The organism is Kitasatospora sp. NPDC096128, assembly GCF_040303105.1.
In the GTDB taxonomy this organism is placed as follows: domain Bacteria; phylum Actinomycetota; class Actinomycetes; order Streptomycetales; family Streptomycetaceae; genus Kitasatospora.
The window spans coordinates 1-56,771 of sequence record NZ_JBEOSP010000007.1; the positions used below are offsets into that span (position 1 = coordinate 1).

Here is a 56,771-nt window from a genome sequence, read left to right on the forward strand (position 1 = left end):
CGAGAGGGACGCGCTGCGGGAGGGGGCGGTGGAGGGGGTGGGTGCGGAGAGGGGCGTGACGGGTGATTTTCAGACCGCCAACGGCGAGCGCCCCCCACCCAACAGAGTCGGCGGTCCGAAAATCATCCAGCCCCCGGAGCGCCCACCCCCTCCACCGCCCCCGGACCCACCCACCCTCCCGAAAGCCCCCCACCCCACCCCAGCCCCGCGCAGCGGAACCCCCTCACCCCCACCGCCCCCGAACCCCACGCACAAAAAGACGCCCCCTCCCCGACCCGAAGGCCAGAAAGGGGACGCCCCAAAAACCCCAGCTACAACCTCAGTTGTCGCCGTCCTCGTCGATCAGGAAGCCCCGCATCGGCGCCGGAGCCTGCTGCATCGGCTGCGGCGGCTGCGGCCGGACGGCCGCCATCGGCTGGGTCATCCCGGCCGGCTGCATCTGCGGCGCACCGGTGTTCCCACCCTGCTGCCCACCGAAGCTCGGCGCCGGCGGGTTCCCGCCGAAGGAGCTCTGCCCCCCGAAGGACGGCGAGTTGCCCCCGAACGACGGCTGGTTCCCACCGAACGACGGCGCAGAGCCCATCGACCCGGCCCCGGCCGGAGCCATCGACGAAGCCGCCGGCGGCAGCGACGCGGTGGCAGGGATCCGCGGCGGCGCGAGCGAGTCGTCGGCCTGCGACTCCAGCTGACGCAGCTGGGTCTCCAGGTACGACTTCAGCCGCGTGCGGTACTCCCGCTCGAACGCCCGAAGGTCCTCGACCTTGCGCTCCAGCGTGGCCCGCGCGGACTCCAGCGACCCCATCGCGACGCGGTGCTTCTCCTGAGCGTCCCGCTCCAGGGCGTCGGCCTTGGCGCGGGCGTCGCGCTCCAGACCCTCGGCCCGGCTGCGCGCCTCGCCGACGATCTTGTTGGCCTCGGACCGGGCCTCGGAGATCGCCTGGTCGGCGGTCTGCTGGGCGAGCGCCAGCACGCGGGCCGCGCTGTCGCCGCCGGGACCCTGCTGCTGCTGCATCGGGCCGCCGAGCGGACCGCCCATCTGCTGCGGGCCGCCCATGGGGCCACCCATCGGCTGCATCTGCTGCTGCTGGCCCATGCCCTGGCCCATGCCCTGGCCCATCGGGTTGCCCATCTGCTGCGGGCCACCGGGACCGCCCATGGGCTGGAGCATCTGACCACCCATCGGCTGCACCAGCTGCTGCTGGCCGCCCATGGTCTGGCCCATCTGCTGCTGCTGCTGCGGACCGCCGGGCCCCATCGGGCCACCGGTGCCGGCCGGGAGCTGCGGCGCGCCGGACGGCAGGCCGAGGGGCTGGTTGCCCATCTGCTGCTGCGGACCACCAGGGCCCATCTGCTGCGGACCGCCCGGACCCATCTGCTGCGGGCCGCCGGGGCCCATCTGCTGGGGTCCACCCGGGCCCTGCTGGCCGGGGACCGGCGGGCCGGATATGGCGGCCGGGACGGGAGCGGCCGGACGCTGGGCGTCCTGCGGCGGCTCCTTCCGCATGTTGGCCTGGTTCTGCGCGGCGGCGCGAGTCGCGGCGGCCAGCTTGGCTCGCAGGTCCTCGTTCTCCCGGAGGAGGCGGGTCAGCTCCGCCTCGACCTCGTCGAGGAAGGCATCGACCTCGTCCTCGTCATAGCCTTCACGCAGGCGGACGGTCGTGAACTGCTTGTTCCGAACGTCCTCGGGGGTCAATGGCATCTCTTCACCTCAACGTGATCGTCGGCACACCGGCATCCTGTCGCATCGCTCACCTACGACTAGGGGTGCACAAGCGAGATCAGGACATACACAATGATCATCAGTACGAAGAAGGACAGGTCGAGCGCCACGCCCCCGAAACGCAACGGCGGGATGAACCGCCGAAGAAGCTTGAGCGGCGGATCCGTGACAGTGTACGTGGCCTCCAGGACCAGAACCATGGCCTTGCCGGGCCGCCACGAACGCGCGAACTGGAAGACCCAGTCCATGACCAGTCGTACGAGCAGGAACACCAGGAAGACGGTCAGGGCGTAGTAGAGCACCGCCCACACGATGTCCATCGCGTTTCCCTCTCCCCGGTCCCGGGCCCTCAGGGCCTGCCGCTCGTCACCTGTCGCCAACCACTGTTGATCAGATCCACACGTAAAGTCGTGGCCGGGTCAGCTCTGGTTGAAGAACCCACCCTCGGCGATCCGAGCCTTGTCCTCCGCCGTGACATCGACGTTAGCAGGCGACAGCAGGAACACCTTCTGTGTCACGCGCTCGATACTGCCGTGCAGACCGAAGACGAGTCCAGCGGCGAAGTCTACGAGCCGCTTGGCGTCCGTGTCGTCCATCTCGGTCAGATTCATGATCACAGGGGTCCCGCCGCGGAACTGTTCCCCGATGGTACGGGCCTCGTTGTAGGTCCGGGGGTGCAGTGTGGTGATGCGGTAGGGCTCTCGTTCGTTCACTACCTTGGGCATGATCACCGGGGCGCTCTTCTCCAGGTTGTGGCGGCGGTCGGGTGTGATGGACGACACGGGGGCCATCCTCGGGGTCTCCTGCCGGATCGGCACCGCGGCCGGCACCGGCTGCGGGGTGATCGAAGAGACCGGAGCGGGAGCGGGGGCGGCTGCCGGCCGGGGGATGTCCTCGGTCCGCTGCCCGGTTCGGATCGGCTCGGGGTCCGCGTCGTAGTCGTCGTCGGGGTCGTACCCCTGGCCGTCGTACGTCTCGTCCTCCACGAGGCCGAGGTAGACCGCCATCTTGCGCATTGCGCCGGCCATGCTCCTGTCTCCTCCGCTTCATGGCCACCTCGCTGACGCTCGGCGGCTGATTCGCGAAACGCGCACCTTCCGATGGTCGCTCGCTTCGCTCGCTCAATGCGGACCACCGGCTCCGACTCGACGACCGGGCCACGACCCCGCCTGCGAATTCCGCGGTCCGCCCACGACGGCCCGTCAAGGCGACGCGCCGTCAGAGTTCGTGGGAGTGGGGCCGCGGAGCTGCGATCCACGGTTGGCTAGCACTTCCGAAAGCTGCTAGCTTCTGTCCTATTTTGTCCTGCAGTCTGATCTACTACCCGGTGACGTTACCCGAGGGGTGACCTCACTCCGAGTACCGCCGTTCCGACGCGTACATGTGTCGCTCCGGCGGCAATCGCCTGCTCAAGGTCACCGCTCATGCCTGCGGAGACCATGGTGGCAGCCGGATGGGCCGCCCGTACGGCGGTTGCGATTTCCGCCAGCCGCTCGAAGGCGCGAGCCGGGTCCCCGGCCAGCGGACCGGCCAGCGGAGCGACGGTCATCACACCGTCCAGGCGCAGCCCGGGCGTGTCGGCGATCGCGTCGGTGAGTTCGGCGACGTCCTCGGGGGCGACCCCGGCCCGGTGCCCGCCCTCCCCGTGCTCCTTGTCCAGCGCCACCTGCACCAGGCAGCCCAGTTCCGAGCGCTCGGACTTGAGCACGGCCGCCGAGAGCGACTCGACGAGCCGCAGCCGGTCCACCGAGTGCACGTGGTTCGCGTACCGGACCACCGAGCGGACCTTGTTGGTCTGCAGCTGTCCGACGAAGTGCCAGTCAAGAGGAAGGTTTCTGCACTGTTCCGCCTTGGGTGCGGCGTCCTGGTCGCGGTTCTCCGCGACATCCGTCACACCCAGTCCGGCGAGCAGGGCGGTGTCCTCGGCCGGGTAGGTCTTGGTGACGACGATCAGGGTGACGTCCTCGCGCGGGCGCCCCGCAGCCGCACAGGCGTCCACGATCCGACGCTCCACCACGTCCAGGTTGGTCCCGAGCTCCTCGTACCGGGCCCGCCGGCCCTCGGTCAGAGCCCCCAGGAAGTCAGGCCCGCCGGGGAACGGTCCGTAGATGTCATTCGTCATCAGTGATCAGAGCCCAACCAGACGTAGCTCGCGAGCCGGCCCGTACGCTGCTCGCGACGATAGGAGAAGTGATCGGCGGATTCGAGGGTGCAGACCGGTGAGCGCACCAGGTCGGTGACCCCCGCCGCGGCCAGTTGGGCCGCGACCCCGGCCGGCACGTCCAGCGCCGGGGTCCCCCACGAGGTCTCGGCGAAGGCCGCCGGGACGACCTCGGCGACCTCGGCGCGCAGTTCGGCCGGCACCTCGTAGCACAGCCCGCAGACGGCGGGGCCGGTGGCGGCGGTGATCCGCGCCGGTTCGGCCCCCAGTGCGACCATCGCCTCGACGACCGCGGGCACCACCCCGGCCGCCAGTCCGGGCCGGCCCGCGTGGGCCGCGCCCACCACCCCCGCGACCGGGTCGGCCAGCAGCACCGGGGTGCAGTCCGCGGTCAGCACCGCGAGGGCGAGCGGGCGGTCGGTGACCACCGCGTCCACCGTCGGGGCCTCCCCGAGCGGCTGTCGCCGCGTCACCACGGCCACCTCGGCTCCGTGCACCTGGTTCATCCAGACCACGTCGGCCGGGTCCAGCCCCAGTTCCCGGGCCGCGACGGCCCGGTTCTCCCGGACCGCCGCCGGGTCGTCGCCCACCGCGCCGCCGAGGTTGAGCTCCCCGTACGGCGAAGTGCTCACCCCGCCCCACCGATCGGTGAAGGCGAAGTGAGCACCCGCGCGAACGGCGTGATCGATCACTTAAGGAAATCCGGCACGTCGAGTTCCTCGGCCGGGCTCTCCACGAACGGCTGCCGGGCGGGCTGCACCTGCGGCGGCACCGGGGCGGCGGTCGTGGTGGCCGAGGTCTCGGCCGAACGCGACGGGGCGGCCGGGGCCTCCCCGTCCGAACGGGACGTCACCGAGCCGATGCCCCCGTAGGACGGCCGGCCGGCCGGGCGCTCCGGGGCGGCCGACGGGGTCGCCGGGGCGGCGGGGGTGGTGGACTTCACCACCGGGTCGCGGACGATCGCCGGCGGCTGACCGCCGTCGAAGCCGGCCGCGATGACGGTGACCCGCACCTCGTCGCCGAGCGCGTCGTCGATGACCGCACCGAAGATGATGTTGGCCTCGGGGTGCGCGGCCTCGCTGACCAGCTGGGCCGACTCGTTGATCTCGAACAGGCCGAGGTCGGAGCCGCCCGAGATGGACAGCAGCACGCCGCGGGCGCCGTCGATCGAGGCCTCCAGCAGCGGCGAGGAGATGGCCATCACGGCGGCGGCCTTGGCGCGGTCCTCACCGCGGGCCGAGCCGATGCCCATGAGTGCCGAACCGGCCTCCGACATGACGGACTTGACGTCGGCGAAGTCGAGGTTGATCAGACCCGGGGTGGTGATCAGGTCGGTGATGCCCTGGACACCGGAGAGCAGGACCTGGTCGGCCGAGCGGAACGCGTCCAGCACGCTGACCTGGCGGTCCGAGATGGACAGCAGCCGGTCGTTGGGGATCACGATGAGGGTGTCGACCTCTTCGCGCAGGGAGGCGATGCCGTCCTCGGCCTGGTTGGCCCGGCGGCGGCCCTCGAAGGTGAAGGGGCGGGTGACCACGCCGATGGTCAGGGCACCCAGCGAGCGGGCGATGTTGGCGACGACGGGCGCGCCGCCCGTGCCCGTGCCACCGCCCTCGCCGGCGGTCACGAAGACCATGTCGGCCCCCTTGAGGACCTCCTCGATCTCCTCGCGGTGGTCCTCTGCCGCCTTGCGGCCGACCTCGGGGTTGGCGCCGGCGCCGAGGCCCCGGGTGAGTTCACGGCCCACATCGAGCTTGACGTCGGCGTCGCTCATGAGGAGGGCCTGCGCATCGGTGTTGATCGCGATGAACTCGACGCCCTTGAGACCGACCTCGATCATCCGGTTGATGGCGTTGACACCACCGCCGCCGATTCCGACGACCTTGATGACTGCGAGGTAGTTCTGCGGTGCTGCCACGTCGAAGGCCTCTCGCCTCGAATTTCCGGGTCGGTGCGGCCCGACGGGGGCCGTACCGACGGATGTCGATGGGTAGGGAGCCTGGTTTCTGACTGAATGTCCGAAATGCCGACCGCCGACCCCAACCCTAAACTTGACCTTTAGGGTTAGTCCTGTGTCTCCGTCACATCACCAATGGACACAGTCTGGTGACACAGGACACTAGGTGGCTCCGGGCACGCGTTTCAACGAACACGCCGAGCTTCCCTTTTTCTTTTGAGCCTATGTGATCATCGGCCGGCAATGGAAACCGGGGTGACCACCAAGGGTCGGGCCGACACTTCGAGGCGTCAACCCCTCCCTCGGGCACAGAATCTAGCGGATCAACCGGACACCGCCGGCGCCTCCGGCGCCGTCACGTCGAAGCTGGTGCCCTTCTGCTTCATCAGCGCGAGCAGCACCCGGGCCTTCCGGTCGGTCTGCTCGGGGCTCCCCCAACGCACCGTCGCACCCCCGCTGAGCTGCAGTTCGATGTCGTCGTAGGAGTGCACCAGGACCGATCCGGCCCGCTTGGCGATCTCCGGCGGGAGCCCGGCGGCCACCGCCACCGCGCCCTGCACCAACTGGCCCCGGGAGATCACCCCGTCCACGTCCTTCGCGGACTGACTGAGCCGCAGTTCCACCACCGGCACGCCCTGCGGCGGGGCCGCCTCGGTGGCGAAGCTCACGCCGCCGGCGTCCACCTGGGTGAACTGGCCGTCATCCCCCTTGACGGCGGCGGCGGCCGTGCGCTGCACCACCTTGACCTGGAGGGTGTGCGGCCAGCCCCGCCACACCTCGGCCTTCGCCACCCGGGGGATCGCCTCCACCCGCTGCCGGACGCCGTCCAGGTCGACCCGGGCCAGCGGGCCGTCGGCGAGCCCGCCGACCGCCGCGCGGACCTGGTCCGACGTCAGCTTGTCGTCCGTCGCACCCTGGACGGCGACGTCGCGCACGTCCAGCACCGAGGAGAAGAACACCACCCAGGCGAGCGTGCCCAGCACCGCGGCGCCGAGCACGCCCAGCACCGCGATGCCCCGCCGGGAGAGCCGGAGACGCGGAGCGGACTCCTCCTCGTCCCCGAACTCGTCCTCGTCCTTGGGGTACCCCCGGCCGGAGGCCGGGGGTGGGCCGGCGAGCCGGCCGTCAGCCACGGCGGCGACCGCCCCGGTGGGCCTGGATCGCCTCGTACACCATGCCGACCAACAGGTCGTCCGCGTCCCGGCGGCCGAACTCGGCGGCGGCCCGGCTCATGTCCCACAGCCGCTGCGGGTCGGTGAGCACCGGCAGCACGTTCTGCAGCACCCAGTCCGAGGTCAGCTCGGCGTCGTCCACCAGCAGGCCGCCGCCGGCCTTGACCATCGGCTGGGCGTTCAGCCGCTGCTCGCCGTTGCCGATCGGCAGCGGGACGAAGGCGGCGGGCAGGCCGACCGCGGCCAGCTCGGCGACGGTCATGGCGCCGGCCCGGCAGAGCATCAGGTCGGCGGCCGCGTAGGCGAGGTCCATCCGGTCGATGTACGGCACCGGGCGGTACGGCGGCATCCCGGGGACGTCGGCGACCTGCGGCAGCTCGTTCTTCGGGCCGACCGCGTGCAGGATCTGCACGCCGTACTGCTGGAGCCGCGGGGCGATCGCGGTGACCGTCTCGTTGAGTCGGCGAGCGCCCTGGGAACCGCCGGAGACCAGCAGGGTGGGCAGCCGCTGGTCGAGGCCGAAGTACTGGCGGGCCTCCGGCCGGGTGGCGTTGCGGTCCAGGGTGGCGATGGTCCGGCGCAGCGGGATGCCGATGTACCGGGAGTCGCGCAGCTTGCTGTCCGGGGTGGAGACCGCGACGAAGTCGGTGTAGCGGGCGCCGATCTTGTTGGCCAGGCCCGGGCGGGCGTTGGCCTCGTGCACCACGATCGGCACACCGGCCCGCTTGGCCGCCAGGTAGGCGGGCATCGCGACGTAGCCGCCGAAGCCGACCACGGCGTCCGCGTTGACCCGCTCGATGATCTCCTGGGCGGCCCGCACGGTGCCGCGCAGCCGGCCGGGGACGGTGATCAGCTCGGGGGTGGGCTTGCGGGGCAGCGGCACGGCCGGGATGAGCTCCAGCTGGTAGCCGCGCTCGGGTACCAGCCGGGTCTCCAGCCCCTTCTCGGTGCCCAGGGCGGTGATCCCGATGGACGGGTCGTGCCTGCGGAGTGCGTCCGCGAGGGCCATGGCCGGCTCGATGTGACCGGCGGTCCCCCCGCCGGCGAGTACGACATGCACCGAAATTCACCGCTCCCTGCGTGCCGACCCGGGGGCCGGGCGCGCTGTGGTTCGTCGTCGTGGCAGCACCCGGGCCAGTCGCTTCCTGATCCGGGAGTTCTTGCTCCGGGCGGCCAGGGCCGCCTTCGCGCCCGAGGAGCTGCGTGCCAGGCACAGCAGCACCCCGATCGCGGACATGGCCGACAGCATGGCGGAACCGCCGTAGGAGAACAGCGGGAGCGGGACGCCCGCGATGGGCAGCAGTCCCAGCGCCGACCCCAGGTTGATCATGGCCTGCGCCATGATCCAGGTGGTGGCGGCTCCCGCGGCGTACCTGACGAAGGGGTCCTTCGTACCGATGGCCACACGGATACCCGCGTAGCCTAGTGCCGCGAAGAGACCGATCACCGACAGCGTCCCCACCAGACCGAGTTCCTCGCCGGTCGCGGCGAAGATGAAGTCGGTGTGCGCCTCGGGTAGCTGGCCCCACTTCTCCACGCCGGCGCCGAGGCCGGTGCCGAAGCCGCCGCCGAGGGCGAACGAGTAGACGCCGTGCAGGGCCTGGAAGCAGGCGCCGTCCGGGTCGAGCTTGGTGACGCCGATGCAGCCCAGGCGCTCGGCGCGGTGCGGGACGGTGACCACCAGGGCGGTGCAGACCACGACCGCCACCCCGACGGTGGCCACGAACAGCCGCAGCGGCGCACCGACCATCCAGAGCAGTGCGAACACCATGGCCACCAGGATCATCGAGGTGCCCATGTCACCGCCGATCATGATCAGCGCGAGCAGCAGCAGGGCTCCGGGCACCAGCGGGACCAGCAGGTGCTTCCAGGTGGTGAGGGTGCCGGCCTTCTGCTTGCGGGCGAGCAGGTCGGCGCCCCAGAGGACCAGCGCGAGCTTGGCGAACTCGGAGGGCTGGAACTGGAAGAACCCGAAGTCCAGCCAGTTCTGGTTGCCGTTGATCCGCACCCCGATGCCGGGCACGGCGACCAGCGCGAGCGCGCCGATCACCCCGAACATCACCGGGTAGACGATCACCCGCAGCACCGCCACCGGGACGGACGCGAAGCCGACCAGCAGCACCAGGCCGAGGATGGCCGCGATCAGCTGCTTGAGGAAGTAGTACTGCGCGGTGTGGTGCTGGTTCAGCGCCAGGATCTGCGAGGCCGAGAAGACCATCATCAGACCGAGCACGAGCAGCAGCAGGGTCGTGCCCACGACCAGCAGGTACGGCGTGAGCGGCCGGTCCAGCCAGTAGCGGACGCGGGCCCGGAAGGCCTGCAACCGCCCCAGTGGACCGGCCGACTTGTACTTGGTCGTGGTGGCGGAGATCACTCGCCACGGCTCGGCGGTGTCCTGCTTCGTCCCGCCGGAATCCGCCCTGCCCTGCCCCGCCACCGCTCCCCGCTCCCTCTTCTACGGCTCGTTCGCCTCCAGGCCGCTCCGACCCGAGCGCCGGCTCACTCGCCGGAGGGGTCCGCCAGCTCCCGGACGGCTGCCGCGAACAGGTCGCCGCGCTCGCCGTAGTTGGTGAACATGTCCATCGAGGCGCAGGCCGGGGCCAGCAGCACCGTGTCACCCGATCGGGCGAGCGATGCGGCCGTTCGAACGACCTCGGTCATCGCCACCGCGCCAGTCTGGCCCTCGGCGGCCTCGATCACCGGCACATCCGGAGCGTGTCGCTCCAGCGCCGCGCGGATCAGCGCCCGGTCCTGCCCGATCAGCACGACCGCGCGCAGCCGCTCGGCAGCGCCCTGGACCAGGTCGTCGAAGGTCGCGCCCTTGGCCAGACCCCCGGCGATCCAGACGATCGGCCGGTAGGCGGCCAGCGAGGCCGCCGCGGCGTGGGTGTTGGTGGCCTTGGAGTCGTCGATGTACGTGACCTCGCGGACCGTCCCCACCTCGGCGATCCGGTGGGCGTCCGGGCGGAAGGCCCGCAGGCCCTCCCGGACGGCCTTCGGGTCGACCCCGTACGCCCGGGCCAGCGCCGCCGCAGCGAGCGCGTTGGCGATGTTGTGCGGGGCCGGCGGGTTGACGTCCTCGACCGAGCCCAGCTCGGCCGCGTTCTTGGTCCGGTCCTCGACGAAGGCGCGGTCCACCAGCAGGCCGTCCACCACGCCGAAGTTCGACGGGCTCGGCGCGCCGAGTCCGAAGCCGATCGCCCGGCAGCCCTCCTCGACGTCGGCCTCCATGACCAGCGCCTCGGTGGCCGGGTCGGCCAGGTTGTACACGCAGGCCACCACGTTGCCCTCGTAGATCCGGCCCTTGTCGGCGGCGTACGCCTCCATCGAGCCGTGCCAGTCGAGGTGGTCCGGGGCCAGGTTGAGCACGGCCGCCGAGTACGGGCGCAGCGAGGGCGCCCAGTGCAGCTGGTAGCTGGAGAGCTCGACGGCGAGCACGTCGTACGGCTCCTCGGCGAGCACCGCGTCCAGCACCGAGACCCCGACGTTGCCGACGGCGGCGGTGCGCCTGCCGGCCGCGCCGAGGATCGAGGCGAGCATCTGGACGGTGGTGGTCTTGCCGTTGGTGCCGGTGACGGCCAGCCAGGGGGCGGGCTCGCCGGTGGCCGGCAGCGGCTTGCGCAGCCGCCAGGCCAGCTCGACGTCGCCCCAGACCGGCACACCGGCCGCCGCGGCGGCGGCGAACAGCGGGCTGTCGGGGGCCCAGCCGGGCGAGGTGACGATCAGTCCGGTGCCCTCGGGCAGGCTCGCGCCGTCGCCCAGGCGCACCGCGATGCCCAGCGCCTCCAGCTCGGCGGCGCGGGCCCGCAGGCCCTCGCCGCTGCCGCCGTCGACCACGGTGACGCTCGCGCCGAGCCTGTTCAGGACGCGCGCGGCGCTGATGCCCGAGACGCCGAGACCGGCGACCACCACGGGCAGGTTCATGAACTGCGATTCGTTCATCTGGGGGTTCATCCGGTCCGGTATCCCGCGTAGAAGAGGCCGAGGCCGACGGCCACGCACAGGCCCTGGATGATCCAGAAGCGGACCACGACCAGGACTTCGCTCCAGCCCTTGAGTTCGAAGTGGTGCTGCAGTGGCGCCATCTTGAAGACGCGCTTGCCGGTCATCCGGAAGGAGCCGACCTGGATGATCACCGACAGCGTGATGATCATGAAGAGGCCGCCGAGCAGGATCAGCAGCAGCTCGGTGCGCGAGCAGATCGCCAGACCGGCCAGGGCGCCGCCGAGGGCGAGCGAGCCGGTGTCACCCATGAAGATCTTGGCGGGCGAGGTGTTCCACCACAGGAAGCCGAAGCAGGAGCCCATCAGGGCGGAGGCCACCACCGCGAGGTCCAGGGGGTCCCGGACGTCGTAGCAGGCGCCGGTGGCGGAGATGAAGTAGGCGCAGCTCTGGGTGTACTCCCAGACGCCGATGAAGGTGTAGGCGCCGAAGGCCATCACCGAGGCGCCGGTGGCCAGGCCGTCCAGACCGTCCGTCAGGTTCACGCCGTTGGAGGTCGCCGCGATCATGAAGTACGCGAAGATGACGAACAGCACCGGGCCGATCGACCACTTGAAGTCGCGCACGAAGGACAGCGACTGGGAGGCCGGGCTGAGCCCGCGGTCGTCGTGGAACTGCAGCGCCAGGACGGCGAAGACCAGGCCGACGATCGACTGGCCGGCCAGCTTCGCCTTCGCCCGCAGGCCGAGCGAACGGCGCTTGACGACCTTGATGTAGTCGTCCAGGAAGCCGACCAGGCCGAGGCCCGCGGTCAGGAAGAGCACCAGCAGCCCGGAGGCGGTCGGGCTGTCGCCCGTTATCGCCTTCGTGGCGAAGTAGGCGATCAGGGTCGCCAGGATGAAGGCGATGCCGCCCATGGTGGGCGTGCCCTTCTTGCTGTGGTGCGCCTTGGGGCCGTCGTCACGGATGTACTGGCCGTAGCCCCCGCGCGCGAGCAGCTTGATCAGGGCGGGCGTGCCGACCAGCGAGAGGATCAGGCCGATCATCCCGGAGAAGAGGATCTGCTTCATCATCGGGCAGCACCGTCCGTCAGGAGGGCCTCGGCCACCTTCTCCAACCCCACCGAACGGGACGCCTTCACCAGGACCACATCCCCCGGCCGCAGCTGACTGCGCAGCAGCTCGACCGCCGCGTCCGCGTCGGACACCAGCACCGACTCCTCACCCCACGAACCTTCGTTCCTCGCACCGAGTTCCATGCAGGCCGCCTCGCGTCCGCCGACCGCCACCAGCTTGGTGACGTCCAGCCGGACGGCGAGCCGCCCGATGGCGTCGTGCTCGGCCAGGCTCTCCTCGCCGAGCTCCCGCATCTCGCCGAGCACCGCCCAGGTGCGGCGGCGCTCCGGACCGCGGCCGCCGATCGAGACCAGCGCCCGCAGCGCGGCCCGCATCGAGTCGGGGTTCGCGTTGTAGGCGTCGTTGACGACGGTGACACCATCGGCCCGGTCGACGACCTCCATGCGCCAGCGGGACAGCGCACCCGCCTCGCCCAGGGCTGCCGCGGTGTCGTCGACGGTCATCCCGAGCTCCGTCGCCACCGCGGCGGCGGCGAGGGCGTTCGAGACGTGGTGCTCACCGTACAGGCGCAGTTGCACGGGTGCGGAACCGGCCGGGGTGGTGAGCGTGAACGATGGCCGTCCGGTGGCGTCCAGGCGAACACCGGTGGCCCGGACGTGGGCGTCCGGGGACTCTCCGAACAGGACCACCTTCGCCCGGGTGCGGGAGGCCATGGCGCGCACCAGTCGGTCGTCCGCGTTCAGGATCGCGGCGCCGTCGGCGGGCAGCGCCTCGACCAGCTCGCCCTTGGCCTGGGCGATCGCCTCCTGGGAGCCGAACTCGCCGACGTGGGCGGTGCCGACGTTGAGCACCAGGCCGATCCGCGGCGGAGTGATCGAGGTGAGGTACTCGATGTCGCCCTTGTGCCGGGCGCCCATCTCCATGACCAGGTGCCGGGTGCCCTCCTCGACCCGCAGCGCGGTCATCGGGTGGCCGATCTCGTTGTTCAGCGAGCCGGGCGGGAAGACGGTCTCGCCGTGGCGCTGGAGCAGCTGGGCGATCAGGTCCTTGGTGCTGGTCTTGCCGGCCGAGCCGGTCAGCGCGACGACCGTGGTGCCCTCGGCACGGGCGACCACGGCGCGGGCCAGCCTGCCGAGGGCCTCCACCACACTGTCGACCAGGACGGCGGGCACGCCGACCGGACGGGAGGCAAGCACCGCGACGGCGCCGGCCTCGACCGCGACGGCCGCGTAGTCGTGGCCGTCCACGTGCTCGCCGACGAAGGCCGCGAACAGGCCGCCGGGGCTCACCTTCCGCGAGTCGACCTCGACCGGGCCGGTGACCAGGGTGTCCGGGGCGGCGCCGTCCAGGGTGCCGCCGACGGCGGCGGCCACCTCGGCGAGGGTCAGTGCGATCACTGCTGCTCTACTCCTCGGTCGCCCCGGTCGGCCGTGGTCCGCGCAATGGATTCGCGCAGCACCTCCCGGTCGTCGAAGGGGCGGATCTCGTCTCGAACGTACTGGCCGAGCTCGTGGCCCTTGCCGGCCACCAGCACGGTGTCCCCCGCCCGGGCGCGGGCGACCGCCAACTGGATCGCCTCCGCCCGGTCGGGGACGACCAGGACGGCTCCGCGCTCGGCCTCGGGCACCGCGGCGGCGCCGGTCAGCATGCTGGCGAGGATCGCCAGCGGGTCCTCGCTGCGCGGGTTGTCGCTGGTCAGCAGGGCGGTGTCGGCGAGCCGGGCGGCGATGGCGCCCATCGGTCCGCGCTTGTGCGGATCGCGGTCGCCGCCGCAGCCGACGACGACGTGCAGCCGACCCTTGGTGACCTCGCGCAGCGAGGCGAGGACGGCCTGCAGGGCGTCCGGCTTGTGGGCGTAGTCCACCACGGCGACGAAGGGCTGCCCGGCGTCCACCCGCTCCAACCGGCCCGGCACGCCGGGGACGGCGGCGACCCCGGCCACCGCCCGCTCCAGCGGCAGCCCGGCGGCGACCAGCACGGTGATCGCGGCCAGCGCGTTGGCGACGTTGAACGGGCCGGGCAGCGGGACGGAGGCGTCCGCCCCGGCGCCGTCCGGGCCGACCACCCGGAAGGTGGAGCCGATCGGGCCGAGCTGGACGTCCACGGCCCGCCAGTCCGCCCCGGCGTCGCCGGTCGCGGAGAAGGTGGTCACCGGGATCTCGGCCTCGGCGGCGAGCCGGCGGCCGTACTCGTCGTCCAGGTTGACCACGCCGTGGCGGGACTTGCCGGGCTGGAAGAGCCGGGCCTTCGCCTGGAAGTAGTCCTCCATGTCCGGGTGGAAGTCGAGGTGCTCGGGGGTGAGGTTGTTGAACAGCGCGACGTCGTACGCCACCCCGTCGGTGCGGCCGAAGACCAGGGCGTGGCTGGAGACCTCCATGGTCACCGCGTCCGCGCCGCGCTCGGCCATCACGCCGAGGATCGCGTGCAGGTCGGTCGCCTCGGGGGTGGTGCGCTCGCTCTTGATCCGCTCCTCGCCGACCCGCATCTCGACGGTGCCGATCACGCCCGGGACCCGGCCGGCGCCGCGCAGACCGCCCTCGACCAGGTACGAGGTGGTGGTCTTGCCGTTGGTGCCGGTCAGCCCGACCATCAGCAGCCGCTCCGACGGGTGGCCGTAGACGATCGCGGCCAGCTCGCCCATCCGGGCCCGCGGCCGGTCCACGACCAGCAGCGGCAGGCCGGCGGGGGCGGCCAGCTCGGCGCCCGCCGGGTCGGTCAGCACGGCCACCGCGCCGGCGGCCGCGGCCTGGCCGGTGAAGGCCGCGCCGTGGTGGTTGGCGCCCGGGAAGGCCACGTACACGTCGCCCGGGCGCACCGCGCGGGAGTCGTGGGTGACGCCGGTGACGGTGCCGCCCTGGACGGGCGGCAGGCCCAGCCGGGCGGCCAGCTCGGCGAGCGGCAGAGCGGCGGTCCCGGTCGGGCGGGGCGGACTCACGGTGGTTTGATCGGGTTTCGGCACGGCGGGAAGGCTATCCGCCGAAGGGTGCCCAGGGCCAAACCGGCCCTTCGCCGCGCCGCCGTCCGCACCGGCCCGCTGGTTGCTCATCCTCGTTCACGGCTTCCACTCGACGGGCAGGTTCGGCGCCTGGCTTCCGCTCGGCGGGACCTGCATGGTCTTCAGGGTGAACTCCATCACCTGCTTGAACACCGGGCCGCACAGCTGCCCGCCGAAGTGCCCGTTGACCGGGCCCTGGAGGGTGCAGGAGACGGTGTAGCGGGGGGCGTCGGCGGGGGCGAAGCCGATGAAGGAGGCGGTGTAGCCGTCGTAGCCCTTGCCGTCGGCGGCCCCCCGGTTGGCGGTACCGGTCTTCCCGGCGATCCGGTAGCCGGGGATCGCGGCCTTGCCGCCGGTCCCCTGCTCGTCGTCGACGACCGACTCCAGCATCGAGGTGAGGGTCTTGGCGGTCTGCTCGCTGACCACCCGGGTCTGCTCGCCGGGCGGGGTCGGGGCGTACTTGCCGTCCGGCCCGGTGATCCCCTGGACGATGCTGGGTGCGACCCGCACCCCGCCGTTGGCGATGGTCGAGTACACGGCGGTGGCCTGGAGCGCGTTCAGCTGCAGCGGGCCCTGCCCGAAGGCGATGTTGTACTTCTCCGAGGCGACCAGGTCCTCCGGCTTCTTGAGCATCCCCGGGGTCTCCCCGGGGAAGTTCAGACCGGTCGGCCGGGCCACGCCGAACTTGCGCATATAGCCGTCCAGGATCTGGTTGGCCTTCAGCTGGTCGCCGTCGCCGAGGGTCTCGACCGCCTCGATGGTCCCGATGTTGGAGGACTTGGCGAGCACCCCGGCCAGCGTCAGGTACCAGTCGTTGTGGTCGACGTCGTCCTTGAACTGCTGCCCGGCCCGCACCAGGCGGTTGGGCACGGTCACCCTGGTGTCCCAGTTGGCCTTGCCGGAGTCCAGCACGGCCGCCAGGCTCATCAGCTTGGCGGTGCTGCCCGGCTCGTACGCGTCCACCAGGGCCGGGTTGCCCATCTGGGACTGCTTGGCGAGGCTCAGGTCGTTGGGGTTGAAGCCGGGCGCGCTGGCCATCGCGATGACCTGGCCGGTCTTCACGTCCTGGACCACCACGTAGCCCTTCTCCGCGCCGGAGTTGGCCACCTGGTCGGTGATCGCCCGCTGGGCGGCCCACTGGATGTCCCGGTTGATGGTCAGCTTGATGTCGTTGCCGGGCACGGCCGGGTCCATCGAGCCGCCGGCGGTGGGCACCAGCCGGCCGCCCGCCTGGGCGTAGCTGCTGTGGCCGTCCTTGCCGGCCAGCTGCTTCTGGTACTGCAGCTCCAGCCCGCCGGCGCCCTCGCCCTCGCCATTGACGAAGCCGACCAGGTTGGCGGCCAGCCCCTCGGCCGGGTAGACCCGCTTCTGGGTGTCCCGGTTGAACACCCCGGCCAGCGGGTTGGCGCACTCGTTGTCCACCCGGGTGCGCCCGCCCTGGTCGGCGGGCTTGCCGAGCAGCTTCTTCTGGGCCTGGCAGGCCCGCGAGCCGGCCTTCTTCTCCAGGCCCGCCTTCAGGTCGCTGATCTGGCTCTTGGCGGCCGGGGTCTGCTGCGCGGCGAGCCGCTTGTAGCGGGTCTTGGGGGTGTGCAGGTCGGCGGCGATCTTCTCCTTGGACACGCCGATGATCGGCGACAGCAGCGCGGCCGCCTGCTCCGGCGCGTCCGGGATACCGGTCGCCTCCGGGGTGAACATCGCCGGGTCGGCGGTGATGTCGTACGCGTCCACGGTGGCCGCGAGCGCGACGCCGTCGGAGGACGTTATCGAGCCGCGCTCGGCGGTGATCGGGATGTTCTGGTAGCGGTTGTTGTTGGCGTCGGCGGCCAGCGCGTCCGCGTCCACCAGCTGGAGCTGCACCAGGCGCCCGCCGAAGACCGAGAACACCAGCGACAGCGCCACGGTGATCACCCGCAGCCGGCGCTTCGGCTCGGCCAGCCTCAACGCCTTGGGGCGCTGCGGCAGCCGGGACTTCGGACGCGGCCGCACCGCCGCCTGGCTGCGGGCCGGCGGACGGCCCTCCGGACGGCCCTCCGGGCGTCGCTGCTGCGGCGCCCGCGGGGTACGGCCGACGGAGGCGCTCCTGGCGGGCTGCGCCTTGGCCGACTGGCCGCGGGCGGGCTGGCCCTTCGCGGGCTGCGCTTTCGCGGGCTGGGCCTTCGGCGGCTGCGCCTTCGGGGGCGGGACCTTGCCGGACTGGCCGCGGGCGCTCTGTCCCTTGGCCGGCTGCCCCTTCGCGGGCTGGGCGCGTCCTGCGGCGGGCCGAGCCGCTCCGGCGCGCGGCGGCTGCCGACGGCCGGAGCCGGAACCGGACGGCTGACGAGGTGTCGTCATCGGGTACCACCCCCGTGCTGGGCCGGCGCGGACGTCACCGGGTTGAGCTGGATCACCGAGTCACCGGCCGAGGCCGCCGGAGTCGGCGGCGGCGCCTGGCCGGTCGGCGGCGCCGGAGGCTGGGGGCTCGGCGAGGCGCTGGGCTGGGCGGAGGGCTGCGCCGGAGCCGGGCTCTGCGCGCCCGGCGACGCCTTCACCGGCCACGGCTCGACCGACGACTTCTTCACCGGCGGGCTGTCCTGCGCCGGACCGGGCGTGCCGATCACCTTGCCGCCGTTCGGCACGTCCAGGAAGGCCATCCCGCCGGCCGGGACCATGCCCAGCTCGGCGGCCCGCTTGGCCAGCGCGTCCGGGGCCGAGCTCTGGTCGATCTCGTGCTGGAGGCTCTGCTGCTCGTCGGTGGCCTTGGTGGTCTGCTTCTGCAACCGGGACAGCTCGAAGGAGCCCTCGTTGAGCGCCGTGTTCAGCGCCAGCAGCCCGAGCAGCCCCGCCGCCAGCAGCACCACCACGAGCACCGCGAACGGCGTGCGCCCCCGCACGGGGCGCCGCCCCGGCCGGACCGTGATCCGCGCCCTGCCCTGTCCGGGGAGTCCTCCCCGCCCCGCCCGGACCTCACCGGCCACCGGCCCCACCGCTCTCCTCCGCCCTTCGGACCCCGCCGGAGCCGTTCCTCAGCCCCGCTTGCTTCGGTCCCTGATCCTCTCCGCCACCCGCAGCCGCACGGGCGCGGCGCGCCGGTTCTCCTCGATCTCCTCCTCGGTGGCAAGCTCGGCACCGCGGGTGATCAGTTTGAGCCAGGGCTGGTGCTCCTCCGGGATGAACGGGAGGCCCGGCGGGGCGGTGTTGGTCGCTCCGGCGGCGAAGTACTGCTTCACCAGCCGGTCCTCCAGCGACTGGTACGACATCACGACCATCCGGCCGCCGATCGCGAGGACCTCCAGCGCCCCCGGGATCGCCCGGTCCAGGACCTCCAGCTCGCCGTTGACCTCGATCCGCAGCGCCTGGAAGGTCCGCTTGGCCGGGTTCCCGCCGGTCCGGCGGGTCGCCGCCGGAATCGCGTTGCGCACCAACTCGACCAGACGCGCGCTGTTGGTGAACGGTTCCTTCTCCCGCTCCCGCAGGATGACCGACGCGATCTTCCCGGCGAACCGCTCCTCGCCGTAGACCTTGAGGATCCGGGCCAGGTCGCCGTGGCTGTAGGTGTTCAGCACCTCCGCCGCGCTGATCCCCCGGGTCTGGTCCATCCGCATGTCCAGCGGCGCGTCCTGGGCGTAGGCGAAACCGCGGTCGGCCTCGTCCAGCTGCATCGAGGAGACGCCGAGGTCGAACAGGACGCCGTCCACCTCGTCGATGCCCAGGCGCTCCAGCACCTCGGGGATCTCGTCGTACACCGCGTGCACCAGGGTGGCCCGGTCGCCGAAGGGGGCCAGCCGCTCGCCGGAGAGCTTGAGTGCCTGCGGGTCGCGGTCCACCGCGATCAGCCGGACCTCCGGGAACTGGGTCAGCAGCGCCTCGCTGTGCCCGCCGAGGCCGAGGGTCGCGTCGACCACCACGGCACCGGGGCGCGAGATCGCCGGCGCCAGCGCGTCCATGCACCGCTGCAGCATCACCGGAACGTGCTTGGGACCCGGTTCGTTGGTGGTCATGCGCGGTGGCGCCCTTCCTCGGTGCGGAGCAGCCCGACGACCGGGAGCTCCGACCATTCTCGCCCACCACCGGCCGGCACGACGACGCGGCCCGTGGTCCCCGCCCGCTCGAGGGGAAGGTCGTGGCCGCCCGGCGCCGGGGAAGGTGCGCCAGGTGAACACGGAGCGGGTGGAGGCCACGAGCCGCATCGGCCGGGCCGCACACCGTTCGGAACGGCCCGGTTGACGGACTCCGAGGGGTGTGCTCCAACGCGCCGCAACTCTATCGCGGCGGCCCCGCCAGTCAATGGTCCGCTCCGGCGCACCACCCGGGCGGCGGTACGGATCACCGCAGGTCGCGGCCGTCGGGGCGGCCTGGCGAGGGCCCCGACCGGGGGCCCTCGGGGACCCGCGCGCGCCCCGTCGGGCGACCGGGTCCGAACCCGCTCCCGGGCCGACTCCGGGACCAGCCCGGACAAACCCTCCCGTTGTGGCTATGCGCTCGATCACAGCGGTGCGTTCTGTAGCTCTCCGCCCCACCGCGGGGCCCCGGACCGCACTAACGTCGCCCCCATGACAGTGACCCCCGACCGGCCCACGCCGAACGCCGCTGCCGACCCCGCCGGACCCACCATCATCGACCGCTTCGTGACGGCCAACCGCGAGTACGCGGTGACCTTCCGGGACGGCGGCATGGACGCCCGTCCCGTCCAGAAGATCGCCGTGGTGGCCTGCATGGACGCCCGGCTCGACCTGTTCGCGGCCCTCGGCCTCGAACTGGGCGACGCCCACGTCATCCGCAACGCCGGCGGCGTCGTCACCGACGACACCATCCGGTCCCTGACGATCAGCCAGCGCGCCCTGGGCACCCGCTCGATCGCGCTGATCCACCACACCGGCTGCGGCCTGCTCGGCCTCACCGAGGACTTCCGCCGCGAACTGGAGCTGGAGGTCGGCCAGCGCCCGCAGTGGGCGGTGGAGGCCTTCGTCGACCTGGACGGCGACGTCCGCCAGTCCATGCAGCGGGTGCGCACCTCCCCGTTCCTGCCGCACACCGACGACGTCCGCGGCTTCGTCTTCGACGTCCACACCGGACTGCTGCGCGAGATCCGCTGACCGGACCGGCTCCCCCTCTCATCCTGCTCTCATTCGGCGACGGCCGAATGGTGACTTCTGGCCGCCGAACGGGGGAGAATGCGCCTGCCGGTCGGACCCCGAACCACCTGGGGCGGCCGGGCCGCAGGCCGCCCACCCGGCGCCGGATCCTCGTTCGGAACCGCCCCCGGGACGGCCGCGTCAAGCATGGGGTGGGGTCCGGCCTCGGGAGAGGCGGGCACGGTGTGCCAGGGAGCGTAAACGGGTGACGAGCTACAACGACCAGGCCGGTCTCGGCAGTCCTGCGGGGGGCGAGCAGAGGGCGAACGGGTACCGTCCGGTCGGGCTCCCCGAGCTCGCGGCGGTCGTGGACCGGGTCCGCGCCAACATCGAGAGCGTGATCGAGGGCAAGCCGGAGGCCGTCCGGATCGCCTTGACCGTCCTGCTCGCCGAGGGCCACCTGTTGCTGGAGGACGTGCCCGGCGTCGGCAAGACCATGCTGGCCAAGGCGCTCGCCAAGTCGGTGGACTGCACCGTTCGCCGGATCCAGTTCACCCCCGACCTGCTGCCCTCGGACGTCACCGGCACCAACATCTACGACCAGCAGCGGCACGACTTCGAGTTCCGCCCGGGCGCGATCTTCGCCCAGATCGTGGTCGGCGACGAGATCAACCGCGCCTCGCCGAAGACCCAGTCCGCGCTGCTGGAGTCCATGGAGGAGCGCCAGGTCACCATCGACGGCACCAGCTACGAGCTGCCCTCGCCGTTCATGGTCGTGGCCACCCAGAACCCGGTGGAGATGGAGGGCACCTACGCCCTCCCGGAGGCCCAGCGGGACCGTTTCATGGCCCGGGTCTCGATCGGCTACCCCAGCCCCGAGGCCGAGTTCGCGATGCTCGACGTACACGCGGGCGCCAACCCGCTGGCGGACCTCCAGCCGGTCGCACACGCCGCCGACATCCTCAAGCTGGTCGAGCTGGTCCGCACCGTGCACATCGCCGACCCGGTCCGCCGCTACGCCGTCGACCTGGTCGGCGCCACCCGCACCAGCCCCGAGCTGCGGCTGGGCGCCTCGCCGCGCGCCACCCTGCACCTGGTCCGGGCCGCCCGCGCCGCCGCCGCGCTGGACGGGCGCGACTACGTCACCCCGGACGACATCCAGCGGCTGGCCGTGCCGGTCCTGGCGCACCGTCTGATGCCGACCGCCGAGACCCAGCTCGGCCGCCGCACCTCCGAACAGATCGTGACCGACCTGGTCGCCCGGCTGCCGCTGCCCCGTCCGCAGGGCGGACCGGCCGTCCGGAGGGGCTGAGGTGGCCTCATCCGACGGAACGGGTGGGCTGCGGGCCGGACTGCGCGGCCTCACCACCCGGGGCCGTTCCTTCCTCGCGGCCGGGCTGGCCGCGGTGGTCTGCGCCTACGTACTCGACCAGAACGCGCTGCTGCGGGTCGGCGTCCTGCTCACCGCGCTGCCGCTGGCCGCCGCCGCGGTGGTCGCCAACACGCGCTACCAGGTCGCCAGCGGACGCCGGCTCAGCCCGCACCGGGCGGTCGCCGGCCAGGAGGCCCGGGTCCACCTGCGGGTCGACAACGTCTCCCGGGTGCCCACCGGACTGCTGCTCCTGGAGGACAAGGTCCCGTACGTGCTCGGGCCGAGGCCGCGGTTCGTGCTGGACCGGGTCGAGCCGCGCGGCTTCCGCGAGGTCTCCTACCGGGTCCGCTCCGACCTGCGCGGCCTCTACCTGCTCGGGCCGCTGCAGCTGCGGCTGTCCGACCCGTTCGGGATGTGCGAGGTCAACCGCTCCTTCGCGGCCTCCGACGTGCTCACCGTCGTCCCGCAGGTCCAGGCGCTGCCGCAGGTCCGGCTCAGCGGCGAGTGGATCGGCCAGGGCGAGAGCCACACCCGCACCCTGGCGCTGGCCGGGGACGACGACGTGATCCTGCGCGAGTACCGGCCCGGCGACGACCTGCGCCGGGTGCACTGGCGCTCCACCGCCAAGTACGGCGAGCTGATGGTGCGCCGCGAGGAGCAGCCGCAGAAGGCCCGCGCCACCGTCCTGCTGGACACCCGCGAGGTGGGCCACCGGGGCAGCGGCCCCGCCTCCTCCTTCGAGTGGGCGGTCAGCTGCGCCGCCTCGGTGGCCGTGCACCTGCTGGAGCGCGGCTACCAGACCCGGCTGCTCACCGACACCGGGCACTGGGTGCCCGGGCCCGGCAGCGGCGGCCACAACAGCGCCGCCGACACCTCCGGGCTGATCCTGGACGCCCTCGCGGTCGCCGACCTGTCCGACGGGGCCGGCCTGTCCCGCGCCGAGGAGCCGTTGCGGGCCGGCGGCGAGGGACTGGTGGTGGCCGTCCTGGGCGAGCTGGACCAGGCCCAGGCCGCCCGGCTGGCCCGGTTGCGCGGCCGTACCGGCGGGGCGATCGCGTTCCTGCTCGACACCGGCACCTGGGCCGGTGTGCGGATGCTCGCCCCCGACACCGGCGGCGAGGAGTTCCGCGAGCGGGTCCGGGAACTGCGCGCGGCCGGCTGGACGGTGCTGCCGGTCCGGGCCGGTGACTCCGTGCCGGATCTGTGGCAGGCGGCCGACGGCGCCAAGACCACCGCCCCCTACCGAGAAGAGGCCGGCGCGTGACCACCCGGGCCAAACTGACCGTGTACTCGGCGCTGGCCACCGCCCTCGCCTCGCTGTGCATGCTGCCGCTGCTGACCACCCGCAGCTGGCTCACCCACGCCTTCCTGGTGATCGCCGTGATCTCGGCGGTCGGCGCCGGCCTGCGCCGCTCCCCGCTGTACCGCTGGTCGGTGCCGGTGGCCCAGGTGCTGGTGCTGCTCCTGCTGATGCTGCTCGGCTTCGCCGGCTCCGCGCTGACCGGTGGCGTGCTGCCCGGGGCGCCCGCGATGCGGCTGCTGAGCCAGGTCTTCTCCGCCGGGGTGGACGACATCACCCAGTACGCCCTCCCGGCGCCGCCGACCGCGGGCCTGCGGCTGATCCTGGTCTCCTCGGTCGGCCTGATCGCCGTGCTGGTGGACACCATCGCGGTGACCTACCGGCGCTCGGCACTGGCCGGGCTGCCGCTGCTGGCGCTGTTCTCGATCGGCAACGGCGTGGCCGGGGACCACGCCAGCTGGGTCTGGTTCGGCTTCGCCTCGGCCGGCTACCTGGTGCTGCTGTTCGCCGAGGGCCGGGACCGGGTCTCCCGCTGGGGCCGGGTCTTCCGCGGCAGCGCGCGCGGCACGGTCACCTCCAGCCGGATCAGCCAGGGCGGCCAGCAGGTCGGCGTCCTGGCGCTGGCCCTGGCCCTGCTGCTGCCGGTCTTCCTGCCGCGCTGGGACCTCGGGCTGCTGGACTCCGACTCCGGCGGGTCGTCCGGGCACGGCACCGGCGGGAGCGTGACGAACAGCCTCGACCCGCTGGTCAGCCTGGAGGCGGCGCTCAGCAAGCCGACCGACACCGAGCTGCTCACCTACACCCTGGACAGCGACCTCGCCGACCAGATCTACCTGCGCACCGGCTCGCTGGACCAGTTCGACGGCACCAACTGGAAGCTCGGCAGCACGGTGGTCAGCGACCTCCCGGCCACCCTGCCTTCCCCCGAGGGCCTGCGGGTCACCGACGTCGCCCGGATCGAGGGCGACTTCAAGATCAGCGACGCGCTGGGGGGGAACAGCTGGCTGCCGATGCCGTACCCGGCCGCCTCCGTCCAGGTCCCCAACCGCAACGAGTGGAAGCTCGACCCGATCACCCGCACCGTCCTGCCGACCAACGACAAGGCGATCAGCGGCCTGCGCTACCACGTCAGCTCGCTGGACCTGCGGCCCACCGCGGGCGAGCTGCGCACCGCACCGCTCGCCCCGCTGGACGTCCGGGACCGCTACACCGCCGTCCCGTCCGACCTGCCGGCCGTGGTCGCCGAGCAGGCCAAGGCGGTCACCGCCGGCGCGCACACCGACTACGACCGGGCCACGGCGCTGGTGAACTGGTTCACCAGCCCGGGTTTCACGTACGACACCTCGGTCGAGGGCGGCACCGGCAGCAACGCGATCGCGGTCTTCCTGCAGAACCGCCGGGGCTTCTGCGTGCACTTCGCCTCCACCATGGCGGCGATGGCCCGGGTGCTGAAGATCCCGGCCCGGGTCGCGGTCGGCTTCACCCCCGGCGACAGCAAGGGCGGCAACGTCTACACGGTCACCGCCCGGATGTACCACGCCTGGCCCGAGCTGTACTTCTCCGGCTACGGCTGGATGCGCTTCGAGCCGACCCCGAGCCGGGGCGTCCAGGCCCGCTACTCCGAGGCGTCCAACGCCCCCACCACGGCGCCCTCCCAGCTGCCGACCGCCGCGGCGACCGGCTCGGCCGCCGCCCCGGCGCCGTCCCAGAGCTCCGACTGCACCGCCAAGCAGCGCCAGCTGGGCGAGTGCGGCTCCAAGAGCAAGGCGGTCGGCCGGAGCGCCGACGAGTCCTGGCTGCTGTCCGGCCAGGTGCTCGGCACCCTGGCCGTGGTGCTGGCGCTGCTCGCCCTGCTGCTCGCACCGATGTTCTGGCGCACCGCCGTACGGCGTCGCCGGCTGGGCGGCGGCGGGCGGCGCCGACCCGGCGGGGACGGTCCGGCCGAGCTCACCGACGCCCAGGTGCTGGCCGCCTGGGACGAGCTGGTCGACTCCGCCTGGGACCTCGGAATTCCCCCGGACGAGTCACGCACCCCGCGCTCGGCCGCCCGGCGGATCACCGAGGCGGCGGACCTGGACGCGGACGCGGCGGCCGCCGCCGGGCGGCTGGCACTGGCCACCGAGCGGGTGCTCTACGCCCCGGCCGGGCAGGTCACCACGGCCCCGCTGGTCGCCGACGTCCGCACCGCCCGGCGGGCCCTGTGGGCCGGAGCCGGCCGGGCCGGGCGGCTCCGGGCGCTGCTGCTGCCGCCGTCCTCGGCACAGCTGTGGTGGCGGATCTCCGACGCGGTGCGGGCGGCCCGGGCGGCCGTCGCCACCCGGACGGGCCGGGCCGCCGAGGCGGTCAGCGGCCCGGTGCGGCGGGTGACCACCCGGCGCAAGCGGTCCACCCCGGACGTCTGACGGAACGCGAGAGCCGGGGCGGGCAGTCGGTCGACTGCCCGCCCCGGCTCGTGTCCGTCCTCGACGCTCCCTGCGGCTAGAAGCCGCCGGTCTGCTCGTCCCGGCGGCGCTGCCAGCGCTGCTCCACCCGGTCCATCATCCCGGCCTTGCGGCGCGGGGCCGCGGCCTGCCGGGGACCGGAGCCCTGGGTCGCGGGCGCCCGGCGCCAGCCGGTCACCGCGAACACCGCGCACCCGAGCATCACCAGGAAACCGACGACGCTGACCCAGATCTGGTCCGGAACGACCATGCCGCCCATCAGCAGGCCGATCCCCACCACGAAGCCGGCGACGGCCAGGTAGACCCGCCGACGGGTAAAGGTGCGCAGCCCGGTTCCCTCAAGCGCTGACGCGAATTTGGGATCTTCGGCATACAGCGCTCGCTCCATCTGGTCGAGCAGTCGCTGCTCGTGCTCCGAGAGCGGCACGGAGTCCTCCTACTCGTCGGTCGCGGGTGCGACCGGTCCGCCTCCCCGGTCGGGGAGGCCAGTCCAATCAGCCTTGGGCACACGGTCGGACGCCCGTGCGGGGGACCCGGCCCGTGTCGTCCATATGCCCCACGCATCCGGCTGTCATGCTTACCGGCTTTACCCAGATCATACGGTCCGTGGGCCCGTTACGGGGTGGTCTGCGCCGCGTGGGACGGGCCACTTCGACCGGGCGGGGCCGCACCCGGCACAACGCCGGACGGCTCGGACAAGTGCCCGATCCGATGGAATCGGCCCGGACCTGGGGAGCTTCCGGAGCGCACCCGGGCGAGGGGCGGGCGTCCTGGGGCCGTCCGGGAAGCGAACCACCGCCGGACGGTGCGCGAACCGTTACGGCGGCGGGCGGCAGCCGCGGGGGCAGGGGACGGGGGTCAGGCCAGGGTGGCCAGCAGGTGCAGCTGGGTGGCCACGGCGTGGAAGGCGGGCTGCGCGGCGGCGGCCTCCTCCAGCTTCAGCAGCGCCTCCATCGCGCCCGGCTCGGTGTCCACCAGCACCCCGGGGACCAGGTCGGCGAAGACCCGGACGCCGTGCACCGACTCCACCCGCAGGCCCGCGCCCTCGGCCAGTCGGCCCAGCTCCTCGCCGGTGAAGCGGCGCGGCATCGGGTCCTGCTCGCCCCAGCGGCCGTCCTCGGCGGAGAGCACCGTACGGGCCTCGGTGAAGTGGCCGGCCAGCGCCCGGGCCAGCACCGCGCCGTTGCGGTTGGCGGCCAGCAGGCTGACCAGGCCGCCCTTGCGCAGGGTGGCGGCCAGGCTGCCGAGCGACTCGGCCGGGTCGTCCACGACCTCCAGCACGCCGTGGCAGAGCACCGCGTCCACGGTGCCGGGGGCGACCAGCTCGGGCAGCGTCTGGGTGTCGCCCTGGACGGCCCGGACCAGGTCCGTCACACCGGCCTCGGCGGCCCGGCGCTCCAGCGCGAACAGCGCGTCCGGGCTCGGGTCGACCACCGTCACCCGGTGGCCGAGCTTGGCCACCGGCACGGCGAAGTTGCCGGTGCCGCCGCCGGTGTCGACCACGTCGAGCACCGGCTGGTCCAGCTCGGCCGCCCGCTTCTCCAGGGCAGCCCGCACCACCTCCCAGACCACGGCGGTACGCAGGGCACTGCGGGGACGCGTCGGGTACAAGGTCGGGCTCCTCGGCACGTGCAGATCGATCAGGATGCCTCCACCTTAAGCCTGCCGAGTGGTGGCCTCCCCCATGCCGGGCAGCCGGGGCGCGGGCGGCGCCGGGCGCAGGCCGAGCAGGCGCTCGACCAGGCGCAGGAACAGGGCGGAGTTGCGGATCAGGTCGTCGGCGTCGCGGGCCGAGGCGGCGCCCCGGATCCCGGCCTCGGCGGCGGCCCGGCGGCGGGCGCCGGCACCGTAGTAGAGCGCCCATTCGGCCAGTTCCGGGGCCACCTCGGGGAGCACCTCCCAGGCGCTGCGGATGGCCTTGCGCCGGCGCGGGTTCTTCTCCGGCCGCCCGCGGACGGCCAGCACGGCCGCCACCGTGCGCAGCGCGGCCAGGTGGGCGGTGGCGTAGCGCTCCAGCGGGTCCTCCAGGGCGCGGGCGCGGGCCAGCGTGCGGTGGGCGTCGGCGAGCAGGTCGAGGGCGGCCGGCGGCGCGGCGATCCGGCGCAGCACGGGGTGGACGTCCCGTCCGGCGGAGCGGCCGCCGGAAGGGCCCGGGGCGTCCGGGACGTACGGCAGGGCGGCGGAGTGGAGGCGGGTGGTGACGGGCTCCGGATGGCTGATGGTCATGGTCTCCCCCGTTCCGAGGCAGCGCGCGGACCGGGTGGTCCGTGCCCTTCCATCGTGAACGCCACCACTGACAACCGGCCCCGGAGAACGCACGGAACGCACGGAACGCACGCACCGGCGGCGGTCGCGGTCCCCCCGGTCCGCGCCCGCCGCCGTCCGCTGTCGCTCCGCCCACCCCCCACCGGGCGGCGGTGCGATCTCCCCCCGTTTCCCCCGTTTCCCCCGTTTCCCCCGTTCGGCCACCGGTCTCCCCCCGGCCCGCTCCGCCGCCCCGTGCCGGCGGTGCGGGGCCCGTGACCGGCGCCCGACACGGATCCCGAACCACCACCCCCCGGGCCTCCCGGCCAGAGGGACGGAAGGATCCGCCACCCGGGCGGCCGGCGCCCGACGCGCCGCCCTCCCGGGTGCCACTACTCTCCCGTCCCAGCAGGTCGGAGGACATCCGCTGCCGTACTCAACCGTCGAACTGAGTACCCGTACTCAGTCGACTGCGGCGCCCCGGACCGGAACCGCGGCAGCGCCCCGGCGCGTCCCGGCTCCGGGTACGGTACGGCGGGGCCGGGGCGGCCCGGACGGGGTCGCACGGGCCCGGGAGAACGAGGAGGGGGACGCGATGACGGTCCTGCCGCTGATCTTCACCAGCGGTCTGGCCAGCGGCATCAACGCGTACGCGGTGGTGCTGCTGCTGGGTCTGCTGGGCCGGTTCGCCGGCGCGGAGTCGGTGCCGCACGCGCTGGAGCGCACCGACGTGCTGATCGCGGCGGCCGTGCTGTTCCTGCTGGAGGCGGTGGCCGACAAGATCCCGTACGTGGACACCGTCTGGGACGTCGTGCACACCGTGATCCGGCCGATCGCCGGCGCCGTCGTCGGCGTGCTGATCGCGAGCGCCGACCCGGGCTCGCTCAGCGCGGTCGCGGCCGGGGCGATGGGCGGCACCACGGCGCTGGTCACCCACCTGGTGAAGGCTTCGCTGCGGATGGCCGTGAACACCTCGCCCGAACCGGCCAGCAACATCGTGGTCAGCCTGGCGGAGGACCTCTCGGTGGCCGGCCTGGTCACCCTGGCGATCTTCCACCCGTGGCTGGCCGCCTCGATCGGCGCGGCGCTGCTGCTGGCCGGCCTGCTGTTGGTCCGGCTGGTGATCAAGCGGATCCGGGCGTTCCTGGCCCGCCGCCGCGAGCGCCGGGCCGCCAAGGCCGCCGGAGGGGCCTTCGCAGCTCAGCCCTAGGATCAGGGCATGGCACGGATCGTCATCATCGGCGCAGGAATGAGCGGGCTCGCGGCGGCCTCTCGGCTGGCGACCATCGGTCACCGGGTGACGGTCTGCGAGGCGGGCGGCACCTACGGCGGCATGGTCGGCCGGTACGAGCGGGACGGCTTCGCCTTCGACACCGGGCCCGGCCTGCTCCCGCTGCCGGCCGTCTACCGCGACCTCGCGCTGAAGACCGGCAAGGAGCCGCTGGAGCAGCTGGTGGAGCTGGCGCCGGTGGACCCGGAGAGCCGGCACCTGTTCCCCGACGGCACCGCCGTCACCCTGCCCAACGCCTCCCGGGGCGGCGTCAGCCAGGCCCTGGACGCCGCCTTCGGCGCGGGCTCCGGTGCCCGCTGGAGCGCGGTGATGAACCACGGCCGGACGGTCTGGGAGGCCACCCGCCGCCCCCTGCTGGAGGAGCCGCTCCCGGCCGACCACGCCTTCCTGGGCACCGATCCGTACCCCGCCCCGGCGCCCACCGGCCTGGCCCGGCTGCGCCGCCCCCGGCCGTGGACCCTCCGGGACGTCGCGGCGCGCGAGCTCGGCGGCCACCCCGGGCTGACCGCCCTGCTGTCCGAGGCCGCGGTCCGGTACGGCTTCGTCCCCGGCCGGGCCCCGGCCGGGGCCACCGTGCTGCCGTACATGGAGCAGTCCTTCGGCGTCTGGTACATCCGGGGCGGCCTGCGGGCCCTGGCCGACGCCGTGTTCCGACGCTGCGAGCTGCGCAAGGTCGAGTTCCGCTTCGACACCCCGGTCACCCGGGTGGTGCTGGCGGACGGCCGGGCCTGCGGGGTGGAGACGGTGGACGGCCGGGTCGACGCCGATCTGGTGGTCTCCGCGATGGACGCCGACGCCCTGCTCCGCAACGGCCTCGTCGAGTGGCCGGGGCGGCCTGGGCAGCCGGCCGAGGACCGGGAGTCCGGGGCGGCGCCCGGCCGGTTCAGCGTGCTGCTGGCCCTGCGCGGGCCCCGTCCCGAGGGCACCGCGCACCGGACGGTGGTGCACGCGGCGGACCCGGCCGCCGAGGAGGACGCCCTGACCCTCTCGGCGCCGCCCTGCCCGCGTCCCACCGTCCAGGTGCTCCGCCCGGACGACCCGGCGCTGCGCCCCGACGACGCCCACGAGAGCGTGGTGCTGACCGCGACCGTCCCGGCCCAGGGCGGGTTCGACTGGACCGCCCCCGGCGCCGCCGACCACTACGCCGACCAGCTGCTCGCCCACGTCGACGCGGCCGGCCTGGGCCTGCGCGAGCGGGTGCTGTGGCGGGTCGTGCGCACCCCGGAGGACACCCGCCGGGAGACCGGCGCCCCCGGCGGCGCGGTCGCCCTCCCGGCCCTGGCCGGGTCCGCGGGCCGGTGGTTGAAGCCCGCCAACGAGTCCCCGGTGCCCGGGCTCTACCTGATCGGCGGCAGCGCCCACCCGGGCGGCGGCCTCTCCCGCGTCGGCATGTCCGCCTGCATCACCGCCGGAGTGATCGGCCCGGCCTGACGCCGGGTCGGCCGGTCAGCCCGGTCCCGTCAGCCCTGGTGCCAGGTGTTCTGCTGCTGGTAGCCGTAGTTCTGGTCGTAGGCCGGCTGCTGCGGGACGCCCTGGCCGTGCTGGTCCGGCTGGGGCTGCCACTGCTGCTGCTCGTGCGGCTGGGACTGGGGCTGCTGGGTGTTCGGGTCCCAGGCCTGCTGGTGCTGCTGCGGGTAGCCCGCGTACGGGTCCTGGGGCTGCTGGTAGCCGCCGTAGGGGTCCTGCTGCTGTTGCGGGTAGCCGCCGTAGGACTGCTGGTCGTAGGCGTAGGCGGGCTGCTGCTGGGTCTGCCACTGCTGCTGGTCGTAGCCGGCCTGGTAGGCCGGGGCGTACGGGTCCTGCGGCTGCTGCTGGACCTGCGGCTGCTCGTAGTACGAAGGGGCGTAGACGCCGTCCTGGGCCGGCTCCTGCATCTCGAAGGCGGCGGTCTGCTCGACCTCCGGGACGTCCTCGGCGACCGGCGCCGGCGCGGTCTCCGGGGCCGGGGTCTCCTCGACCGCGCTGACCTCGCCGACCCGCTCCTCCCCCGCCGCCGCCACGGCCGCGACCGCCGCGCCGCCGGTCAGGGCGCCGAGCAGCGGCACCCTGGCGAGCGGGCCGGGCAGGCTGCCGTCGGCCTTCCGCAGGGACCAGCCGGCCTGGTAGCCCTTCTTGACCGAGAGGGTGACGAAGGCCTGGCCGACCGCGAACAGGCCCGCTCCGGCGCCGATCACCACGACCGAGCCGAGGCCCATCCCGACGGCCACGCCGAGGAAGCCGACCAGGGCGAGGACCCGCCAGTGCACCGGCGCCCGGTTCTGCAGCAGCACCTCGGCGACCAGCCAGAGCGCCACCACCGCCAACGCGACGTACAGCAGCAGGTATCCGATGCCCATCCGCGCGCTACCTCCAGTCGCGTGCCCGCGCTAGCCGCGCGTGTGCGGCGACTGTACCGGTTCAACGGCCGGGGTACCGCATCGCGTTCCCGCCTTCGGCGGCACCGGCCGCACACGACCGGGCCCGCCACCGGAGGACGGTGACGGGCCCGTGAACAGCGGTGATCAGCGCTGGTGCAGCCCCAGGTTCTGGTAGATCTCCAGCGTCGCCGTCGAGTGGTTGAGCGTGATGAAGTGCAGGCCGGGCGCGCCCTCGGCGAGCAGCCGTTCGGCCATCGCGGTGGCGTGCTCGATGCCGATCGCGCGCAGCGCCGCCGGGTCGTCGATGGCGGCCCGCAGCCGGGCCTCCAGGTCCGCCGGGAAGGCCGAGCCGCTGAGCTGCGGGAAGCGCTCCAGCTGCTTGGCGTTGGTCACCGGCATGATCTCCGGGATGATCGGCGTCTCGCAGCCGGCGGCGGTGACCCGGTCGCGGAACCGCAGGTAGTCGTCCACCTCGAAGAACATCTGGGTGATCGCGTAGTCCGCGCCGGAGCGGACCTTGGCGATGAAGTGCCGGATGTCCTCGTCCCAGTCGACCGAGCGCGGGTGCCTGTTCGGCGAGGCCGCGACGCCGACGCAGAAGTCGCCGATGCTCCGGATCAGCTCCACCAACTCGTACGCGTAGGTGACGCCGTCCGGGTGACGGACCCACTCGCCCATCGGGTCGCCGGGCGGGTCGCCCCGGACCGCGAGGATGTTGCGCACCCCCTGGTCGGCGTACTGGCCGATGATGTTGCGCAGCTCGGCGACCGAGTGGTCCACCGCGGTCAGGTGGGCGACCGGGGTGAGGGTGGTCTCGGTGGCGATCCGGCCGACCATGTTGACGGTGCGCTCGCGCGAGGAGCCGCCGGCGCCGTACGTCATGCAGACGAAGTTCGGGTCCAGCGGTTCGAGCCGACGGATGGCGTCCCAGAGCTTCTGCTCGCCGACCTCGGTGCGCGGCGGCATGAACTCGAAGGAGAACGAGCGCTTTCCGGCCGCCAGGAGCTCGCGGACCGTGAGTGCGCGGTCCGGTCTCGTGGAAGCGATGCCGAGTGCCATGCTGGCAGGTTATCGGGCCCCCGAAGGGGGCGGACAACTCGATTCCACGATTCGGGACAACTGGTGGACGCACCTCCGCTTCCGACCCCGCCGCCCTGCGCGCCCCGGCGGACCCCGCTCGCACGTCCGTTCCCGGCCGCCCCGCTACGCTTGCTGCACCCCAGCGAACCAGCGGAGCATCATCGTGACCTCGTCCAGCAACCGGCCGGCCAACCCGATGGACGTGGAGGACGTCCGCACCCGCGTCAACGCGGCCCTCGCCGCGTTCATGGACGGCCAGTCGGCCCTGCTCGGCACGATCTCCCCGCAGTTGGTGCCCGCCGCCGACGCCCTGCGCGACTTCCTGCTGGACGGCGGCAAGCGGCTGCGCCCGGCCTTCTGCTACTGGGGCTGGCGCGCCGCGGGCGGCCGCGCCGACGGCGACGGGATCGCCAACGCGGCGGCCGCGCTGGAGCTGCTGCAGGCCAGCGCCCTGGTGCACGACGACCTGATGGACCGCAGCGACACCCGCCGCGGCCTGCCCTCGGTCCACCGGCGCTTCGAGGCGCTGCACCGGGACAGCGGCTGGCGCGGCGACCGCGAGCAGTACGGCGCCTCGGCCGCGGTGCTGCTCGGCGACCTGCTGCTGATCTGGTGCGACGAGCTGTTCCTGCGCTCCGGCCTGGACCCGGCCGCGGTGCTGGCCGCCAAGCCGAGGTTCGACCTGATGCGCACCGAGGTCATGCTCGGCCAGTACCTGGACGTGCTGGAGCCGGTGGCCGGCGACTCCGCCGACGAGGGCGCGCTGGAGCGGGCGCAGACCGTCCTGCACTACAAGTCGGCGAAGTACACGATCGAGCGGCCGCTCCAGGTCGGCGCCCTGCTGGCCGGGGCCGGGCCGGAGCTGGTCGAGGCGCTCGGCGCCTTCGGGCTGCCGCTGGGCGAGGCCTTCCAACTGCGGGACGACCTGCTCGGCGTCTTCGGCGACCCGGCCGTCACCGGCAAGCCCGCCGGGGACGACCTGCGCGAGGGCAAGCGCACCCTGCTGGTCGCCCACGCGATGCGCGCCCTGCCGCAGGCGGACGCGCGGCACCTGGACGCCCGGCTCGGCGCGCCGGACCTGGCCGCCGAGGAGGTCGCCGGGCTGCGCGAACTGGTCGCCCGCAGCGGGGCGCCCGAGCTGGTGGAGGCCCGGATCGAGGAGCTGATGCGGGAGTCGCTGGCGGCCCTCGCCGCCGCGCCGCTCGCCGACGAGCGGGCCCGTACGGTGCTGCTGGCGCTGGCCGAGGCCGCCACCGTGCGCAAGTACTGAGCGACGGCGACAGCCCCGGGCCGTCAGGGCGGGTCAGACCGCCGCGCGCACCCGGCGGGCGAGCTCGGCGGCGGCGGCCCGCGGGTCCTCCGCCGCGGTGATGGCCCGGACCACGACGATCCGGCGGGCGCCGGCGGCCAGCACCTCGTCCAGATTGCCGAGGTCGATCCCGCCGATCGCGAACCACGGCCGGTCGGTGGCCTGCTTCGCCGCGTACGAGACCAGGCCGAGGCCCGGCGCGTGGCGGCCCGGCTTGGTCGGGGTCGGCCAGACCGGGCCGGTGCAGAAGTAGTCCACGCCGGGCTCGGCGACCGCCGCGTCCACCTCGGACTCGGCGTGGCAGGAGCGTCCGATCAGCACGCCCTCGCCGAGGATCGCCCGGGCGGCCGGCACCGGCAGGTCGTCCTGGCCGAGGTGCAGCACGTCCGGCCGGGCCGCGTGGGCGACGTCGGCGCGGTCGTTGACGGCCAGCAGCTTGCCGTGCCGGCGGCAGGCGTCGGCGAAGACCTCCAGGGCCGCCAGCTCCTGCTTGGCCTCCAGGCCCTTGTCGCGGAGCTGGACGATGTCCACCCCGCCGGCCAGGGCCGCGTCCAGGAAGTCGGCCAGGTCGCCCTGCTCGCGCCGGGCGTCGGTGCACAGGTAGAGCCGGGCGTCGGCCAGCCGGGCGCGCAGCGGGTCCGCCGCCATCAGATCAGCATCGCCTGGGCGCGGCGCTTGACCTCGGTGCCGCGGTTCTCCCGGAGCGCCTGGATCGGGCTGCCGGGCAGCGACGGGTCCTCGGTGAAGAGCCACTCCAGGATCTCCGCGTCGTTGTACCCGCAGTCCCGCAGGACGGTCAGGGTGCCGGACAGGTGCTTGACCAGGCCCGGGCCGTCGATGAACGCCGCCGGGACCTGCAGCGACTTGTTCGGGCCGCGCCGGACGGCGACCAGGCCGCCGCTCTTGACCAGGTCACGCACTTCGGTGACCCGGACCCCCCACTGCTCCGAGATGTCGGGCAGGTACATCCAGTCGGTGACCAGGGCTTCAATCTTGCTTTCGATCTCACTCACGTCACCAGACTGCCACCTCTGCGGCCCGCCGCGCACCAGGCACTACCCCGCGACGGCTCCCTTGAGCGGCACCGAGGGGTCCGCGGCGAGCGCCCGGTCGAGCACCGCACCGCGTTCGATCAGCTTCCGGCCCTGGGTGAGGTCGCGCGGCCGGTCCACGGTCAGCAGGGCGCTCGGCGCCCCGTCGCGCAGCCAGAGCACCGACCAGGCGGCGTCCCGCGGGCTGCCGCGCCACAGCAGTTCGTCGCCCTCGGCATGCCGGCCGGCGTACTGGACCATCCGCCCGAACTGCTCGGACCAGAAGTACGGCACCGGGTCGTACGGCGCGTCCGCCCCGAGCACGGCGTCGGCCGCCGCCCCGCCGGACCGCAGCGCGTGGTCCCAGTGCTGCACGGCCAGCCGGGCGCCGGAGCGGGCCGACGGATAGCTGACGCAGTCCCCGGCCGCGAACACCCCGGGCAGGCCGGTGCGCAGCCGCCCGTCCACCACAACCGCGCCGGCCGCGTCCAGCTCGACGCCCGAACCGGCCAGCCAGCCGGTCGCGGGCCGGGCGCCGATGCCGACCACCACCTCGTCGGCCGGCAGGTGGGAGCCGTCGGCCAGCAGCACCGACCCCGGCTCGACGGCGGCCACGCCGACCCCGCAGCGCAGCTCGACCCCGGCCTCGGCGTACCAGGCGGCCATCGCCGCGCCGACTTCGGTCGGCAGCGCGCCCGGCACCGGCGCCGGACCGGCCTCGACCACGGTCACCGCGCAGCCGGCCTGGCGCGCGGCGGTGGACACCTCGGCACCGATCCAGCCCGCGCCGACCAGCACCAGCCGCAGCCCGGGGCGCAGCAGGGCGCGCAGCGCCAGGGCGTCGTCCAGGGTGTGCAGCAGGTGCGCGCGCTCGGCCCCGGGCAGGGCGCGCGGGGTGGCGCCGGTGGCGATCACCAGCGAGTCGTACGGCAGGTCGCCGCCGTCGGTGTGCAGCACGCCCGGGGTGAGGCCGGTGGCGCGGCGGCCGGTGAGCAGCTCGATGCCGAGCTGCCCGTAGTCGATGTCCAGGGTGGTGGCGTCGGCCTTGCCGAGCAGCACGTCCTTGGAGAGCGGCGGCCGGTCGTACGGCGCGTGCCGCTCCTCGCCGACCAGGACGATCCGCCCCCGCCAACCGCCCTGCCGCAGTCCCAGGGCGCACTGCGCCCCGGCCAGCCCGGCTCCGACGACGACCACCCGGTCCGTTCCGCTCAGCTCTGCCACGCCCGTCACTGTACTCAGCCCCACCGACCTCCCGTCCGCCCCGCCGTCCACCCTGCGTACGGCCCTTCGGCCGGGCCGACCCCCGGCGTTAAGGTGGTGGCACCACACGGGAGCCCGGCGGACCGGGCTGAGAGGCGGGCTGACACGGCCTGCGACCGTCCGAACCTGATCCGGGTCATACCGGCGAAGGGAGAAGAGCAGCTTTGTCACGCATGCCATCGGGCAGCCGCGCCGACGTGCTGGTGATCGGCGGGGGCGTCATCGGCCTCGCGGTCGCCTGGCGCGCCGCGCAGCGCGGGCTGCGGAACGTGGTCGTGGTCGACCCCGGCCACGGCCGGGGGGCGGCCGGGGTCGCCGCCGGGATGCTCGCCCCGGTCACCGAGCTGCAGTACGGCGAGGAGCCGCTGCTGCACCTGGGGATGGCCTCCAACCGGCGGTACGAGGGCTTCGCCGCCGAGCTCACCGAGGCCAGCGGCGGTCTGGACACCGGCTACCGCCGGTGCGGCACCGTCGCCGTCGCGCTGGACTCCGACGACCGCGAGGAACTGCGCGAACTGTACGCCTTCCACCAGCGGCTGGGCCTGGACTCCAGCTGGCTGACCGGCCGGGAGGCCCGTCGGCTGGAGCCGATGCTCGCCCCCGGGGTACGCGGCGGCCTGCACGCCGCGGACGACCACCAGGTCGATCCGCGCCGGCTGCTCACCGCCCTGGTCGCCGCCTGCGAGCGGGCCGGCGTCCGGCTGCACCGGGCCGAGGCCGTCGAGCTGCTGGTCGACGGCAGCCGCGCGGTCGGCGCCCGGCTGGACGACGGGGAGTCCGTGGCCGCCGAGCAGGTGGTCCTCGCCGCCGGCCCGCACAGCCACCGGCTGCCCGGCCTGCCCGAGGGGGTGCTGCCCGCGGTGCGCCCGGTGAAGGGGCAGATCGTCCGGCTGCGGATCCCGGACGCCTACCGGCCGTTCCTGTCCCGCAACGTCCGCGCGGTGGTGCGCGGCCGGCACCTGTACCTGGTGCCGCGCGAGAACGGCGAGCTGGTGATCGGCGCGACCACCGAGGAGCAGGGCTACGACACCACCGTCACCGCCGGCGGGGTGTACGAACTCCTGCGCGACGCCCACGAGTTGGTCCCGGGCATCACCGAACTCCCGCTGGTCGAGACCTCCGCCGGGTTGCGCCCCGGCTCCCCGGACAACGCTCCGCTGCTGGGCCCGACCGCCCTGCCCGGACTGGTCGCCGCCACCGGCCACTACCGCAACGGCGTGCTGCTCACCCCGGTGACCGCCGACCTGCTCGCCGACTACCTGGCGACCGGCGAAGTCCCCGAGTCGGCAAGGCCGTTCGCACCCACCCGGTTCTCCCCCGCATCCCCCGTCGCGAAGGCCTCCGCATGACCGAGATCGCCCTGACCGAGATCGACCTGACCGTCAACGGCGAGCCCCGCCGGGTGCCCGCCACGACCACCCTCGCCGAACTGGTGGCCACCGTCAGCGCCGCCAACACCGGCGTCGCCGCCGCCCTCAACGAGGCCGTGGTGCCGCGCAGTTCGTGGCCCGGGACGACACTGGACACCGGCGACCGGATCGAGATCCTGACCGCCGTCCAGGGAGGCTGAACCATGGCCGACGACCTGCTGACCATCGCCGGGACGACCTTCTCCTCCCGGCTCATCATGGGCACCGGCGGCGCGCCGAGCCTGGAGGTCCTGGAGCGCGCCCTGCTCGCTTCCGGCACCGAGCTGACCACCGTGGCCATGCGCCGGGTCGACGCGAGCACCCAGGGCTCCGTCCTGGACGTGCTGACCCGCAACGGCGTCCGGGTGCTGCCCAACACGGCCGGCTGCTTCACCGCCGGCGAGGCCGTGCTGACCGCCCGGCTGGCCCGCGAGGCGCTCGGCACCGACTGGGTGAAGCTGGAGGTGATCGCGGACGAGCGCACCCTGCTGCCGGACCCGATCGAGCTGCTGGACGCCGCCGAGACGCTGGTCGACGACGGCTTCACGGTGCTCCCGTACACCAACGACGACCCGGTGCTGGCCCGCAAGCTGGAGGACGTCGGCTGCGCGGCGGTCATGCCGCTGGGCTCGCCGATCGGCTCCGGGCTGGGCATCCGCAACCCGCACAACTTCCAGCTGATCGTGGAGGGCGCCGGCGTCCCGGTGATCCTGGACGCGGGCGCCGGCACCGCCTCCGACGTCGCGCTGGCGATGGAGCTGGGCTGCTCCGCGGTGATGCTCGCCTCCGCGGTGACCCGGGCTCAGGACCCGGTGCTGATGGCCGAGGCGATGCGGCACGCCGCCGAGGCGGGCCGGCTCGCCCACCGGGCCGGCCGCATCCCGCGCCGCTTCCACGCCGAGGCCTCCTCGGCGATGGCCGGCCGGGCCGACCTGGACACCCGGGAGCGGCCGGCGTTCTGAACCGGCGCGGGCCCGTCCCGCATGTCACAAGCCGGTCCCGGAGGCGGTGTCCGCCGGGACCGGCCCGCGCCCGCCCCACTAGACTCCCCCGGGTGGACATGGCATTGCACGACCCCCTGATCGGTACCGTGCTCGACAACCGGTACCGGGTCGAGCAGCGCATCGCCACCGGCGGGATGTCCACCGTCTACCGGGGCACCGACACCCGGCTGGACCGGGTGGTCGCCCTCAAGGTGATGCACCCCCAGCTGGCCGGTGACGAGGGCTTCACCGCCCGCTTCATCCGCGAGGCCAAGGCGGTCGCCAAGCTCTCCCACCCCAACGTGGTCAACGTCTTCGACCAGGGCGCGGACGGCGGAAACGTTTTCCTCGCCATGGAGTACGTGCCCGGCCGCACCCTGCGCGACCTGCTGCGCGACCGCGGCGCACTGTCCGTCCGGGCCGCGCTGGACGTGCTGGAGCCGGTGCTCGCCGCCCTCGGTGCCGCCCACCGGGCCGGACTGGTGCACCGGGACGTCAAGCCGGAGAACGTGCTGATCACCGAGAGCGGCCTGGTCAAGGTCGCCGACTTCGGCCTGGTCCGGGTGCTCGGCAGCGCCGACGGCGCGCCCACCTCGACCAGCACCGCCACCGGCGGCACCGTCATGGGCACGGTCTCCTACCTGGCCCCCGAGCAGATCCTCCCGGACGCCCCGACCGACCAGCGGGTCGACGTCTACGCGGCCGGCATCCTGCTCTACGAGATGCTCACCGGCCGCCGCCCGCACACCGGCGACAACCCCGTCCAGGTCATGTACAAGCACCTGCACGAGGACGTCCCCGCCCCCTCGCTGACCGCCCCCGCCGTCGCCCCGGCCCTGGACGCCATAGTGGCCGGCGCCTGCGCCCGGGCCGCCGACGCCCGCCCGTACGACGCGGTGGAGCTGCTCGCCGCCCTCCAGCGGGTCCGCCGCACGCTCACCCCCGAGGAACTGGACGCCGAGCCGCCCGCCTCCACCCGGCCCAGCCCGCGCTACCCGACCAGCGAGCCGACCTCGGTGATCCAGCCGCTGCCCCGGCCCGTCGACGCCCCGCCCGCGGAGCGCACCAGCGTGCTGGACGTACCGGCCGAGCTGCTGGACCAGCTGCTGGTCGAGCCCCGCCCGTACGACGAGCCGACCCCGGTCCGGCCCCGTCGGCCGGGCCGGACGCGCCGCCTCCCGCGCAAGCCGCTGATCTGGGCGGCCGCGCTGACCGCCCTGGTGCTGGCGGTCGGCGGCGTCACGTACGGGATCTCCGAGGGGCTGTACGGCTCGGTGCCGAGCGTGCTCGGCAAGGACCGGGCGCAGGCGCAGCGGATCCTGGACGGGGAGGGCATGCACGGGCGGTTCGTCGAGGTGTTCAGCGAGTCCGTCCCGGCCGGACAGGTGATCTCCACCGACCCCGGGGTGGGCGCGCGCACCCGCAAGAGCGACTCGGTGACGGTCACCCTCTCCAAGGGCCCCAAGCGGATCGCCGTGCCGGACGTCACCGGCAAGAGCGCGGACGACGCGGCCGCCGCCCTGGCCGGCGCCCAGCTGACCAGGGGCGGGGTGACCCAGACCTACAACGACTCCGTGCCGGAGGGCTCGGTGATCAGCAGCAGCCCGGCCGCCGGGCAGCTGCTGCAGGAGAACGCCGCGGTCTCGCTGGTGGTCAGCAAGGGCATGGTGCCGGTCCCGGACGTCAGCGGGATGAGCCGGGACGACGCCCAGCGGGCACTGCAGTCGGCGGGCTTCACGATGAAGGCCTCGACCGACTGGACGCTCGGCATGGGCAAGGTGGGCAGCCAGTCCCCGGCGGCCGGCGAACGGCGCCCGCAGAAGTCCGTGGTGACGGTCAACTTCTCGCTGTTCTAGCGGAGTTCGGGGCCAGACACGGCTTTCCGACACGGCTCGGGGCTCAGCGCAGCGGCCCGTCGCCCGGCTCCTCCTGGTAGGAGTAGCGCTGCTCCCGCCACGGGTCGGCCCGGTTGTGGTAGCCGCGCTCCTCCCAGAAGCCGCGCCGGTCGGCCCGCATGTACTCCACCGCACGCACCCACTTGGGGCCCTTCCACGCGTAGAGCCGCGGCACCACCAGGCGCACCGGGAAGCCGTGTTCGGCGGTGAGCGCCTCGCCGTTGCGGTGGGTGGCGAGCAGGGTGTGCGGGTCGGCGAAGTCGGCCAGCCGCAGGTTGGCGCTGTAGCCGTACTCGGCCCAGACCATCACATGGGTGACACCGGGCGCGGGGGGCACCAGGTCGAGCAGGAGGGCCGCGGGCACGCCGGTCCACTCGTTGCCGGGCATCGAGAACTTGGTGACGCAGTGCAGGTCGGCGACCACGGTGGTGCGCGGCAGGGCGTTGAAGGCGGCGAAGTCCCAGCTGTGCTTCTCCGCCGAGGCGGTGGCCCCGAACACCTGGAGGTCCCAGGTCAGCGGCTTGAAGCGGGGCACCGGCCCGTAGTGCAGGGCGGGCCAGCCGCGCTGCACGCGCTGGCCCGGCGGGAGGCTCGGGTCAGACGGTGGAAGCGGTTCTTGTTCGGACTGACCCATGGCTCCATGGTGACAGACGGCGGACGGGCCACGGCGCGCGCCCCTTGGCCCCGGTTCACGCCCCGCCCATACGGGCCAATGGTCGGTCGCACACTCCCCACTTCCACCCAAATCGGATATTCCGACACATGTCCTAGTGAGTGTGAACTTACTGGAATTTCCTCCCGATACGGTGCCAGGATGCGCAGCGCAGGACTCACCGCAGGACGTAACGCAGGGAGGCAGCACCATGCAGGGCGACCCGGAGGTCATCGAGTTCCTCAATGAGCAACTCACGGCCGAGCTGACCGCGATCAACCAGTACTTCCTGCACGCCAAGATGCAGGAGAACTTCGGCTGGACGAAGCTCGCCAAGTACACCCGGCACGAGTCCTTCGACGAGATGAAGCACGCCGAGACGCTCACCGACCGGATCCTGTTCCTGGAGGGGCTGCCCAACTACCAGCGGCTGTTCCACGTCCGGATCGGCCAGACGGTCAAGGAGATGTTCGAGGCGGACCGCCAGGTCGAGGTCGAGGCGATCGACCGGCTCAAGCGCGGGATCGTGGTGATGCGGGCCAAGAACGACGTCACCTCGGCGAACATCTTCGAGGACATCCTGGCCGACGAGGAACACCACATCGACTACCTCGACACCCAGCTGGAGCTCCTGGAGAAGCTCGGCGAGGCGCTCTACCTCGCCCAGGTGATCGAGCAGCCGGAGTCCTGAGGCCCGGCGGCCCCGGCCTCAGGCCACCCGCAGCGGGGCCACCGGCGCGATCGGGGCCGGCGGGCCCGGCTTCGAAACGGCCGGCGCGGGCGCGTCCTGGACCTCCGGGTCGGCGAGGCCGAGCTTCGCGGCCAGCCGGGCGGTCGGGCAGGGCCGGGCGCCGTGCTCGCCGAGCAGGGCCTGGATCCGGCGCACGCAGGACCCGCAGTCCGTGCCGGCCTTGCAGCCCTTGGCTATCTGGCGGGGACTGCCGGCGCCCCCGTCGATCGCCTTCTTCACCTGGTCCTCGGTGACCGCATGGCACATGCACACGTACATCGCGGTCTCTCCCGGGGTGAAGCGCCGTGGGGCACGGAGTGGATCTTGACTAAGGATTGCCTTAGCTCACTAAGCCTCACCTTACCCGGCGATCCGGGTACGAAAAAGCCCCTCCGGGCTCGGAAATCCCGAAATCCGGAGGGGCCTTCGTCACATCTGGCCTGGTCAAGCCCTACTGGCCGCGGTACATCTCCGCCACCAGGAACGCCAGGTCCAGCGACTGGCTGCGGTTGAGCCGCGGGTCGCAGGCCGTCTCGTACCGCTGGTGCAGGTCGTCGACCAGCACCTCGTCGCCGCCGCCGACGCACTCGGTGACATCGTCGCCGGTCAGCTCCACGTGGATGCCGCCCGGGTGGGTGCCGAGCGCGCGGTGGACCTCGAAGAAGCCCTTGACCTCGTCCAGCACGTCGTCGAAGCGCCGGGTCTTGTGACCGCTGGACGCCTCGAAGGTGTTGCCGTGCATCGGGTCGCAGATCCACACCGGCTTGGCGCCGGAGGCGGTGACCTTCTCCAGCAGGGTGGGCAGGTGGTCGCGGATCTTGCCCGCACCCATCCGGGTGATGAAGGTCAGACGGCCGGGCTCGCGCTCCGGGTCCAGCTTCTCGATCAGGGCGAGCGCCTCGTCCACCGAGGTGGTCGGGCCCAGCTTGACCCCGATCGGGTTGCGGATCTTGGAGGCGAACTCGATGTGCGCGTGGTCCAGCTGCCGGGTGCGCTCACCGATCCACACCATGTGGCCGGAGACGTCGTACAGGTCGCCGGTGCGCGAGTCCACGCGGGTCAGCGCGGTCTCGTAGTCGAGGACCAGTGCCTCGTGCGAGGAGAAGAACTCGACGGTCTTGAACTCCTCCGGGGCCACCCCGCAGGCGTTCATGAACGCCAGGGCGTTGTCGATCTCCCGGGCGAGCTGCTCGTAGCGCTGGCCGGCCGGCGAGTTGCGCACGAAGTCCTGGTTCCAGGCGTGCACCTGGCGCAGGTCGGCGTAACCACCGGTGGTGAAGGCGCGCACCAGGTTCAGCGTCGCGGCGGACGCGTTGTACATCCGCTTGAGCCGCTCCGGGTCCGGAATCCGGGACTCGGGGGTGAACTCGAAGCCGTTCACCGAGTCGCCGCGGTAGACCGGCAGGGTCACGCCGTCCCGGGTCTCGGTCGACTTCGAGCGCGGCTTGGAGTACTGGCCGGCGATCCGGCCGACCTTCACGACCGGCACCGAGGCGGCGTACGTCAGCACGGCGGCCATCTGGAGCAGGGTCTTCAGCTTGTTGCGGATGTGCTCCGCCGAGACGCCGTCGAAGGCCTCGGCGCAGTCGCCGCCCTGTAGCAGGAACGCTTCCCCACGCGCCACGGCTCCGAGCCGGGCGCGCAGCTGGTCGCACTCGCCGGCGAAGACGAGCGGCGGATAGGAGGCGAGCTCCGCAAGGGTCTTGCGCAGAGCCTCTTGGTCCGGCCATTCAGGCTGCTGCGCCGCGGGCAGGGACTGCCAGGGGTGGCCAGTCCTCGTTGTCTCAGTCGTTGCGGTCACACGGCAAGGCTACGGGGTGGCGCGAGCGATTCGTGACCATTGCCCGAGGGATGAGACACGTCTCGGACATTGAACGTGAGCCGCCTCACCCGCACGGCCCCATCCGCTACGCTCGACCCATGCACGCGCCCCACAACCACTCCTGGTGGTGGGCCTCCCCCCTGGGTGGCCCACCGATCGCGCGTTCCTAGACGAACACGACGGCCGCCCCTCGGGGCGGCCGTCGTGCGTCCGAGCCGACGGCCCTCCGGGAGCGGAACCAGCACCGCCTCGCCATCCACCCCGGAAGGAAGCCGTACTCGTGACCACCCCTGCCGAGCTGCTCGCCCGTCTCACCGCCCCCGACGCGCCCGCCTTCGCCCTGCTGCACCGCCGCACCCCCCGGCACGCCCCGGACACCGTCGAGGTGCTGCTGGGCACCGTCGACAGCTACGAGCGCCTCGCCGACCTGCCGGTCCGCTCCGGCGTCCCGTCCGCCGGCCCCGTGCACGACCTGCTCGCGCTGGTCCCGTACCGGCAGATCCGCGAGCGCGGCTTCGAGGCCCACGACGACGGCACCCCGTTGCAGGCCCTCGCGGTGGCCGAGCAGTACGCCCTGCCGTTGGCCGGATTCACCGCCGCCCTGCCACAGGAGCCGGTCAACCTGTCCGACGGCGCCTTCGACGTGGACGACGAGGCGTACGCGGCGATCGTCCGCCGGGTGATCGAGGACGAGATCGGCAACGGCGAGGGCGCCAACTTCGTGATCCGGCGCGACTTCCACGCCACCTTGGAGGACTTCTCGCCCGCGCTCGCCCTCTCGCTGTTCCGCCGACTGCTGGAGCAGGAGCGCGGCGCGTACTGGACCTTCCTGGTGCACACCGGGAACCGTCCTGCCGGCGGCGGGCCGAGTCGCATCCTGGTCGGGGCCTCCCCCGAGGTGCACGTCCGGCAGAGCGGCGGCACCGTCGTGATGAACCCGATCTCCGGCACCTACCGCTATCCGGCCGGCGGTGCCGACCTCGACTCGCTGCTGCAGTTCCTCCGCGACCCCAAGGAGCTGGAGGAGCTCACCATGGTGGTCGACGAGGAACTGAAGATGATGTGCACGGTCGGCGACCTCGGCGGCCAGGTGCTCGGCCCCCGGCTCAAGGAGATGTCCCACCTCGCCCACACCGAGTACGAGCTGCGCGGCCGCACCTCGATGGACGTCCGCGAGGTGCTGCGCGAGACGATGTTCGCCGCCACCGTCACCGGCAGCCCGGTGCAGAACGCCACCCGGGTGATCCGGCGCTACGAGCCGCACGGCCGCGGCTACTACTCCGGCGCGCTCGCCCTGATCGGGCGCTCCGCGAGCGGCGGGCAGCTGCTGGACTCGCCGATCTGCATCCGCACCGCCGACATCGACCCGGCCACCGGACGGCTGGTCGTCCGGGTCGGCGCCACCCTGGTGCGCCACTCCGTCCCCGAGTCCGAGGTCGCCGAGACCCACGCCAAGGCCGCCGGGGTGCTCACCGCGATCGGCGCCCGGCCCGCCCCCGCCCGGCCGCCCCGCCCCGGCGGGCCCCGGCTCGCCGACGACCACCGGGTCCAGGCCGCGCTGGACTCCCGCCGGGCCGACCTCGCCCCGTTCTGGCTGCGGATGCAGACACCGTCCCAGGTCACCGAGGCCCTGCCGACCCTGGTCGTGGACGGCGAGGACACCTTCACCTCGATGCTGTCCCACCTGCTGACCTCGCTCGGCCACCGGGTCGGCGTGGTCCGCTTCGACCAGCCGGGCCTGCGCGACCTGGTCGCGGCGCACCGCGGCCCGCTGGTGCTCGGCCCCGGCCCGGGCGACCCGGCGCTCGCCGAGGACCCCAAGATGGCGGTGCTGCGCCCGGTCGTCGCGGACGCCCTGGCCGCCGTCCGCTCCGGCGCCCGGACCGCCCCGCTGCTCGCGGTCTGCCTCAGCCACCAGCTGCTCGCCGCCGAACTCGGGCTCGCACTGGGCCGCAAGGCCGTCCCGTACCAGGGCGCCCAGGAGGGCATCGACCTGTTCGGCACCAAGCGGACGGTCGGCTTCTACAACACCTTCACCGCGCGCTGCTCGGACGGGGACGCCGCCCGGCTCGCCGCCGAGGGCGTCGAGGTCGCCCGGGACACCGTCACCGGCGACGTCCACGCGCTGCGCGGCCCCGGCTTCGCAAGCCTGCAGTTCCACCCGGAGTCGGTACTCACCCGGGACGGCGTGGACATCGTCGCCGCCCTGCTGCGCGAGGCCACGGCCGTACGGGGTTGAGGACTCCGGGCCGGTCCCGGGCGTCCGCCGCCCGGGACCGGCCCGATCCACCCGAGGCGCCCTACAGCTCCTCGTCCAGCCCCTGCTCGATCGCGTACCGGACCAGCTCCACCCGGTTGTGCAGCTGCAGCTTGCCCAGCGTGTTCTGCACATGGTTCTGCACCGTCCGGTGCGACAGCACCAGCCGGTCGGCGATCTGCCGGTACGACAGGCCCTTGGCCACCAGCCGCAGCACCTCGGTCTCCCGGGTGGTCAGCTGCGGGACGGCCGGCGCCGAGGCCGGGGCCGGCTCGGCGGCCAGCCGGCGGAACTCGCCGAGCACCAGCCCGGCCAGACCGGGCGTGAACACCGCGTCGCCGACGGCCGTCCGGCGCACCGCGTCCAGCAGCTCCTCCCGGCCGGCCGACTTCACCAGGTAGCCGGTCGCGCCGGACTTCACCGCCTCCAGCACGTCCTGGTGCTCGCCGCTGGCCGACAGCACCAGCACCCGCACCGCCGGGTCGTGCCCGACCACCTGGCGGCACACCTCGGCACCGGGCAGGCCGGGCAGGTTGAGGTCCAGCACCACGACCTGCGGCGAGCAGGCCCGGGCACGGCGCACCGCCTCCTCGCCGTCTCCCGCCGTGGCCACCACGTCCAGGCCCGCCTCGGCCAGGTCGCGCGAGACGGCGTCCCGCCACATCGGGTGGTCGTCCACCACCATCACCCGCACCGGCCGGTCGGCGGTCGCCGGCTGATCGGTCATCGCCTGATCGGTCATCGGCTGGTCGGTCATGCAGAGGCCTTCCTAGGGACGCGCAGTTCGACCTCGACGCCCTCCCCGGGCGCCGAGTACAGCTCGGCCGTGCCGCCGAGGTCCAGCACCCGGCCCCGGATCGACTGGGAGACGCCCAGCCGCCCGGCCCGCTCCGCCTCGCCGAGCCGGCCGGGGGCGTAGCCCGGGCCGTCGTCGCGGATGCTGACCGTGACGGCTTCCGGCTCGTCCTCCACCAGGATCCAGGCCCGGGCCGAATCCCCGGCGTGCTTGCGGACGTTGTCGACGGCGGCCCCGACCGCCGCGGCGAGCTCGCCCGCCGCCGGGCCGGGCAGCAGCACCGGGGTGCCGGGGGCGGAGAGGGTGATCCGCTCGTCGGCGTAGCGGCGCAGCAGTGCGGTGAGGTCGTGCGGCCCGGCCGGGTCGGGCTCCTCGGCCCGGTCCGCCTCCGGCAGCCGCTGGGCCGGGAGCGGGCCGCCGGTCATCAGGGCCCGCAGCGCGCGCTCCTGCTCGCCGGCGAGGCGGCCCAGCTCCGCGAAGTCCCCACCGTCGACGCTGCCGCCGTTGCCGGCGGCGCCGCTGACGCCCAGTTCGGCGCCCCGGCGCTGGACCAGGGCGAGCACCTGGAGCACGCCGTCGTGGATGTCCCGGGAGAGCCGTTCGCGCTCCCGGGTGGCCGCCTCGACCTGGAGCGCCCGGGTGAGGGTGGCCTCGCTGGCGCGGGCCAGTTCGATCACGTACCCGATGGCGCAGCCGGCCACCAGCAGCAGCACGATGTTGTGGACGTTGTCGCCGGTCGGGCCGCCGTGGCCGAGGATGTTGGCGACCCCGATCACCGCGCCGACCGCCGCCGCCGGGCGCCAGCCGCCCTTGGCGGCGAAGCCGAGGACGGTGCCGGCGGCCCAGATGGTCGGCAGGGTGGGCGCGCCGTGGCTGATCCGGGCCGGTGCGTCGGTCATCCCGCTCATCACGATGCCGGTCACGGCAAGGGACAGGTCGAAGCCGAGGACGTACCAGGTGCAGCGCTGCGGGTTGGCGAAGGCCCGGGTGCTGGCGAGCGTCCAGAGGATGAGCGCGCCGAAGTAGATCCAGCCCGCGACCGGGTGCAGGAAGTGCAGGTACGAGTTGAAGTACCGCAGCAGCGCGTAGCAGAGGGCCAGCACCCGGAAGTACGAGATCGCCTTCCACAGCGGGAGTTCGACGGACATGCCGCCGGCCGCCATCGCGCCGCCCACCGCGGCACCCGTACTCGCGCCCTCCGCCATGTCCCGGCCCCTCCCCTGGACCCGACCGGGCCGGTCAGGCCGACCCGGTCCCGTTCTGCTCCTGCTGGTCCTGCTGTCCGGCCTTCTCCGCCTCGGCCTTCTCGGCTTCGGCGGCCTCGGCCTTCTCCGCCTTGGCGGCGGCCCGGCGCTCGGCGTCGGCCTTCTTCTTCTCGTCCGCGATCTGCCGCTTGGCGGCCGTCGCGTAGATGTCCACGTACTCCTGGCCGGAGAGCCGCATGATCTCGTACATCACCTCGTCCGTCACCGAACGGAGGATGAAGCGGTCGTTCTCCATGCCGTGGTAGCGGGAGAAGTCCAGCGGGCGGCCGATCCGGATGCCCGGGCGGATGCCGAAGTTGGGGACCACCTGGCCGGGCGGCTGCACCTTCTCGGTGTCGATCATGGCGACCGGGATGACCGGGGCGCCGGTGGCCAGCGCCACCCGTGCCAGGCCGCCGACCTTGCCGCGGTACAGCTTGCCGTCGGGCGAGCGGGTGCCCTCGGGGTAGACGCCGAACAGCTCGCCGCGGTCCAGCACCGCGATGGCGCTGCGGATCGCGGCCTCGCCGGCCCCGCGCACGCCCGAGCGGTCCACCGGCAGCTGGCCGACGCCCTTGAAGAAGGCGGCGGTCAACCGGCCCTTGAGGCCGGGGGTGTTGAAGTACTCGGCCTTCGCGATGAAGGTCACCCGGCGCCTGATCAGCGCGGGGAAGAAGAACGAGTCCGAGAAGGAAAGGTGGTTGCTCGCGATGATCGCCGCACCTTCGGTGGGGATGTTCTCCTCACCCTCGATCCACGGCCGGAAGAAGATCCGAAGCAGTGGCGCGACGATCATCTTCATCAGTCGGTAGAACAACCCGGGCCTCCTGTTATGCGGACCGGTCGATCCTAATGCCCCGCGGCCGCCCGCTGTGCCCGGGCCCGCCGTAGGGGGTGTACGTCCCGGCGCGGGGCGTGGGACGATGCGGATTCCGCAGCTTCCCCCTCCAGCGTCCCCTCCCCCAGCGCCACCCGCCCGCGAAGGAGTCCGCCATGCCGCTGCTGCCCGGTGCCGAACCCTACCGCCACCAGGGCGGACCGGTCGGAGTGCTGCTGTGCCACGGCTTCACCGGGTCCCCGCAGTCGCTGCGGCCATGGGCCGAGGAACTGGCGGCCGCCGGGTTCACCGTCTCGCTGCCGTTGCTGCCGGGGCACGGCACGCGTTGGCAGGACATGCAGGTCACCCGGTGGGAGGACTGGTACGCGACGGTCGAGCGCGAGCTGCTGACCCTCGCCGAGGAGTGCGAGCAGGTCTTCGTCTGCGCGCTGTCGATGGGCGGCGCGCTGGCGCTGCGGCTGGCCGCGCTGAACGGGCCGACGGTCTCCGGGCTGGTGCTGGTCAACCCGTCGGTGCGCTCGGACAACCCCGCCGGGGTACTGCTGCCGGTACTGCGGCACCTCGTGCCGAGCATCCCGGGGATCGCGAACGACATCCAGAAGCCGGGCGCCCAGGAGCTCGGCTACGACCGGACGCCGCTGCACGCCGCCTGGTCGCTGAGCCGGCTGTGGCAGGAGGTCCAGCTGCGGCTGCCCGAGGTGACCCAGCCGGTGCTGCTCTTCCACAGCCCGCAGGACCACGTGGTCTCGCCGGCCAACTCGGAACTGGTGCTGGCCCGGATATCCTCGACCGACGTGACGGAGCGGCTGTGCCAGCGCAGCTTCCACGTCGCGACGCTGGACCACGACGCGGCGGAAATATTCGCGGCGAGCCTGGACTTCATCCGACGGCTGGCTCCCGCGCACGCGGCGGGCGCCGACAGGGCCGAATCCGACGATCACCATGGCTGAAGGGCCGGAAGTGCACGAGAGCAGCACGGCGGGCGGCGGGGACGACAAGCCCCGCGAGGACGGCGCGCGGACGGACGGCGTGCCGAAGGACGCCACCGTCCACGGGGACGGCACCGTCCAGGGCGGCCCGGCCGCCGAGGGCACGGCGGCCGACGGCGCCGCGCCGACCGGGGAGGGCGCTGAGGCGGACGCCCCCGCGCCCGTGGAGTCCCGCCCGCGCCGCAGCGCCCCCGAGCGCAGCCAGGCCGAGCAGGACGCGATCTTCGCCGCCCTGGTCGCCCAGTTCGACGACCCGGTCGACCTCACCAACCCCAACTGGCCCGAGGTCGAGAACCTCCGGGCGCAGAACGAGCTCAAGGGCGGCTTCAAGGACGGCGTCGGCCCCAAGCCGGGCCAGGACGCCGGGGACGACCTCTCGGACCTCGCCCCGCAGCCCCGCTCCCGCTCCGGCCGCCCCGTCCTCCCGGCCGCCGGCCCGGGTCCGCGTGACTTCGAGCTGGCCGAGGAGACCGACGAGGGCCACTTCGTCCCGCCGGAGCCCCCGCCGCTGCCGGCCGCCGACGTGACGGCCAAGTTCGCCTGGCTGGCGGTGCTCGGCGGCCCGGCCCTGCTGCTGATCGACGCGGTGGTGTGGCGGGAGATCTCCGGCTGGCCCGCCTGGGTCGGGGTCACCGCCTTCCTCGGCGGCTTCGTCACCCTGGTCGCCCGGATGAAGGACCGCGACGAGGACGAGCCGGAGGACCCGGACCACGGCGCGGTCGTCTAGCGCCGGACTCCCCGGGGCGGGGGGAACTCCAGCACGGCCAGCACCGGCAGGTGGTCGGTCGCGGCCCGCAGGTCCGCCCCGGTGACGCCGGGCAGCCCGTGCGGCACCCCGCAGCCGAGGACGGTGATCCCGGGCGTGGCGAAGACCGCGTCGATCCGCTGGTAGGGGTTCTCCGGGACGGACGTGAACTCGCCGCCCCAGGGCGCGGTCGGGTACCCGTCCCACATCCGGGAGGCCAGCAGCTGCCAGCCCGGCCCGTCCGGGTGCTCGTTGAAGTCCCCTGCCACGACGCCGTGTTCGGAGATCGCGAGCTGGTCGAGCAGCAGCTCGAACTGCCCGTACCGCTCCTCCGGGTCCAGGCTGAGGTGGCAGCTGGTGACGGTGAAGGGCGCGGTGCCGGGCAGGCGCAGCAGCGCGGTGGCGAAGCCGCGCGCGTGCAGGCCGCGGGTCTTGGGCAGCAGCCGGTCGTGCACGCCCAGCAGCTCCACCGCGCCGGGCCGGCCGAGCAGCAGCGGGCCGGCGGCGGTGCGGCCGCCCCCGGCCAGCACGACCGTCCCGGTGCTCCGGGCCAGCCAGGCGGCCTGGCCCTCGGGGCGCCAGTAGCGCGGTGACTCCTGGACGCAGACCAGGTCGGGCGCGCAGGCCCGGATCACCCGTGCCAGCGCCCGCCGGTCGTCGCGCAGCGAGCGGATGTTGTAGCTGAGCAGGCGCAGTCGGCGCGGGCCGCCCGGCGGCGGTTCGGTGGGCGCGGCGGTCATGGTCCTCCCCTGGTGCGGTGTCACTGGGAGAGACCGTAGTGCGACGGCGGCGGCGCGTCCGGGATTGGTCGGGGCCCGGTCGCACCGCCGCCGGCGGTCTGGACTGCTGTGGAACGGTCAGGTGCGGGCGAGGTCCGCCGCGCCGACGATGCCGGCCGCGGAGCCCATGGAGGCCAGCACGACCTCGGCGCGGGGGCGGTGCACCCCGCCGGTCAGGTAGTGCTCGAAGGCCTTGGCGACCGGGTCGAGCAGCAGCCGGCCGGAGTCGGAGACTCCGCCGCCGAGGACGAACACGCCCGGGTCGAACAGCGCGGCGAGGTCGGCCATGCCGCGGCCCAGCCAGTCGGCGAGCTCGGCGTAGCACTCCAGGGCGAGCGGGTCGCCGTCCTCGGCCGCCTCGGTGATGTGGATGCCGCGGATGGTCTCGGCGACGCCGTCGTTGAGGTCCAGCATCCGCTTGCCGCGCACCGGGTCGGCCGCGGCCTTCTCCCGGCCGTAGCGGCGCAGTGCGCGCCCGGAGCCGTACTGCTCCCAGCAGCCCTTGCCGCCGCAGCCGCACTGGAGGCCGTCCGGGACCATGTTGAGGTGGCCGATCTCTCCGGCCACGCCGAAGCGGCCGCGGTGCAGGCGCCCGTCGAGGACGATGCCGCCGCCGATGCCGGTGCCGACGGTGATCAGCACCATGTCCTGGTGGTCGGCGGCCGCGCCGAAGCGGAACTCGGCCCAGGCCGCGCAGTTGGCGTCGTTCTCGACCACCGTGGACAGGCCGGTGAGCTCCTCGATCCGGCCGCGCAGCGGCTCGTTCTCCCAGTCGATGTTGGGCGCGAAGATCACCGTGGAGCGGTTGCTGTCGACGAAGCCGGGGGCGCCGACGCCGACGGCAGTGACATCGGGGTGCTGCTCCTTGAGCTCGCGCACGGCCTGCGCGATGGCGTCGACGGCCCACTGGGGGTCGGCCGGGGTGGGGACCCGGGTCCGGGCCAGGATCGCACCCGCCTCGTCGACCACGCCTGCCGCGATCTTGGTCCCGCCGACATCGACGCCGATGGTCAGAGCCATGTGTCCCTCAGCTATTCACTCGTTCCCGCTGGACGGAACGGTACCGCCCAACCCTGCCCCCGTACACAGCCTCGCATACATTATCCGAAGACAATTCCGGGACAGCCGGGCCGTGATGCTTCAAAAGTCGTATCGAATTTCCTTCTTAGTGACGTACGAGAGCGGCTCGATCACGCTGCGGAAGTTACGGATTCACTGCTTGGCGGACGGCCCGTCATCCCCGTCGGCGCCCTCGGGCCGACCGGGTGCGTCGAGGTCGATCTTCTCCACCGGCGCCCCCTCCCCGGCCGTCCAGCGCTGCTCGTGCCCGGCCACCGCGGCGCGGTAGGCGGCCAGCAGCTCGGCGCCCGCGGCGGCCAGCCCGGAGCCGGCCGCGGCGAGGTGGGAGTAGACCTCCGGCTGCTGGGTGCGCAGGCGGTCGGCCAGCCCGGAGAGGGTGATCAGGGTGGTGGCGCCGGTCTCCTGCGCCTTCTCGCCGACGGCGGTGGCGAACCGGCGCACCTCGTCCACCAGCGGGCCCAGCTCCGGCCCGAACGGGTGGGACGGCCCGCCGCCCTGCTCCGCGCCGGGCTCGGTACGGTCGTCGGTGCTGGTCATCGCGGACGCCTCCTCAGCCGTGGCCGCACCCCGCGGCCCCTTGCGGCCCGACGCTACCCGACCGGCCGTACCCCGGGCCCCGCCGATCGGCCCGGAGGCCCGGAGGCCGGAAGGCCCGTCAGCCCTGCGGCCAGAGCGAAGGGTCGGGTGCGAACCGCACCGACAGCACGCCCTCGTGCAGCCCCGCCCCGGCCACCGTGCAGCGGCGCAGCGCGGCGGGCAGCGGGAGCACCCGGCGGTGGGCGCCGAGGCCGACCACCAGGTCGTCGCCCCGGCGGACCAGGTCCAGCCCGGAGCGGTCGGCGCCGGGCAGGTCCAGGTGCCAGACCAGCAGGCCCTCCTCGGCGAGCCGGTCCTCGACCGGCCAGGGCTGCGGTTCGAGCCGCTCGGGGCCCGGCCCGTCCCCGTACAGGCGGTCGGCGACGGCCTCCAGGGTGCCCTCGGCCAGGCCGGTGACCAGCACCGGGGCGTCGGTCTCGGCGGCGAGCCGGTCCAGCTCCTCCTGCCGGCGGCGGGCCAGCTCGGCCAGCCAGGGGTCGGGCGAGGCGAGCGCGGCGGGCGGCAGCGCGCCGTGCACCACGACGGCGTCCGGCCGGTGGCCGTACAGCGCGAGCCCGGCCCGGACCCGGCGCAGCTGCTCGTACGGGTGGCCGTCGGCGGAGACGACCAGGCGCACGCTGGTGCCCGGGTCGCTGATCGCGGCGCGGGACTCGGCGAGCACCGCGGCGGCCCTGGTGCGCCCCTCGTAGAGCCACTCGGCGGGCATCGGGACGCCGGCCAGCCCGGCCAGCAGCGGGCGCAGTGCGCGGGCGGCCTGCCGCTGCTCGGGGACCAGCCGGTCCAGGTAGCGGGTGAGCTGCTCGGGCAGCGCGAGGGTGGCGATCAGCTCGGCGGGCGAGGGGGCGAGCACCACCAGGACGTCCTGGTCGGCGGCGGGCAGGGCGCGCAGCAGGGCGAGCCGGGCGATGCCGGGAAGGGCGGTCAGCTCCTCGGGGTCGAGCTGTTCGGCGCCGAGCAGGTCGAGGGCGGGCTTGAGCCGGCCGGTGAGCTCGCCGACGGCGTAGCGGAACGCGGCCTGCTCGTCGATCCGGGAGACCGTCAGGCCCGGCGCGTAGCCGAGCGGTTCGGGTTCCAGGCGGGTGCCGAGCGCGGAGTCCAGGGCCCGGTGCGGGTCGTCGGCGGCCAGCAGCCAGGTGCGGTGGCCGCGCCGGGCGGCGTGCAGGGCGGTGGCGGCGGCCACGGCGGGCGCGCCCGCGTCGCCGCTGACCAGGATGGTGCGTGTCGCCGTCATGCCGTCGGCCCCCGTTCCGCCGCGTCCGTCCCGGTCAGCCCTCGACGCGCTTCTTCAGGCCGGCCAGCGCGCGGTCGATGATGACCTTCTCGGCCTTGCGCTTGATCATGCCGAGCATCGGGATCTTGACGTCCACGGCGAGCTGGTAGGTGGCCTCGGTGCGGCCGCCGGCCAGCGGGACGAGGGTGTAGGAGCCGTCCAGCGAGCGGAGCATCTGGCTGCGGACGAGGGTCCAGCTGACCTCGCGGTCGCCGTCCCAGGTGTAGGCGAGGGTGTGCTCGTCGCGGATGGCGCCGGCGTCGAGCAGCAGCCGGACCTGGGCGGCGCGGCCGTCCTCGCCGCTCTCCAGGACCTCGATCTCCTTGACCTCGCCGGTCCAGGCCGGGTAGGCGGCGAAGTCGGCGATCACGGCCATCACCGTGGCCGGGGTCGCGTCGATGATGATGCTCGACCTGGTGTGCTCCGCCATGGAATGGCCCTCCGCGTCGTCCCGCTGCCTGCCGGTCCGGTCGAGGCGCGCTCGACCCGATCCGCCCGGAGCAGGCTATCGCGACCGGCGATCGACTCGGCCCCGCGGGCACCGGTGACGGCGGGTGGGGGCGTCGGCGGCGGCCCTGGCGGGGCGGGCTACCGACCGGTCACCGATGGGCTGCCGTAGGGTGCCAGTCGAACGACCCGGTCACGGCCTGGTCCGACCCGGCCGGGTGTGACACTTCGAACACCGGGGCCGACCCCCTGGTCGAAGCTGCCTACCGGGCAGTAACGTCCTGCCGTCCCGCAGCGTCGCGAACGAGGAGCAGTCTTGCTCGACTTCAGCCTTCCGGCCCTCTACCAGGTCCCGAGCGGCGGCAACCTCGCCGACCCTGTGCACCGGAACGCCGAGGAGCACCCGGACGTCGCCGTGCTCAGCCGGAAGGTGGACGGCCACTGGCAGGAGTTGACCGCGGTCCAGTTCCTCGCCGAGGTGCACGCCGCCGCGAAGGGCCTGATCGCCGCGGGCATCGGGCCCGGCGACCGGGTGGGCGTCATGTCCCGCACCCGGTACGAGTGGACGCTGCTGGACTTCGCGATCTGGACGGCCGGCGCGATCACCGTGCCGGTCTACGAGACCTCCTCGGCCGAGCAGGTCGAGTGGATCCTCGGCGACTCGGGCGCCGTCGCCCTGGTCACCGAGACCGACCAGCACGTCAAGGTCCTCGCCGAGGTCCGCGACCGGCTGCCGGAGCTCAAGCACACCTGGCAGATCGAGGGCGGCGCGATCGCCGCGCTGGCCGAGGCCGGCCAGGACGTCCCGGACGCGACCGTCCAGGAGCGCCGGACGGTCGCCGGGCCCGACGACGTCGCCACCATCGTCTACACCTCGGGCACCACCGGCCGTCCGAAGGGCTGCCAGCTGACCCACGGCAACTTCCTGGCCGAGTGCGGCAACGTGGTCGAGCGCCTGGCCCCGCTGTTCCGCACCGGCGAGAGCTCGGTGCTGCTCTTCCTGCCGCTGGCCCACGTGCTCGCCCGGATCGCCGAGATCGCCCCGGTGATGGCCCCGATCAAGCTGGGCCACGTCTCCGACATCAGGGACGTCACCGCCGAGCTGGCGTCCTTCAAGCCGACCCTGATCCTGGGCGTGCCCAGGGTGTTCGAGAAGGTCTACAACACCGCCCGCGCCAAGGCCCAGGCCGACGGCAAGGGGAAGATCTTCGACAAGGCCGCGGACACCGCGATCGCCTACAGCCGGGCGCTGGACGCCGGCGGCGCGGGCCTGGTCCTGCGGCTCAAGCACGCCGTCTTCGACAAGCTGGTCTACAGCAAGCTGCGCGCCGCCCTCGGCGGCCGGGCCACCCACGCGATCTCCGGCGGCGCGCCGCTCGGCGAGCGGCTCGGCCACTTCTACCGGGGCATCGGCTTCACCGTCCTGGAGGGCTACGGCCTGACCGAGACCTGCGCGGCCACCGCCTTCAACCCGTGGGACAAGCCGAAGATCGGCACGGTCGGCCAGCCGGTCCCCGGCGCCTCCGTCCGGATCGCCGAGGACGGCGAGGTCTACTTCAAGGGCCCGCACGTCTTCACCGGCTACTGGAACAACCCGCAGGCCACCGCCGACACCCTCAAGGACGGCTGGATCGCCACCGGCGACCTCGGCTCGCTGGACTCCGAGGGCTACCTGACCATCACCGGCCGCAAGAAGGAGATCATCGTCACCGCGGGCGGCAAGAACGTCGCCCCGGCCGTGATCGAGGACCGGATCCGGGCCCACGCCCTGGTCGGCGAGGTCATGGTGGTCGGCGACCGCAAGCCCTTCATCGCCTGCCTCATCACCGTCGACCCGGACTTCTTCCCGAAGTGGAAGGAGCTCAACGGCAAGCCCGCCACCGCCACCGTCGCCGAGCTCGCCGAGGACCCGGACCTGCTGGCCGCCCTGCAGTCCGCCGTGGACGACGGCAACGCGGCCGTCTCGCACGCCGAGGCGGTCAAGAAGTTCCGCCTGCTGGACACCGAGTTCTCCGAGGAGAGCGGCCACCTGACGCCCTCGCTCAAGCTCAAGCGCAACGTCGTGCTCAAGGACTACGCCGCCGAGGTCGAGGCCCTGTACAAGAAGTAGGCGCGGCAAGAAGCAGGGCGCGGCAAGCAGCAGGACCGTACGTCGAAGGGCCCCGGGGCGTCCCCGGGGCCCTTCCGCGTACCGGCGTCAGCCCGCCAGCAGCGAGGTCAGCCGCCCGGCCAGCAGGTCCCAGCGCCAGGAGCGCTCCACCCAGCGCCGCCCGGCCTCCCCGAGGCGCCGGCGCAGCTCCTCGTCCCGCAGCAGCCGGACGATCCGCTCGGCCGACGCCTCGGCCGAGCCACCCGGCACCACGTACCCGGTCTCGCCCTCCAGCACGGCGTCCGGCGCCCCGCCGGAGTCCCCCGCGACCACCGGCAGGCCGGTCGCCGAGGCCTCCAGGTAGACGATCCCCAGGCCCTCCACGTCCAG

Annotated in this window: 52 protein-coding genes and 1 riboswitch (1 of these 53 running past the window's edge); of the genes, 16 read left to right on the plus strand and 36 right to left on the minus strand. The window is 73.5% G+C overall.

The window, feature by feature from the left end; genetic code table 11:
• Positions 1-319 precede the first annotated feature (319 nt).
• From ABTY61_RS10150 to rsmH, 16 genes are all read right to left on the minus strand, one after another.
• Positions 320-1,699, minus strand: a complete 1,380-nt coding sequence (locus tag ABTY61_RS10150; protein WP_350504500.1) for a DivIVA domain-containing protein — start codon at positions 1,697-1,699, stop codon at positions 320-322.
• A gap of 59 nt (positions 1,700-1,758) precedes the next feature.
• Positions 1,759-2,040, minus strand: coding sequence for a YggT family protein (locus ABTY61_RS10155; RefSeq protein WP_030282903.1), 282 nt, complete (start codon positions 2,038-2,040; stop codon positions 1,759-1,761).
• Positions 2,041-2,139: 99 nt separating this feature from the next.
• Positions 2,140-2,748 (minus strand): cell division protein SepF, encoded by a 609-nt coding sequence (locus ABTY61_RS10160; protein WP_350504501.1) that lies wholly within the window; start codon positions 2,746-2,748, stop codon positions 2,140-2,142.
• Positions 2,749-3,053: 305 nt separating this feature from the next.
• Positions 3,054-3,842 carry a YggS family pyridoxal phosphate-dependent enzyme gene (locus tag ABTY61_RS10165; RefSeq protein WP_350504502.1) on the minus strand — a complete coding sequence of 263 codons (789 nt, stop codon included), beginning with the start codon at positions 3,840-3,842 and terminating at the stop codon, positions 3,054-3,056.
• A complete protein-coding gene (gene pgeF, locus ABTY61_RS10170; RefSeq protein WP_350504503.1) occupies positions 3,842-4,573 on the minus strand; it encodes a peptidoglycan editing factor PgeF in 732 nt (243 codons plus the stop codon). The genes ABTY61_RS10165 and pgeF overlap by 1 nt, the downstream gene beginning before the upstream one ends.
• Positions 4,570-5,799: a cell division protein FtsZ gene (gene ftsZ / locus ABTY61_RS10175; protein WP_350504504.1), complete on the minus strand. Its 1,230-nt coding sequence runs from the start codon at positions 5,797-5,799 to the stop codon at positions 4,570-4,572. Before ftsZ ends, pgeF begins: the two co-directional genes overlap by 4 nt.
• Before the next feature lie 362 nt (positions 5,800-6,161).
• Entirely contained in the window at positions 6,162-6,971 is an 810-nt protein-coding gene (locus ABTY61_RS10180) for a cell division protein FtsQ/DivIB (protein ID WP_350504505.1), read from the minus strand.
• Positions 6,964-8,070 (minus strand): undecaprenyldiphospho-muramoylpentapeptide beta-N-acetylglucosaminyltransferase, encoded by a 1,107-nt coding sequence (gene murG / locus ABTY61_RS10185; protein ID WP_350504506.1) that lies wholly within the window; start codon positions 8,068-8,070, stop codon positions 6,964-6,966. The genes ABTY61_RS10180 and murG overlap by 8 nt, the downstream gene beginning before the upstream one ends.
• A gap of 6 nt (positions 8,071-8,076) precedes the next feature.
• Positions 8,077-9,447, minus strand: coding sequence for a putative lipid II flippase FtsW (gene ftsW, locus ABTY61_RS10190; protein WP_502895263.1), 1,371 nt, complete (start codon positions 9,445-9,447; stop codon positions 8,077-8,079).
• Positions 9,448-9,509: 62 nt separating this feature from the next.
• The gene (murD, locus tag ABTY61_RS10195; protein ID WP_350504507.1) at positions 9,510-10,952 is read right to left on the minus strand and encodes a UDP-N-acetylmuramoyl-L-alanine--D-glutamate ligase; all 1,443 of its coding nucleotides are present in this window, start codon (positions 10,950-10,952) and stop codon (positions 9,510-9,512) included.
• A gap of 8 nt (positions 10,953-10,960) precedes the next feature.
• On the minus strand, positions 10,961-12,022 hold the full coding sequence (gene mraY, locus ABTY61_RS10200) for a phospho-N-acetylmuramoyl-pentapeptide-transferase (protein ID WP_350504707.1): 1,062 nt from the start codon (positions 12,020-12,022) through the stop codon (positions 10,961-10,963).
• Positions 12,022-13,425 (minus strand): UDP-N-acetylmuramoyl-tripeptide--D-alanyl-D-alanine ligase, encoded by a 1,404-nt coding sequence (locus ABTY61_RS10205; protein ID WP_350504508.1) that lies wholly within the window; start codon positions 13,423-13,425, stop codon positions 12,022-12,024. The genes mraY and ABTY61_RS10205 overlap by 1 nt, the downstream gene beginning before the upstream one ends.
• Entirely contained in the window at positions 13,422-15,074 is a 1,653-nt protein-coding gene (locus ABTY61_RS10210) for a UDP-N-acetylmuramoyl-L-alanyl-D-glutamate--2,6-diaminopimelate ligase (protein WP_502895264.1), read from the minus strand. The genes ABTY61_RS10205 and ABTY61_RS10210 overlap by 4 nt, the downstream gene beginning before the upstream one ends.
• 6 nt (positions 15,075-15,080) lie before the next feature.
• The gene (locus ABTY61_RS10215) at positions 15,081-17,354 is read right to left on the minus strand and encodes a peptidoglycan D,D-transpeptidase FtsI family protein (protein ID WP_350504510.1); all 2,274 of its coding nucleotides are present in this window, start codon (positions 17,352-17,354) and stop codon (positions 15,081-15,083) included.
• Positions 17,351-17,893: a cell division protein FtsL gene (ftsL, locus tag ABTY61_RS10220; RefSeq protein WP_350504511.1), complete on the minus strand. Its 543-nt coding sequence runs from the start codon at positions 17,891-17,893 to the stop codon at positions 17,351-17,353. Before ftsL ends, ABTY61_RS10215 begins: the two co-directional genes overlap by 4 nt.
• A 132-nt stretch (positions 17,894-18,025) precedes the next feature.
• Entirely contained in the window at positions 18,026-19,000 is a 975-nt protein-coding gene (gene rsmH / locus ABTY61_RS10225; protein ID WP_350504512.1) for a 16S rRNA (cytosine(1402)-N(4))-methyltransferase RsmH, read from the minus strand.
• A 552-nt stretch (positions 19,001-19,552) separates the two neighbouring features.
• Between rsmH and ABTY61_RS10230 the strand changes: the two genes are divergently transcribed.
• From ABTY61_RS10230 to ABTY61_RS10245, 4 genes are all read left to right on the plus strand, one after another.
• Entirely contained in the window at positions 19,553-20,095 is a 543-nt protein-coding gene (locus tag ABTY61_RS10230; RefSeq protein WP_350504513.1) for a beta-class carbonic anhydrase, read from the plus strand.
• Between the two features lie 244 nt (positions 20,096-20,339).
• Complete coding sequence (locus tag ABTY61_RS10235; RefSeq protein WP_502895265.1) at positions 20,340-21,386, plus strand: AAA family ATPase; 1,047 nt, start codon at positions 20,340-20,342, stop codon at positions 21,384-21,386.
• Position 21,387: 1 nt separating this feature from the next.
• On the plus strand, positions 21,388-22,710 hold the full coding sequence (locus tag ABTY61_RS10240; RefSeq protein WP_350504514.1) for a DUF58 domain-containing protein: 1,323 nt from the start codon (positions 21,388-21,390) through the stop codon (positions 22,708-22,710).
• Positions 22,707-25,148 carry a transglutaminase TgpA family protein gene (locus ABTY61_RS10245; protein ID WP_350504515.1) on the plus strand — a complete coding sequence of 814 codons (2,442 nt, stop codon included), beginning with the start codon at positions 22,707-22,709 and terminating at the stop codon, positions 25,146-25,148. Before ABTY61_RS10240 ends, ABTY61_RS10245 begins: the two co-directional genes overlap by 4 nt.
• A gap of 76 nt (positions 25,149-25,224) precedes the next feature.
• On the opposite strand, the gene ABTY61_RS10250 is transcribed toward ABTY61_RS10245, so the two are convergent.
• The 3 genes from ABTY61_RS10250 to ABTY61_RS10260 form a co-directional block, all read right to left on the minus strand.
• Positions 25,225-25,614, minus strand: coding sequence for an SCO2097 family morphological protein (locus tag ABTY61_RS10250; RefSeq protein ID WP_350504516.1), 390 nt, complete (start codon positions 25,612-25,614; stop codon positions 25,225-25,227).
• A gap of 431 nt (positions 25,615-26,045) precedes the next feature.
• Positions 26,046-26,798 (minus strand): methyltransferase domain-containing protein, encoded by a 753-nt coding sequence (locus ABTY61_RS10255; protein WP_350504517.1) that lies wholly within the window; start codon positions 26,796-26,798, stop codon positions 26,046-26,048.
• Positions 26,799-26,843: 45 nt separating this feature from the next.
• Positions 26,844-27,413: an SAV_6107 family HEPN domain-containing protein gene (locus ABTY61_RS10260; protein WP_350504518.1), complete on the minus strand. Its 570-nt coding sequence runs from the start codon at positions 27,411-27,413 to the stop codon at positions 26,844-26,846.
• Positions 27,414-28,026: 613 nt separating this feature from the next.
• Here ABTY61_RS10260 and ABTY61_RS10265 point away from each other — a divergent pair.
• Positions 28,027-28,641, plus strand: a complete 615-nt coding sequence (locus ABTY61_RS10265) for a DUF4126 domain-containing protein (protein ID WP_350504519.1) — start codon at positions 28,027-28,029, stop codon at positions 28,639-28,641.
• A gap of 9 nt (positions 28,642-28,650) precedes the next feature.
• Positions 28,651-30,153 (plus strand): phytoene desaturase family protein, encoded by a 1,503-nt coding sequence (locus ABTY61_RS10270; protein WP_350504520.1) that lies wholly within the window; start codon positions 28,651-28,653, stop codon positions 30,151-30,153.
• 29 nt (positions 30,154-30,182) lie between these two features.
• Here the strand turns inward: ABTY61_RS10270 and ABTY61_RS10275 are convergent, their stop codons facing one another.
• Positions 30,183-31,058, minus strand: coding sequence for a hypothetical protein (locus ABTY61_RS10275; RefSeq protein ID WP_350504521.1), 876 nt, complete (start codon positions 31,056-31,058; stop codon positions 30,183-30,185).
• A gap of 165 nt (positions 31,059-31,223) precedes the next feature.
• Entirely contained in the window at positions 31,224-32,138 is a 915-nt protein-coding gene (gene metF / locus ABTY61_RS10280) for a methylenetetrahydrofolate reductase [NAD(P)H] (RefSeq protein WP_350504522.1), read from the minus strand.
• Positions 32,139-32,322: 184 nt separating this feature from the next.
• Here metF and ABTY61_RS10285 point away from each other — a divergent pair, with 184 nt between their 5' ends.
• Positions 32,323-33,429 (plus strand): polyprenyl synthetase family protein, encoded by a 1,107-nt coding sequence (locus ABTY61_RS10285; protein ID WP_350504523.1) that lies wholly within the window; start codon positions 32,323-32,325, stop codon positions 33,427-33,429.
• Between the two features lie 33 nt (positions 33,430-33,462).
• On the opposite strand, the gene thiE is transcribed toward ABTY61_RS10285, so the two are convergent.
• Genes thiE through ABTY61_RS10300 form a run of 3 tightly spaced genes read right to left on the minus strand, consistent with a single transcriptional unit; the run spans position 33,463 to position 35,729 of the window.
• Positions 33,463-34,116: a thiamine phosphate synthase gene (thiE, locus tag ABTY61_RS10290; protein ID WP_350504524.1), complete on the minus strand. Its 654-nt coding sequence runs from the start codon at positions 34,114-34,116 to the stop codon at positions 33,463-33,465.
• Positions 34,116-34,481 carry an Rv2175c family DNA-binding protein gene (locus tag ABTY61_RS10295; protein ID WP_350504525.1) on the minus strand — a complete coding sequence of 122 codons (366 nt, stop codon included), beginning with the start codon at positions 34,479-34,481 and terminating at the stop codon, positions 34,116-34,118. The genes thiE and ABTY61_RS10295 overlap by 1 nt, the downstream gene beginning before the upstream one ends.
• 42 nt (positions 34,482-34,523) lie before the next feature.
• On the minus strand, positions 34,524-35,729 hold the full coding sequence (locus ABTY61_RS10300) for an NAD(P)/FAD-dependent oxidoreductase (protein ID WP_350504709.1): 1,206 nt from the start codon (positions 35,727-35,729) through the stop codon (positions 34,524-34,526).
• An 87-nt stretch (positions 35,730-35,816) separates the two neighbouring features.
• Positions 35,817-35,929: riboswitch (TPP riboswitch) on the plus strand.
• Between the two features lie 3 nt (positions 35,930-35,932).
• Between ABTY61_RS10300 and thiO the strand changes: the two genes are divergently transcribed.
• The 4 genes from thiO (at position 35,933) to pknB (ending at position 40,007) form a co-directional block, all read left to right on the plus strand.
• On the plus strand, positions 35,933-37,108 hold the full coding sequence (gene thiO, locus ABTY61_RS10305; RefSeq protein ID WP_350504526.1) for a glycine oxidase ThiO: 1,176 nt from the start codon (positions 35,933-35,935) through the stop codon (positions 37,106-37,108).
• Positions 37,105-37,329 (plus strand): sulfur carrier protein ThiS, encoded by a 225-nt coding sequence (gene thiS / locus ABTY61_RS10310; protein ID WP_350504527.1) that lies wholly within the window; start codon positions 37,105-37,107, stop codon positions 37,327-37,329. The genes thiO and thiS overlap by 4 nt, the downstream gene beginning before the upstream one ends.
• Positions 37,330-37,332: 3 nt before the next feature.
• Positions 37,333-38,130, plus strand: a complete 798-nt coding sequence (locus ABTY61_RS10315; protein ID WP_350504528.1) for a thiazole synthase — start codon at positions 37,333-37,335, stop codon at positions 38,128-38,130.
• A gap of 98 nt (positions 38,131-38,228) precedes the next feature.
• Positions 38,229-40,007 (plus strand): Stk1 family PASTA domain-containing Ser/Thr kinase, encoded by a 1,779-nt coding sequence (gene pknB, locus ABTY61_RS10320; protein ID WP_350504710.1) that lies wholly within the window; start codon positions 38,229-38,231, stop codon positions 40,005-40,007.
• A gap of 43 nt (positions 40,008-40,050) precedes the next feature.
• On the opposite strand, the gene ABTY61_RS10325 is transcribed toward pknB, so the two are convergent.
• The gene (locus ABTY61_RS10325; protein ID WP_350504529.1) at positions 40,051-40,680 is read right to left on the minus strand and encodes a molybdopterin-dependent oxidoreductase; all 630 of its coding nucleotides are present in this window, start codon (positions 40,678-40,680) and stop codon (positions 40,051-40,053) included.
• Positions 40,681-40,909: 229 nt separating this feature from the next.
• Between ABTY61_RS10325 and bfr the strand changes: the two genes are divergently transcribed.
• A complete protein-coding gene (bfr, locus tag ABTY61_RS10330) occupies positions 40,910-41,389 on the plus strand; it encodes a bacterioferritin (protein WP_350504530.1) in 480 nt (159 codons plus the stop codon).
• Positions 41,390-41,407: 18 nt separating this feature from the next.
• Here the strand turns inward: bfr and ABTY61_RS10335 are convergent, their stop codons facing one another.
• Positions 41,408-41,707: a (2Fe-2S)-binding protein gene (locus tag ABTY61_RS10335; protein WP_350504531.1), complete on the minus strand. Its 300-nt coding sequence runs from the start codon at positions 41,705-41,707 to the stop codon at positions 41,408-41,410.
• A 172-nt stretch (positions 41,708-41,879) separates the two neighbouring features.
• A complete protein-coding gene (locus ABTY61_RS10340) occupies positions 41,880-43,229 on the minus strand; it encodes a class II 3-deoxy-7-phosphoheptulonate synthase (RefSeq protein WP_350504532.1) in 1,350 nt (449 codons plus the stop codon).
• 301 nt (positions 43,230-43,530) lie between these two features.
• Here ABTY61_RS10340 and ABTY61_RS10345 point away from each other — a divergent pair, with 301 nt between their 5' ends.
• Entirely contained in the window at positions 43,531-45,489 is a 1,959-nt protein-coding gene (locus ABTY61_RS10345) for an anthranilate synthase family protein (RefSeq protein ID WP_350504533.1), read from the plus strand.
• 61 nt (positions 45,490-45,550) lie between these two features.
• Here ABTY61_RS10345 and ABTY61_RS10350 read toward each other — a convergent pair whose 3' ends face one another.
• The 3 genes from ABTY61_RS10350 to ABTY61_RS10360 are packed head-to-tail and all read right to left on the minus strand — an operon-like array spanning position 45,551 to position 48,364.
• Positions 45,551-46,234, minus strand: a complete 684-nt coding sequence (locus ABTY61_RS10350; RefSeq protein WP_350504711.1) for a response regulator — start codon at positions 46,232-46,234, stop codon at positions 45,551-45,553.
• Between the two features lie 26 nt (positions 46,235-46,260).
• Entirely contained in the window at positions 46,261-47,508 is a 1,248-nt protein-coding gene (macS, locus tag ABTY61_RS10355; RefSeq protein WP_350504534.1) for a MacS family sensor histidine kinase, read from the minus strand.
• 34 nt (positions 47,509-47,542) lie between these two features.
• Positions 47,543-48,364: a lysophospholipid acyltransferase family protein gene (locus tag ABTY61_RS10360; RefSeq protein WP_350504535.1), complete on the minus strand. Its 822-nt coding sequence runs from the start codon at positions 48,362-48,364 to the stop codon at positions 47,543-47,545.
• 176 nt (positions 48,365-48,540) lie between these two features.
• On the opposite strand from ABTY61_RS10360, the gene ABTY61_RS10365 reads away from it, so the two are divergent.
• The gene (locus tag ABTY61_RS10365; RefSeq protein WP_350504536.1) at positions 48,541-49,335 is read left to right on the plus strand and encodes an alpha/beta hydrolase; all 795 of its coding nucleotides are present in this window, start codon (positions 48,541-48,543) and stop codon (positions 49,333-49,335) included.
• A 10-nt stretch (positions 49,336-49,345) separates the two neighbouring features.
• On the plus strand, positions 49,346-50,101 hold the full coding sequence (locus tag ABTY61_RS10370) for a hypothetical protein (protein WP_350504537.1): 756 nt from the start codon (positions 49,346-49,348) through the stop codon (positions 50,099-50,101).
• Here the strand turns inward: ABTY61_RS10370 and ABTY61_RS10375 are convergent.
• From ABTY61_RS10375 to ABTY61_RS10395, 5 genes are all read right to left on the minus strand, one after another.
• Complete coding sequence (locus tag ABTY61_RS10375) at positions 50,098-50,859, minus strand: endonuclease/exonuclease/phosphatase family protein (protein WP_350504538.1); 762 nt, start codon at positions 50,857-50,859, stop codon at positions 50,098-50,100. The two genes, ABTY61_RS10370 and ABTY61_RS10375, sit on opposite strands and share 4 nt — an antisense overlap.
• Before the next feature lie 117 nt (positions 50,860-50,976).
• The gene (locus tag ABTY61_RS10380; protein ID WP_350504539.1) at positions 50,977-51,918 is read right to left on the minus strand and encodes an ROK family glucokinase; all 942 of its coding nucleotides are present in this window, start codon (positions 51,916-51,918) and stop codon (positions 50,977-50,979) included.
• A 192-nt stretch (positions 51,919-52,110) separates the two neighbouring features.
• A complete protein-coding gene (locus ABTY61_RS10385) occupies positions 52,111-52,515 on the minus strand; it encodes a DUF5304 family protein (RefSeq protein ID WP_350504540.1) in 405 nt (134 codons plus the stop codon).
• A gap of 118 nt (positions 52,516-52,633) precedes the next feature.
• Entirely contained in the window at positions 52,634-53,806 is a 1,173-nt protein-coding gene (locus ABTY61_RS10390; RefSeq protein ID WP_350504541.1) for an ArsA family ATPase, read from the minus strand.
• Positions 53,807-53,840: 34 nt separating this feature from the next.
• A complete protein-coding gene (locus tag ABTY61_RS10395; RefSeq protein WP_350504542.1) occupies positions 53,841-54,275 on the minus strand; it encodes an SRPBCC family protein in 435 nt (144 codons plus the stop codon).
• Positions 54,276-54,608: 333 nt separating this feature from the next.
• Between ABTY61_RS10395 and ABTY61_RS10400 the strand changes: the two genes are divergently transcribed.
• The gene (locus ABTY61_RS10400; protein WP_350504543.1) at positions 54,609-56,402 is read left to right on the plus strand and encodes an AMP-dependent synthetase/ligase; all 1,794 of its coding nucleotides are present in this window, start codon (positions 54,609-54,611) and stop codon (positions 56,400-56,402) included.
• 87 nt (positions 56,403-56,489) lie between these two features.
• On the opposite strand, the gene ABTY61_RS10405 is transcribed toward ABTY61_RS10400, so the two are convergent.
• Positions 56,490-56,771: the end of a glycosyltransferase family 4 protein gene (locus ABTY61_RS10405; RefSeq protein WP_350504544.1), read on the minus strand. It continues 855 nt past the right edge of the window; only the last 282 of its 1,137 coding nucleotides appear in the window; its start codon lies beyond the right edge, outside the window; it ends in the stop codon at positions 56,490-56,492.

Excerpts from the sequence above, each read along its gene's own strand:
- ABTY61_RS10335 (WP_350504531.1), bottom strand. The coding sequence starts at position 41,707 with ATGTACGTGTGCATGTGCCATGCGGTCACCGAGGACCAGGTGAAGAAG.
- bfr (WP_350504530.1), top strand. The coding sequence starts at position 40,910 with ATGCAGGGCGACCCGGAGGTCATCGAGTTCCTCAATGAGCAACTCACG.
- mraY (WP_350504707.1), bottom strand. The coding sequence starts at position 12,022 with ATGAAGCAGATCCTCTTCTCCGGGATGATCGGCCTGATCCTCTCGCTG.
- ABTY61_RS10210 (WP_502895264.1), bottom strand. The coding sequence starts at position 15,074 with ATGAGCAACCAGCGGGCCGGTGCGGACGGCGGCGCGGCGAAGGGCCGG.
- ABTY61_RS10165 (WP_350504502.1), bottom strand. The coding sequence starts at position 3,842 with ATGACGAATGACATCTACGGACCGTTCCCCGGCGGGCCTGACTTCCTG.
- ABTY61_RS10325 (WP_350504529.1), bottom strand. The coding sequence starts at position 40,680 with ATGGGTCAGTCCGAACAAGAACCGCTTCCACCGTCTGACCCGAGCCTC.
- ABTY61_RS10395 (WP_350504542.1), bottom strand. The coding sequence starts at position 54,275 with ATGGCGGAGCACACCAGGTCGAGCATCATCATCGACGCGACCCCGGCC.
- ABTY61_RS10380 (WP_350504539.1), bottom strand. The coding sequence starts at position 51,918 with ATGGCTCTGACCATCGGCGTCGATGTCGGCGGGACCAAGATCGCGGCA.
- ABTY61_RS10375 (WP_350504538.1), bottom strand. The coding sequence starts at position 50,859 with ATGACCGCCGCGCCCACCGAACCGCCGCCGGGCGGCCCGCGCCGACTG.
- ABTY61_RS10350 (WP_350504711.1), bottom strand. The coding sequence starts at position 46,234 with ATGACCGATCAGCCGGCGACCGCCGACCGGCCGGTGCGGGTGATGGTG.
- metF (WP_350504522.1), bottom strand. The coding sequence starts at position 32,138 with ATGGCACTCGGCATCGCTTCCACGAGACCGGACCGCGCACTCACGGTC.
- pknB (WP_350504710.1), top strand. The coding sequence starts at position 38,229 with ATGGCATTGCACGACCCCCTGATCGGTACCGTGCTCGACAACCGGTAC.
- ABTY61_RS10215 (WP_350504510.1), bottom strand. The coding sequence starts at position 17,354 with ATGACGACACCTCGTCAGCCGTCCGGTTCCGGCTCCGGCCGTCGGCAG.
- ABTY61_RS10265 (WP_350504519.1), top strand. The coding sequence starts at position 28,027 with ATGACGGTCCTGCCGCTGATCTTCACCAGCGGTCTGGCCAGCGGCATC.
- ABTY61_RS10230 (WP_350504513.1), top strand. The coding sequence starts at position 19,553 with ATGACAGTGACCCCCGACCGGCCCACGCCGAACGCCGCTGCCGACCCC.
- thiS (WP_350504527.1), top strand. The coding sequence starts at position 37,105 with ATGACCGAGATCGCCCTGACCGAGATCGACCTGACCGTCAACGGCGAG.
- ABTY61_RS10270 (WP_350504520.1), top strand. The coding sequence starts at position 28,651 with ATGGCACGGATCGTCATCATCGGCGCAGGAATGAGCGGGCTCGCGGCG.
- ABTY61_RS10385 (WP_350504540.1), bottom strand. The coding sequence starts at position 52,515 with ATGACCAGCACCGACGACCGTACCGAGCCCGGCGCGGAGCAGGGCGGC.
- ABTY61_RS10390 (WP_350504541.1), bottom strand. The coding sequence starts at position 53,806 with ATGACGGCGACACGCACCATCCTGGTCAGCGGCGACGCGGGCGCGCCC.
- ABTY61_RS10155 (WP_030282903.1), bottom strand. The coding sequence starts at position 2,040 with ATGGACATCGTGTGGGCGGTGCTCTACTACGCCCTGACCGTCTTCCTG.
- thiE (WP_350504524.1), bottom strand. The coding sequence starts at position 34,116 with ATGGCGGCGGACCCGCTGCGCGCCCGGCTGGCCGACGCCCGGCTCTAC.
- rsmH (WP_350504512.1), bottom strand. The coding sequence starts at position 19,000 with ATGACCACCAACGAACCGGGTCCCAAGCACGTTCCGGTGATGCTGCAG.
- macS (WP_350504534.1), bottom strand. The coding sequence starts at position 47,508 with ATGGCGGAGGGCGCGAGTACGGGTGCCGCGGTGGGCGGCGCGATGGCG.
- thiO (WP_350504526.1), top strand. The coding sequence starts at position 35,933 with ATGCCATCGGGCAGCCGCGCCGACGTGCTGGTGATCGGCGGGGGCGTC.
- ABTY61_RS10260 (WP_350504518.1), bottom strand. The coding sequence starts at position 27,413 with ATGACCATCAGCCATCCGGAGCCCGTCACCACCCGCCTCCACTCCGCC.
- ABTY61_RS10160 (WP_350504501.1), bottom strand. The coding sequence starts at position 2,748 with ATGGCCGGCGCAATGCGCAAGATGGCGGTCTACCTCGGCCTCGTGGAG.
- murD (WP_350504507.1), bottom strand. The coding sequence starts at position 10,952 with ATGAACGAATCGCAGTTCATGAACCTGCCCGTGGTGGTCGCCGGTCTC.
- ABTY61_RS10365 (WP_350504536.1), top strand. The coding sequence starts at position 48,541 with ATGCCGCTGCTGCCCGGTGCCGAACCCTACCGCCACCAGGGCGGACCG.
- ABTY61_RS10315 (WP_350504528.1), top strand. The coding sequence starts at position 37,333 with ATGGCCGACGACCTGCTGACCATCGCCGGGACGACCTTCTCCTCCCGG.
- ABTY61_RS10275 (WP_350504521.1), bottom strand. The coding sequence starts at position 31,058 with ATGGGCATCGGATACCTGCTGCTGTACGTCGCGTTGGCGGTGGTGGCG.
- ABTY61_RS10150 (WP_350504500.1), bottom strand. The coding sequence starts at position 1,699 with ATGCCATTGACCCCCGAGGACGTTCGGAACAAGCAGTTCACGACCGTC.